45 protein-coding genes and 1 tRNA gene (2 of these 46 only partly in view) are annotated in these 57671 nt (G+C 66.5%); 18 read left to right on the top strand and 28 right to left on the bottom strand.

Annotation, left to right across the window (positions count from 1 at the left end; translation table 11 throughout):
• Positions 1–3189, top strand: partial view of an FtsK/SpoIIIE domain-containing protein gene (locus LOC56_RS00925; RefSeq protein ID WP_229949667.1) — the 3' portion only. 828 nt of this gene lie to the left of the window's left edge; only the last 3189 of its 4017 coding nucleotides appear in the window; its start codon lies beyond the left edge, outside the window; it ends in the stop codon at positions 3187–3189.
• A gap of 76 nt (positions 3190–3265) precedes the next feature.
• Here LOC56_RS00925 and LOC56_RS00930 read toward each other — a convergent pair whose 3' ends face one another.
• Positions 3266–3688, bottom strand: coding sequence for a hypothetical protein (locus LOC56_RS00930; RefSeq protein ID WP_229949671.1), 423 nt, complete (start codon positions 3686–3688; stop codon positions 3266–3268).
• Positions 3689–4093: 405 nt separating this feature from the next.
• On the opposite strand from LOC56_RS00930, the gene LOC56_RS00935 reads away from it, so the two are divergent.
• Entirely contained in the window at positions 4094–4342 is a 249-nt protein-coding gene (locus tag LOC56_RS00935; RefSeq protein ID WP_055239553.1) for a WhiB family transcriptional regulator, read from the top strand.
• A 94-nt stretch (positions 4343–4436) separates the two neighbouring features.
• On the opposite strand, the gene LOC56_RS00940 is transcribed toward LOC56_RS00935, so the two are convergent.
• The 4 genes from LOC56_RS00940 to LOC56_RS00955 all read right to left on the bottom strand — a co-directional run bounded on the left by LOC56_RS00940 (position 4437) and on the right by LOC56_RS00955 (position 12815).
• Entirely contained in the window at positions 4437–5918 is a 1482-nt protein-coding gene (locus LOC56_RS00940) for a sensor histidine kinase (protein WP_229949673.1), read from the bottom strand.
• Between the two features lie 12 nt (positions 5919–5930).
• Complete coding sequence (locus tag LOC56_RS00945) at positions 5931–10772, bottom strand: NAD-glutamate dehydrogenase (protein ID WP_229949674.1); 4842 nt, start codon at positions 10770–10772, stop codon at positions 5931–5933.
• 61 nt (positions 10773–10833) lie between these two features.
• Entirely contained in the window at positions 10834–12159 is a 1326-nt protein-coding gene (locus tag LOC56_RS00950) for an AAA family ATPase (protein WP_229949676.1), read from the bottom strand.
• Entirely contained in the window at positions 12156–12815 is a 660-nt protein-coding gene (locus LOC56_RS00955) for an SAF domain-containing protein (RefSeq protein ID WP_229949678.1), read from the bottom strand. The genes LOC56_RS00950 and LOC56_RS00955 overlap by 4 nt, the downstream gene beginning before the upstream one ends.
• Positions 12816–13025: 210 nt before the next feature.
• Here LOC56_RS00955 and LOC56_RS00960 point away from each other — a divergent pair, with 210 nt between their 5' ends.
• Positions 13026–13259, top strand: coding sequence for a helix-turn-helix domain-containing protein (locus tag LOC56_RS00960; protein WP_227918361.1), 234 nt, complete (start codon positions 13026–13028; stop codon positions 13257–13259).
• 70 nt (positions 13260–13329) lie between these two features.
• On the opposite strand, the gene LOC56_RS00965 is transcribed toward LOC56_RS00960, so the two are convergent.
• The gene (locus LOC56_RS00965; protein ID WP_229949680.1) at positions 13330–13896 is read right to left on the bottom strand and encodes a hypothetical protein; all 567 of its coding nucleotides are present in this window, start codon (positions 13894–13896) and stop codon (positions 13330–13332) included.
• Positions 13897–14104: 208 nt separating this feature from the next.
• Between LOC56_RS00965 and LOC56_RS00970 the strand changes: the two genes are divergently transcribed.
• Together LOC56_RS00970 and LOC56_RS00975 are read left to right on the top strand one after the other, a co-directional pair.
• The gene (locus LOC56_RS00970) at positions 14105–14899 is read left to right on the top strand and encodes a LysM peptidoglycan-binding domain-containing protein (RefSeq protein WP_229949682.1); all 795 of its coding nucleotides are present in this window, start codon (positions 14105–14107) and stop codon (positions 14897–14899) included.
• An 83-nt stretch (positions 14900–14982) separates the two neighbouring features.
• Positions 14983–15588: an Rv3235 family protein gene (locus LOC56_RS00975; protein ID WP_229949684.1), complete on the top strand. Its 606-nt coding sequence runs from the start codon at positions 14983–14985 to the stop codon at positions 15586–15588.
• A gap of 20 nt (positions 15589–15608) precedes the next feature.
• Here LOC56_RS00975 and secA read toward each other — a convergent pair whose 3' ends face one another.
• From secA to mtrA, 7 genes are all read right to left on the bottom strand, one after another.
• Positions 15609–18356 (bottom strand): preprotein translocase subunit SecA, encoded by a 2748-nt coding sequence (secA, locus tag LOC56_RS00980; RefSeq protein WP_331460885.1) that lies wholly within the window; start codon positions 18354–18356, stop codon positions 15609–15611.
• An 89-nt stretch (positions 18357–18445) separates the two neighbouring features.
• Positions 18446–19660: a winged helix-turn-helix domain-containing protein gene (locus LOC56_RS00985; protein WP_229949686.1), complete on the bottom strand. Its 1215-nt coding sequence runs from the start codon at positions 19658–19660 to the stop codon at positions 18446–18448.
• 30 nt (positions 19661–19690) lie between these two features.
• Positions 19691–20395 carry a ribosome hibernation-promoting factor, HPF/YfiA family gene (hpf, locus tag LOC56_RS00990; protein WP_229949691.1) on the bottom strand — a complete coding sequence of 235 codons (705 nt, stop codon included), beginning with the start codon at positions 20393–20395 and terminating at the stop codon, positions 19691–19693.
• A 126-nt stretch (positions 20396–20521) separates the two neighbouring features.
• On the bottom strand, positions 20522–21514 hold the full coding sequence (locus LOC56_RS00995) for a ComF family protein (RefSeq protein ID WP_229949692.1): 993 nt from the start codon (positions 21512–21514) through the stop codon (positions 20522–20524).
• A 115-nt stretch (positions 21515–21629) separates the two neighbouring features.
• On the bottom strand, positions 21630–23363 hold the full coding sequence (locus tag LOC56_RS01000; protein WP_229949694.1) for an LpqB family beta-propeller domain-containing protein: 1734 nt from the start codon (positions 23361–23363) through the stop codon (positions 21630–21632).
• Positions 23353–25050 carry an MtrAB system histidine kinase MtrB gene (mtrB, locus tag LOC56_RS01005; protein WP_229949696.1) on the bottom strand — a complete coding sequence of 566 codons (1698 nt, stop codon included), beginning with the start codon at positions 25048–25050 and terminating at the stop codon, positions 23353–23355. Before mtrB ends, LOC56_RS01000 begins: the two co-directional genes overlap by 11 nt.
• Positions 25051–25072: 22 nt before the next feature.
• The gene (gene mtrA / locus LOC56_RS01010; protein WP_229949698.1) at positions 25073–25750 is read right to left on the bottom strand and encodes an MtrAB system response regulator MtrA; all 678 of its coding nucleotides are present in this window, start codon (positions 25748–25750) and stop codon (positions 25073–25075) included.
• A gap of 208 nt (positions 25751–25958) precedes the next feature.
• Here mtrA and LOC56_RS01015 point away from each other — a divergent pair, with 208 nt between their 5' ends.
• Genes LOC56_RS01015 through LOC56_RS01040 form a run of 6 tightly spaced genes read left to right on the top strand, consistent with a single transcriptional unit; the run spans position 25959 to position 32223 of the window.
• Positions 25959–27296, top strand: a complete 1338-nt coding sequence (locus tag LOC56_RS01015) for a hypothetical protein (protein ID WP_229949699.1) — start codon at positions 25959–25961, stop codon at positions 27294–27296.
• A 2-nt stretch (positions 27297–27298) separates the two neighbouring features.
• Positions 27299–27982, top strand: a complete 684-nt coding sequence (locus tag LOC56_RS01020) for a DUF4129 domain-containing protein (protein WP_229949701.1) — start codon at positions 27299–27301, stop codon at positions 27980–27982.
• Positions 27979–29217, top strand: a complete 1239-nt coding sequence (locus LOC56_RS01025; protein ID WP_229949703.1) for a DUF4350 domain-containing protein — start codon at positions 27979–27981, stop codon at positions 29215–29217. Before LOC56_RS01020 ends, LOC56_RS01025 begins: the two co-directional genes overlap by 4 nt.
• Positions 29214–30248, top strand: coding sequence for an AAA family ATPase (locus tag LOC56_RS01030; protein ID WP_229949704.1), 1035 nt, complete (start codon positions 29214–29216; stop codon positions 30246–30248). The genes LOC56_RS01025 and LOC56_RS01030 overlap by 4 nt, the downstream gene beginning before the upstream one ends.
• A 5-nt stretch (positions 30249–30253) precedes the next feature.
• Complete coding sequence (locus LOC56_RS01035) at positions 30254–31546, top strand: DUF58 domain-containing protein (RefSeq protein WP_229949707.1); 1293 nt, start codon at positions 30254–30256, stop codon at positions 31544–31546.
• 2 nt (positions 31547–31548) lie between these two features.
• Positions 31549–32223 (top strand): DUF4166 domain-containing protein, encoded by a 675-nt coding sequence (locus LOC56_RS01040; protein WP_229949709.1) that lies wholly within the window; start codon positions 31549–31551, stop codon positions 32221–32223.
• A gap of 20 nt (positions 32224–32243) precedes the next feature.
• On the opposite strand, the gene LOC56_RS01045 is transcribed toward LOC56_RS01040, so the two are convergent.
• From LOC56_RS01045 to LOC56_RS01065, 5 genes are all read right to left on the bottom strand, one after another.
• Complete coding sequence (locus LOC56_RS01045) at positions 32244–33365, bottom strand: hypothetical protein (protein ID WP_229949711.1); 1122 nt, start codon at positions 33363–33365, stop codon at positions 32244–32246.
• Positions 33349–33726: a chorismate mutase gene (locus LOC56_RS01050; RefSeq protein WP_229949713.1), complete on the bottom strand. Its 378-nt coding sequence runs from the start codon at positions 33724–33726 to the stop codon at positions 33349–33351. The genes LOC56_RS01045 and LOC56_RS01050 overlap by 17 nt, the downstream gene beginning before the upstream one ends.
• Positions 33727–33784: 58 nt before the next feature.
• The gene (gene mnmA, locus LOC56_RS01055) at positions 33785–34936 is read right to left on the bottom strand and encodes a tRNA 2-thiouridine(34) synthase MnmA (RefSeq protein WP_229949715.1); all 1152 of its coding nucleotides are present in this window, start codon (positions 34934–34936) and stop codon (positions 33785–33787) included.
• Entirely contained in the window at positions 34933–36159 is a 1227-nt protein-coding gene (locus LOC56_RS01060; RefSeq protein ID WP_229949717.1) for a cysteine desulfurase family protein, read from the bottom strand. The genes mnmA and LOC56_RS01060 overlap by 4 nt, the downstream gene beginning before the upstream one ends.
• A gap of 102 nt (positions 36160–36261) precedes the next feature.
• Positions 36262–36513 (bottom strand): epoxide hydrolase N-terminal domain-containing protein, encoded by a 252-nt coding sequence (locus LOC56_RS01065; protein WP_229949719.1) that lies wholly within the window; start codon positions 36511–36513, stop codon positions 36262–36264.
• Between the two features lie 200 nt (positions 36514–36713).
• On the opposite strand from LOC56_RS01065, the gene LOC56_RS01070 reads away from it, so the two are divergent.
• From LOC56_RS01070 to LOC56_RS01080, 3 genes are read left to right on the top strand one after another with little or no spacing between them, the layout of a single operon-like run.
• Positions 36714–37688 carry a J domain-containing protein gene (locus LOC56_RS01070; protein ID WP_229949720.1) on the top strand — a complete coding sequence of 325 codons (975 nt, stop codon included), beginning with the start codon at positions 36714–36716 and terminating at the stop codon, positions 37686–37688.
• A gap of 41 nt (positions 37689–37729) precedes the next feature.
• The gene (locus LOC56_RS01075) at positions 37730–38197 is read left to right on the top strand and encodes a tRNA (cytidine(34)-2'-O)-methyltransferase (RefSeq protein ID WP_227918382.1); all 468 of its coding nucleotides are present in this window, start codon (positions 37730–37732) and stop codon (positions 38195–38197) included.
• Positions 38198–38212: 15 nt separating this feature from the next.
• Positions 38213–39013: a class I SAM-dependent methyltransferase gene (locus tag LOC56_RS01080; RefSeq protein WP_229949722.1), complete on the top strand. Its 801-nt coding sequence runs from the start codon at positions 38213–38215 to the stop codon at positions 39011–39013.
• Between the two features lie 52 nt (positions 39014–39065).
• On the opposite strand, the gene LOC56_RS01085 is transcribed toward LOC56_RS01080, so the two are convergent.
• The 4 genes from LOC56_RS01085 to LOC56_RS01100 form a co-directional block, all read right to left on the bottom strand.
• Complete coding sequence (locus tag LOC56_RS01085) at positions 39066–39809, bottom strand: PIG-L deacetylase family protein (protein ID WP_229949724.1); 744 nt, start codon at positions 39807–39809, stop codon at positions 39066–39068.
• Between the two features lies 1 nt (position 39810).
• Positions 39811–40758, bottom strand: coding sequence for an electron transfer flavoprotein subunit alpha/FixB family protein (locus tag LOC56_RS01090; protein WP_229949725.1), 948 nt, complete (start codon positions 40756–40758; stop codon positions 39811–39813).
• Positions 40759–40821: 63 nt separating this feature from the next.
• Positions 40822–41661, bottom strand: coding sequence for an electron transfer flavoprotein subunit beta/FixA family protein (locus LOC56_RS01095; RefSeq protein ID WP_229949726.1), 840 nt, complete (start codon positions 41659–41661; stop codon positions 40822–40824).
• Between the two features lie 218 nt (positions 41662–41879).
• Entirely contained in the window at positions 41880–43343 is a 1464-nt protein-coding gene (locus LOC56_RS01100; RefSeq protein WP_229949729.1) for a S1C family serine protease, read from the bottom strand.
• A gap of 331 nt (positions 43344–43674) precedes the next feature.
• On the opposite strand from LOC56_RS01100, the gene LOC56_RS16140 reads away from it, so the two are divergent.
• Positions 43675–45783, top strand: coding sequence for a TPM domain-containing protein (locus tag LOC56_RS16140; RefSeq protein WP_269437920.1), 2109 nt, complete (start codon positions 43675–43677; stop codon positions 45781–45783).
• A gap of 102 nt (positions 45784–45885) precedes the next feature.
• Positions 45886–46623, top strand: coding sequence for a PspA/IM30 family protein (locus tag LOC56_RS01110; RefSeq protein WP_229949730.1), 738 nt, complete (start codon positions 45886–45888; stop codon positions 46621–46623).
• Between the two features lie 38 nt (positions 46624–46661).
• On the opposite strand, the gene LOC56_RS01115 is transcribed toward LOC56_RS01110, so the two are convergent.
• The 4 genes from LOC56_RS01115 to LOC56_RS01130 form a co-directional block, all read right to left on the bottom strand.
• The gene (locus LOC56_RS01115; RefSeq protein ID WP_229949732.1) at positions 46662–47201 is read right to left on the bottom strand and encodes a DUF6328 family protein; all 540 of its coding nucleotides are present in this window, start codon (positions 47199–47201) and stop codon (positions 46662–46664) included.
• Positions 47202–47284: 83 nt separating this feature from the next.
• Positions 47285–47358 (bottom strand) — tRNA-Met (locus LOC56_RS01120).
• Between the two features lie 127 nt (positions 47359–47485).
• On the bottom strand, positions 47486–50491 hold the full coding sequence (locus LOC56_RS01125) for a UPF0182 family membrane protein (protein WP_442860036.1): 3006 nt from the start codon (positions 50489–50491) through the stop codon (positions 47486–47488).
• Between the two features lie 212 nt (positions 50492–50703).
• A complete protein-coding gene (locus tag LOC56_RS01130) occupies positions 50704–51912 on the bottom strand; it encodes a YlbL family protein (RefSeq protein ID WP_229949734.1) in 1209 nt (402 codons plus the stop codon).
• Between the two features lie 310 nt (positions 51913–52222).
• On the opposite strand from LOC56_RS01130, the gene LOC56_RS01135 reads away from it, so the two are divergent.
• A complete protein-coding gene (locus LOC56_RS01135) occupies positions 52223–53698 on the top strand; it encodes a zinc-dependent metalloprotease (protein ID WP_229949736.1) in 1476 nt (491 codons plus the stop codon).
• A 68-nt stretch (positions 53699–53766) separates the two neighbouring features.
• Here LOC56_RS01135 and LOC56_RS01140 read toward each other — a convergent pair whose 3' ends face one another.
• On the bottom strand, positions 53767–54351 hold the full coding sequence (locus LOC56_RS01140) for a M48 metallopeptidase family protein (protein WP_229949738.1): 585 nt from the start codon (positions 54349–54351) through the stop codon (positions 53767–53769).
• Positions 54352–54520: 169 nt separating this feature from the next.
• On the opposite strand from LOC56_RS01140, the gene LOC56_RS01145 reads away from it, so the two are divergent.
• Entirely contained in the window at positions 54521–55627 is a 1107-nt protein-coding gene (locus LOC56_RS01145) for a ThiF family adenylyltransferase (protein WP_229949740.1), read from the top strand.
• Between the two features lie 21 nt (positions 55628–55648).
• Here the strand turns inward: LOC56_RS01145 and LOC56_RS01150 are convergent, their stop codons facing one another.
• Positions 55649–57671: the 3' portion of an ATP-dependent DNA helicase UvrD2 gene (locus LOC56_RS01150; RefSeq protein ID WP_229949744.1), read on the bottom strand. Its footprint extends 104 nt past the window's final position; 2023 of the gene's 2127 nt are visible here — the last part of the coding sequence; its start codon lies beyond the right edge, outside the window — the gene reads right to left on this strand; its stop codon occupies positions 55649–55651.

The raw sequence follows: 57671 nt of genomic DNA on the forward strand, positions 1-57671 counted from the left end.
GCCGAGGCAGCCCGGGAGGACGGCAGGCGTCGCCGGCTGGCTGCACCGGACCCCGGAGCAACTGCCTTGGCTGCTGAACTGGGCCATCCTTCCGGCGGCGTCACGGGTTCCCCCGGCCTGTACCCGGTCCGGATCGGTGCCGGGGACCAGCCCGCAAACCTTGCCGTGGTACCCGCACCACCGCGCTTCTCCCCGCCGCAGATCCCGGAGGCACCGGTCGTCCTTGCCCTGGGGAAGGACCGGGACATCTGTCTGGAAGGCTCCCTGCGGGACACTGCTGCCGCGGGCAGAACAATCCTCCTGCAGGCGGCCGCGGGGACCGGGCTGCACATCCTGTGCCTCGGAACAGCGTCGGAGCTTGAGCTGGGCGCCAGGTTCCTGCCCGGCGTCGGGCTGGCAGCATTGCCCGCTGCTTCCCCGATGACCGTGCCCGCCGCCACTGCCCGGCTGCGCACCCTAGTTGCCGATCTTCCGGCGGGGACCGCAGACGGACCCGCCGCCTTGATGCTGTTTATCCACCGCTCCTGGGCGGAGTACGCCGGGCAGTTGCTTCAAGGCCTGCCCGATTCCCAACGGGCACATACGACCATCGTCAGAAGCGGAGGACCGCCGGCGCCCGTGACCGTATCGCTCCTGGCCGGCCGCGGAACCCTCGTGTCCGGCACCAGCACCTTGAATTTTGTCCCGGACCTGGTCCAGCGTCGAACCTTCGAGCGGCTCAGTCGGGCGCTCGCGGCGCACCCGCGTCCGGTGCCGCACGCCGTCCAGACCGGCGGACCCGGAATGCTTCCGCCTGCAGCGGCTTTCGAAGAGTTCCACGCACCGTCGGCGGAACTGCTTCTGGACCGATGGCTACACGGGTCCCGAGGCGCCGTCGTCGGGGTGGCGTCGTCAGGTCCGGTAACCCTGGATCTGGAAAAGGACGGTCCGCACTTCCTGGTGGCAGGCACTACCGGGTCGGGTAAATCCGAATTCCTGCGCACCTTCGTGGGCTCCCTGGCTGCTTCGCTTCCTCCCACTTCCTTCGCCGTCCTGCTCATCGACTTCAAGGGTGGGTCCGGACTCGGCCCCCTTGCGGCTCTGCCGCATTCAGTGGGGCTCCTGACCGATTTTTCGGCCGCAAACGTGGCCCGTGCACTTGTCTCCCTGCGGGCGGAGGTCCGACGCCGGGAGGCACTCCTGGCCGGCGCGGAAGCGGACAACTTGTCCGCCTACAATTCGGGGCGTTCCCGGAAGGAGGAACTCCCCCGGTTGCTGGTAGTGGTCGACGAGTTCCGAATGCTCGCCGATGAGGTGCCCACTGCGCTGCCCGAGCTGCTTCGGATTGCGGCCATCGGGCGCTCCCTCGGACTGCATCTCCTTTTGGCAACCCAACGCCCGCAGGGAGCCATCACCACCGACATCAGGGCGAACCTGGCCACGAGCATTGCCCTGCGTGTCCAGTCTGCTGCCGAGTCCCGCGACGTCATCAATACCGATTCCGCTGCAGCCATCCCTCCGGACAATCCGGGGCGGGCATTCCTGAGCCGGGGCGGCCGCCCGCCCAACGCATTCCAAAGCCTTTCGACCTCCCTGTGCAGCGGCACCGGCGAAAGCCTCCTGATGGAGCTGCATGAATACCTCGTATCCGCCGGAACCGGGTCCGTAACGAAAGCCACCGGGGATCCGGACGCCCTGAAGCGGACGGTTTCGGCTATCCGGGCGGCCGCGGACATCGGGAGATATCCGGCTCCTTTCAGGCCCGTGCAGCCGCCACTCCCCTCCACCCTGACCACGGACCTCCTCAACCGCAGCATTGCGGACAGGCAGGAGCCCCTGTCTCAGGGGCTCCTGCTCGGCCTGCTGGACGAACCTGAAAAACAACGCCGTCGGGTCCTGGACTGGCATCCCGGCAGGGACTCACATTTGGCGCTGCTCGGTACCGCCAGGTCGGGGGCGCCGGATTCCCTCGGCCTCGTCGCTGCGAGGCACCTCACCGAACTGCCCGGAAGGCATATTTACGTTTTGGACGCGGACGGCAGTCTTGCCTGGCTCGCCGCAGCAGATCAAACCGGTGCCTATGTCGTCCCCCAGGACATCCGGCGTGCTGAACGGGTTCTTGCCTACCTCGCAGCCGAAGTCCTGCAGCGCCTGACGCCCACAGCGCCGACAGCACCGCGGGCTCCCGGGGTGACCGGCGGGACCTGCGGGACCGCCCCGGGAATGACGCTCATCATCACCGGTTGGGCCCGTTGGTGCGCTGCCTTCCGCAACGGCCGTGGGCTGTCCGGCGAAGATGACCTGGCCGACCTCATCCGGGACGGGGAACGCGCCGACATATGTGTAGTCCTCGCAGGCGACCGGGAAGTCCTCAATGCCCGTTTCTTTCCGCTTGTCCCCAACCGTATGTTCTTCCCGGCGGACGCGAGTGCCGAGACACTGCTGGCCTGGCCCCGGCTTCCACCCATGGATCGGGTGAAACAGCGGGCGCTGGTACAGGGAAGATGCGGAACCACCGAAGGCCTGTCAGCGCAGTTGCTCGTTCCGGAGGTACCGCTTCATCCGGAGCAGTGGCTCCCGCTGCCGCCCGGCACTGAGCGGCCCCATCGCATCGAAAGCCTGCCCGCGTTTGTTCTGCCTGAGGCTCTGGGCCCGCCTGCGTCGGCTGACTGGGTGCCCGTGGGGGTATCCGGAGACGAGTTGGAGACCGCCGCAGTTCGGATACCGTCCGGCTCGGTGTACCTCGTCGCGGGTCCGCGCGGCTCGGGTCGGAGTTCTTTCCTGCGCCAGCTTCAACGGTCTGCGGACCCCGCACTGCAATGCCGGCTCGTGTCGGGGCCCGAGGAGATGGATCGGGCCGCCTCTATACTGGATCAGCCGGGAAACGAGCTGAGCCGCTTCCTGGTCCTCGTTGACGACGCAGATTCCCTCCCGGCGTCCTTTCATCAAAAACTGGCGGAGTTGCAGAGCCGTGGCGCCCGGCTTGTCCTGGTCGCTGCGCCCGGGCATCAGCTGACAATGCGAGTCCCGCTGGCCCTGCAGATCCGTTCAGCGCCGCGCGGAGCACTGCTTCGACCCGAATCCCCGTCAGATGGAGACATCTTTGGAATTCGGATTGAGCCGGGCACCCGCCGTCCGCCCGGGAGATGCTATCTGGTTGCGGGAACGGAGGTATTAGAGGCACAGGCCGCGTACGCACCGGCCGGCTGAGGCTTGTCAGGCAGGCAGTGCGGTGTGCCTTCTTACTCCTGGCAGCATGCTGCTGACCGGGTCCGGGCGACGGTGCCTAAAAGGTTTTGCTGCTGTCCGTGAGCCTGCTGGTGTGAGCCAGGACGGGCTTCGTGAACAGGAGCAGGAGGACCGCTGCAGCGGGCAGCAGCAATCCGAGGCCCGCCAGAACCAGGCCTGCCTGCAAGGTCGGAACGGCCAGGATCACTACGAAGAGCTGCCAGACCAGGGCTGCCGAGCGGGTCCAGCGGTAACCGCGGAAAAAGAAGTGCCCCACTGCCAGCAGCCACACGGCGAGGGCGACGGCGAAGACCAGCGTGAAGACCGCGCCGCCCATGGACAGCGGCGTCGAGGTCACCAATTGGTAGCCGTACCATGCCGCGAAGCCGAGCAGGCAAAGGGCTTCGAGTACGAGTACGGCGGCGATGGCAAGCACAGCGGGGGCACGGTGCACCGAGGGGGGTTTCTGGGGTGTTGACACACTGGCAGAATACCGGACATAGTCTCCCTCGGAGCCACAAAGGAGCTCGGCGGCCTAGCCGACAGCTCTTCACCGCGTCCGCCGAAGGGGCCGGTTCGGCCCGGTTCTTTGGTCCCGGTGACCGCCGGTCAGACACCCGGGGTAAGGCGCAACAATGTCCGGTTGTGTTGCTTCCGGAACTGGAACCGATAGCAATTCACGGTTCACTGCACGCAGGTAATGTGATGCATCCCTCAGGCCTGCGGCCATATTTTCCGCTTGTTACCCCTTGTTTGCTTAGGCCTGACGTGCCACGCTAGAACAAGGGAAATCAGGGGCCGAAACCGGCCCCTTTAGTTTGTAGTTGCTCGTGAATGTTTTCACAAACACGTAGGAGTCAACTTTTCAGAGGAGATAGTGATCAACATGGATTGGCGGAGCCGCGCAGCTTGCCTGGATAAAGATCCGGAGCTTTTCTTTCCCGTGGGCAATACCGGCCCGGCTCTTCTTCAGATTGAAGAAGCCAAGAGTGTCTGTCGCCGCTGCCCGGTGATTGACACCTGCCTGCAGTGGGCAATCGAGACCGGCCAGGACGCCGGCGTATGGGGCGGCATGAGTGAAGACGAACGCCGCGCGTTGAAGCGCCGCGCAGCCCGCGCCCGCCGCGCCTCCTAAGCAGGACTTCCCCGGCGGAAATGATGCCGGTGCAACAAAGGGCCGCTGCCATTGGCAGCGGCCCTTTGTTGTACCGGGAGTATTCCTGCTCAGATCAGGTACGCCGGTACTCGGTATCCAGGCCCATCTCGATCCGGACTTCCGTGCCCCCGCTTTCGCCTGCGGACCACTCGATGGTGCCGTCCAGTTCGCTTTGGACCAGGGTCCGGACAATCTGCAGGCCCAGGCCCTCCCGCCGCGGTCCGGGCGGCAGGCCCACGCCGTCGTCGGTCACCGTCACCGTGAGCCGTTCCTCACGGCCGGCTTCGCCGTGCCGCTGCGCAGCCAGTCCGACCGTGCCGCGACGGCCTGCCAGCCCGTGTTCGACAGCGTTGGTCACGAGTTCGTTGATGACCAAGGCCAGCGGAGTGGCCAGGTCGCTCGGGAGCTCGCCGAAGGATCCTTCACGGCGGGTCCGGACCTCCTGCGTCGGCGAGGCGACTTCGGCGGACAGCCGGAACTGGCGGTCGATCAGCTCGTCAAAGTCCACGTTCTGCGTCAGTCCCTGGGACAGCGTCTCATGCACCAGGGCGATGGTGGACACCCGGCGCATGGCCTGGGCAAGGCCCAGCTTGCCTTCGTCGCTCTCCATCCTCCGTGACTGCATCCGCAGCAATGCCGCGACGGTCTGGAGGTTGTTCTTCACCCGGTGGTGGATTTCGCGGATGGTGGCGTCCTTTGACACCAGTTCCATCTCCCGGCGGCGCAGTTCGGAGACATCGCGGCACAGAACCAGGGCACCGAAGCGTTCCTTTTCGTCCCGCAGCGGGATGGCGCGCAGGGAAAGGCTGACGCCGCGGGACTCGATTTCGGTCCGCCACGGCATCCGCCCGGTGACCACCAGCGGCAACGTTTCATCAACCATTCGACGGTCCTTGAGCAGCGCCGTGGTGATCTCCGCAAGGGAACGGCCCTCGAGCGTCTCCATGTCGCCAAGCCGACGGAAAGCGGAGACTCCGTTAGGACTGGCGTACTGCACAATCCCTTCGGCATCGAGCCGGATCAACCCGTCGCCAACACGGGGAGCACCGCGGCGCGACCCGGTGGGCGTGGCGAAGTCGGGCCAGAGGCCCAGCGTTCCCATCCGCAGCAGGTCGTAGGCACATTGCCGGTAAGTCAGTTCCAGGCGTGAGGGCATCCGCGAGCTGGACAGGTCCATGTGCGAGGTCACCACGGCCAGGGTCCGGCCGTTGCGGACGAACGGAATCGCCTCGACCCGCATGGCCGTTTCAGCGGTCCAGCTGGTTTCGCTGGACCGCTCAATGTGCTGGCTTCGCCAGGCAGCGTCTACCAGCGGGTGCAGGTCCGCACGGATGCGTTCGCCGACAAAGTCGCTGTGGAACACCGTATGCGACGTCGACGGGCGGGCATGAGCCAGCGCCACGTAGCCGCCGTCGGGCACGGGGAACCACAGGGCGAGGTCGGCGAACGCGAGATCGGCAACAAGCTGCCAGTCCCCCACCAGCAGATGCAGCCATTCGGCGTCGCCGGGGCCGAAGTCCGCATGGTCCTTGATCGGATCGGTAAAGATTGCCACTGCTACCCCGGACTAGCGGCGGACGATGGAACGAAGCAGGCGAAGGGCGACTGAAAGCGATGCCATGTCGTCCTCCTCCAGGCGGTTTACTTCGCTGAACATCTTGGACGCGCGCTGCAGGTGGTCGGCGTTCTCCTGCTCCCATGCCTGCAGGCGTTCCGACGGATCCGCACCGGACCGGTCGGGGGTAGCTTCCAGCACGGCCATCGTCATGTCCGCCACAGTGGAGTACAGGTCATCGCGCAGGGCTGCGCGGGCAAGCGACTGCCACCTGTCTTCACGGGGCAGCTTCGTGATCCGGTTCAGCAGGTCGTCAATCCCGTACTGGTCGTAAACGGCGTAATACACGGCTGCGACTTCGTCAGCCGGGATTCCGGTTGCCTTGCTGGACCGGGCAACGTCGAGCAGGCCGAACGACTCGAACTGCTCAGCCCAGTACGTCCCCAGTTCCTTCGGGATATCCAGCTCACGGGCCTTCTGCAGCATGGCTTCCACCCGCTCCGCATCGGAGCCGCGCAGGAAACGCGTCAGGTCCGAGAGCAACGGCTGGACGACGGGCCGGAATGCCTCGATGTCCTCTGCGATCGTTGTTCCCCGGCCCACGTGGTTGAGGAACCAGCGCACCGCACGGTCCAGCAGCCGCCGCAGGTCCAGATGCATCATGGACCAGGTCTCCGTCGGGAAGCCGGCGGGAAGGGCGCCGAGTTCGGCCAGGACCTTGTCAATGCCGTAGATCTCCCGCAGCGCGGTGAAGGCACGGGCCGCCTCCGCTTCGGTCGCTGAGGTTTCCTCGATCACCCGGAAGGCGAAAGTGATGCCGCCGATGTTGATCATGTCGTTGGCAACCACGGTGGAGATGATTTCGCGGCGCAGCGGATGGGTGTCCAGCTGGTCCCCGAAACGCTCGACAATCTGCTTCGGGAAATACCGGCGCAGGGTACCGGCAAAGTAGGGGTCATCAGCCAGGTTCGAACGCGTCAGCGCCTTCGTGAGCTCGATCTTTGCGTACGCCGCGAGCACGGCCAGTTCGGGCGACGTCAGGCCGCCCTCACCCGCGGCAATGCGTGCGTGCAGTTCCTCGTTGCCGGGCAGCGCCTCCAGCTCACGGTCAAGGTCCGCGTGTTCCTCGAGCCAGTCCATCAGGCGCTCGAAACTCGGGCTGGCTTCCACGACCCGCTGCCGGTCGTTGAGCAGCAGCATGTTCTGGTCGATGTTGTCCTGCAGGACCAGGTGTCCGACTTCGTCCGTCATCGAGTGAAGGAACTCCGCACGTTCCTGCGGATCCAGCCGACCGGCTGCGACCATCCGGTCCACGAAGATCTTGATGTTCACTTCGTGGTCGGAGCAGTCCACGCCTGCTGAGTTGTCGATTGCGTCGGTATTGAGGATGACTCCGGCGCGGGCTGCTTCGATCCGTCCGCGCTGCGTCATGCCCAGGTTTCCGCCTTCGCCGACAACCTTTACCCGAAGGTCACGGCCGTCCACGCGGATTGCGTCATTGGCTTTGTCTCCGACGTCGGCGGAGGTCTCGGCCGAGGACTTCACGTAGGTGCCGATACCGCCGTTGTAGAGCAGGTCCACCGGTGCCGTGAGGATGGCTTTCAACAGCTCGGGCGGGCTCATCTTGGTTGCCGAGTCGGGCAGGCCCAGAACGCTGCGAACCTCCGAGGAGAGCGGAATGCTCTTGGACTGTCGCGGGAAAATGCCGCCGCCGGCGCTGATCAAGGCCTCGTCATAGTCCGCCCAGGACGAGCGCGGAAGCTCGAAAAGGCGCCGCCGTTCGGCATGGGACCGGGCGGCGTCGGGGTTCGGATCCAGGAAGATGTGCCGGTGGTCGAAGGCCGCCACGAGCTTGATGTGTTCGGACAAAAGCATGCCGTTGCCGAACACGTCGCCGCTCATGTCGCCGACGCCGACCACGGTGAAGTCCTGGCTCTGGGTATCGATGCCGAGTTCGCTGAAGTGCCGCTTGACCGATTCCCACGCGCCGCGGGCGGTGATGCCCATGGCCTTGTGGTCGTAGCCCACGGATCCGCCCGAGGCGAAGGCATCGCCAAGCCAGAAGCCGTAGTCGGCGGAGATGGAGTTCGCGATGTCGGAGAACGACGCCGTACCCTTGTCCGCAGCCACCACGAGGTAGCTGTCGTCACCGTCGTGGCGGACCACGCGCTCCGGCGGGACTACTTCCTCGCCGGACTCCTTGACCACGAGGTTGTCGGTCAGGTCCAGCATGCCCCGGATGAAGGTGCGGTAGCTGTTCTTTCCCTCTTCCATCCAGGCACCGCGGTCCACGGCGGGATCGGGAAGCTTCTTGGCGTAAAAACCGCCCTTGGCTCCGGTGGGAACGATCACTGCGTTCTTGACCGTCTGGGCCTTGACCAGACCCAGGACTTCGGTGCGGAAGTCCTCGCGCCGGTCAGACCAGCGCAGCCCGCCGCGGGCTACCTCGCCGAAGCGCAGGTGCACGCCTTCCACCCGCGGCGAGTAGACCCAGATTTCGTACTTCGGGCGGGGGAACGGAGCGCCGTCAATGGCACCGGTGTTCAGCTTGAAACTGACGTACGGCTTGTCCTGGTAGAAATTGGTGCGCAGCGTGGCGTTGATCAGGGTGGCAAAGGTACGCAGTACGCGGTCGGCGTCGAGCGTCGGCACCTGATCGAGGCCGGCCTCCAGTGCGGCCCCGGCGTGCTCGACGGCGGCCCGCCGCTCGTCCTCCGTCAGGTCAGGATCAAAGCGTCCTTCGAAAAGCGCGATCAGTGCACGGGCGACGTCCGGGTTGGCCAGCAGCGTTCCTGCCACGAAACCGTAGGAGTTCGCCGTGCCGACCTGGCGCATGTACTTTGCGTACGCCCGAAGGACGACTACCTGGCGCCAGCGCAGTCCCTGCCGCAGGATCAGCCGGTCGAAAGCGTCGGATTCCGCAGTGCCGGACAAACCGGCACGGAAGGCTTCGGCCAGCAGGGAACCGGTGTCCATCGGATCGATGCCGGCGGGGTATACCAGGCCCAGATCGTAAAGATAGAAGGTCGTGCCGTCGCCGCGCTGGATCTCGAAGGGCCGTTCGTCGAGCACTTCCAACCCGAGGTTGTGCAGGAAAGGCAGGATCTGGGTCAGCGATTTCGGCTCGGTCAGGTAGAGCTTCAACCGGGCGTCCTCGGGACCCTCGCCGTCGGTGCCGGACGGAATGTAGACGAACAGCTCAGGAGCTGTTTCCGGGTGGGCGAGCCGAGCTTCGAAGCGGGCAATGTCCTCCAGGGCATCCTCGACTTCGTAGGCCACCCGGTAGGCCGCCGGGAAGGCGTTAGCCCAGAGTGCGGAGAGCTTTTCTGCCTCCTGGCGGGAGAACTGGGTGCGGACTACCTCTTCGATGCCCTCGCTCCACGAGCGGGTCGCCTGCACGAGCCGTGCCTCAAGTTCAGCGGCATCAACGTCGGTGATTTCCTGGCCGCGGGGAAGGCGGATCCGGAAGAAGAGGCGGGCGAGGGCGGATTCCGTCATCCGTGCTTCGAAATCGATGGACTCGGCATTGAAGGTGGAGCGCAGTTCGTCCTGGATGCGCAGCCGGACCGGCGTTGTGTAGCGGTCACGGGGCAGGAAGACGATGGCGGACATGAACCGGCCGTAGATGTCCGGCCGGAGGAACAGGCGGGTGCGCCGCCGCTCCTGCAGGCGAAGGATGGCCAGGGATGTATCGAGCAGCGTCGAGGGATCGATCTGGAAGAGTTCGTCGCGCGGGTAGGTTTCCAGGATGGAGAGGAGATCCTTGCCTGAATGCGAATCAGCGGGGAAACCGCAGGTGCGCATCACATCGCGGACCTTGTCCCGGACAATCGGGATGCTGCGCACGGAGCCGGTGTAGGCGCCGGTGGCGAAGAGACCGATGAAACGGCGTTCACCGTTCACGTTGCCCTGCTCGTCGAATCGCTTGACGCCGAGGTAATCGAGATAGGCAGGCCGGTGCACCGTGGACCGTGAGTTGGCTTTGGTAATGACCAGGGCGCGCTTTTCACGTGCCTTTGCGCGGCCTGCGCCGGTCAGGCGCTGGACCCGCCGGGTGGAGTGCAGGCGCAGCAACCCGAGTCCGCTGTCTTCAGTGGGACGGAGGGCATCTTCGCCGTCTTCGGTGATGAGGTCGTATTCCCGGTAGCCCAGGAAGGTGAAGTTACCGTTGTCCAGCCAGGTCAGCAGTTCACGTGCCTGCTGCAGGTCCGGGATGTCCCGGGCACCGGGCACCGCTTCGAGGGAACGGGCAATCTCGTGCACCTTCGAACGCATGGCCGGCCAGTCCGATACCGCAATCCGCACGTCGCCCAGCACCTTCTGCAGGCCTTCGACCAGTTCGGAGCGCTTGGCCTCGTCGGTAATGCGGGCAACATCGATGGCTATCCAGGATTCCACCTTGGTGGTTCCGCCGTTCCCGCCCAGCAGGTCGGCCAGGTTCGGCAGGGCGGCAGTGTCTCCGCTCGAGACGCCGGCAGCGGCGGGAACACGCTGCACCTGCTGCAGTTCCCCGGTGCGCGGATCCCGGGTAGCCAGGAAAATGGGGTGCACCACGAGCCGGATGGCGGCGTTGCGGCGCACCACCTCTGCCGTGACGGAGTCGACGAGGAAGGGCATGTCATCCGTGACGATGAGGATGACGCTGGTGCCGCCTTGGTCCACCACGTCGACGGCGGCGGTGCCTTCGGCGCGGGTCAGCGCCAGTTCCATGTGCTTTTGCGCCCGTTCCCTCAGAACCGACGGCGCGTAGGCCTGCGCATCTTCACGCGCCAGATGCTCGTAGTAGTTCCCGATGAATTCATCCAGGGAAGTGTCCGAACTGAAAAGATCCGCGATGCGGGATCCTGACGACATGTAATACGCCTCCGATAGTACTTACATCCGGCTGCCCCGTTGCAGCCTCCTCTTATCGAGCCTAGCCGCGAATGCGCCAAAGGTCACTTTGCCCCGTCCTGCCTGCGCCGCGGCGGCGTCGGGGAACCTGCACGCCTGCCAGCTCCGCTATGGCCGCGCGGAGGACCGACGCCGGCGCGGTCTCCAGCAGTGCGGTCCCGGAGAGCAGGGAAGCATCGGCGGCGTCGTAGTCGGCCGGAAGGAATGCGGCGATTTCCCCTCCCGGCCCAAACCTCTCCCACGCTCCGCGCAGCTGGCTTTCGGGCTGCCGTCCCACTGATGAGGCCCGGACCTTGTTCAACACAACCCGCGGCTCGGCGGCAGGAACCGCCGTGGCGAGATCCGACAGGGCCCGGACCAGGCGGGGAACTCCCACGGAGTCGGCGGCACCCACGGCATAGACGGTGTCCGCAGCATCGAGTACCAGCAGGGTGGAGGCGTTGCGGCGCGGGGCTATGGTGTCGAAGCTCAGTTCCTCGTCTGTCTCCAGGGAGAATCCGCAGTCTACGACGGTCAGGTCGGCAACCCGGCGTGCCGCAGCGAGGACGCCCGCGAGCGCTGCGGGGCGCAGTTCCACCCAGCGGTCAGAGCGGGTGATGCCGGTAAGCACTGCCAGCCGCTGCCCCCGCAGGGAAACGCTGGCCGAAATCCTGCGCAGGGCGGCGGCGTCGAGCAGCCCCTGGTCGGCAAGACGGCAGGCCTGCGCCACTCCGGCGGATTCGTCGAGGAGGCCGAGGCTGACCGCCACGCTGGAGCCGTAGGTGTCTGCGTCGATAAGGAGCACCTTTGTGCCGGCGGCAGCCGCTTCGGCCGCCAGGTTGACGGCCACCGTGGTCCTGCCCGGGGCACCCGCCGGGCCCCAGACAGCGGTGACAGTTCCTTGGCAACCGTCCGGTTCCGCGGCGTCTGCTGGCACCGGCCCCGTGCTCCCGGCACCAAACGCTGCGGCAGGGTCGGCAAGCGTGTTGCTGCCTACCGCAGCCGCACCTTCCGTTTCCTGGTCCAAGGCCCGAACGGCAGTGGCAATCAGTTCGGCGAGCGCACCCGGGTCAACTCCGCTGGGGGCATTGACTATCCGCATGGCGTCCAGCCGAGGTTGAAGAACAGGATCGTCGGTGAGCGCTACGAGGGCCACGCCGGCAGCCGCCAGCCGTTCCGCCAGTGCCGCGGTAAGCTCCCCGGCCGCGTCGGCGACGACGCCGGCACGCACGATCCCGCTCTGCGACACAGCCACGAGTTCCGTCAGTTCCGTGCACCGCCGGACCACCGTGACAGGTCCCTGGAGGCGTTCCAACCCGTCGAGGACACCGGCGGTAGCCGCCCCCACGGTAGCGACCGGGATATTCACGAGCCTGATGCGGGGTTGTGGACCACGGTGATCTTGGCCTGATTCGACAACGCACTCAGCAGCAGCGGGAGGTCCGAATCGTCAACCAGGACCAGGAGCTCCGTACTGCGGTTGGCGCCCAGGGCGGACTCGGTGACGGCCAGCTCCGATATTTCGGCGGCTTCGATGAGCTGTTTCGGCTCGTCGTACCCGTTGCGGGCATTGGGCATGGCGGCCCAGATGTCCACGCGTGATCCTGCCTCGGTGCTGGCAGGAAGCGGGTCCTCGACCCGCAGGCCGACGGGCTTGCGGTCCAGGGCGTCCCGTTCGACCAGCGCGGACCGGGCCACCAGTTCCCCCTCGCGAAGCGCTGCACCTGCTACGGCGTTCTCCGGCAGGCCCGCGGCAATGGGAAGGTAAAGCGCTTCGGCGTTACCCAGCCGGACCGGCACCGCAACCAGGTCTTCGGCGCCGATAGGCGCCCCCGGAGCAATATCGTGCTTCACGGCATAGACCTCCGTGGTCCGGTCGGCGCTGTCCACCAGCGTCACGACGCCGGCGATGGATCCGAGCACCAGCAGGATTCCCAGCAGGAGCCTCGGGTCCCGCCATGACGGCTTGCGCAGCCGTGCCGCCGCCGGCTCCGCCCCCGGTGTGCGCTGGTCAGTCAGACTCATGCTCCCCCGTTTCCCGCTGCATTCCCCCTTGCCCCCTGCCGGGGCCTCATTCGGGCCATTGTGGAGGAAGTGCAGCGGGAAAGAAACGGTGGTTTTCCGGAAAGTCGAATCTGTGGATAACCCATCTGCGGCATCCTGCTGGTGCCACACTGGTGCTGCTGGTATACAACGGGTGCAAGCCGCAGTGGTGCGGTGCGAAAGGTGAGTGCCGTGGGCGATAAGAGATTCCTGACGCTGGCAGATGTCGCCGAGGTGCTGAACATATCCTCCTCGCAGACTTACGCCCTGGTCCGCAGTGGAGAACTTCCCGCCATTCAGATCGGCGGCAGGGGCCAGTGGCGGGTCGAATCGCAGCAGCTCGAAGACTATATTTCCCGGGCTTACCGGAAGTCCGCTGCGGCAGTCCGGCAGGGCATCCCGGTGGAGGAGAACGCGGGGAGCTGAATAGCCGCAGGCTGGTTTCCCCGTCTCCGGTTCAGCTGCATCGGGTTGCGCGGCCGGTTCCGAGGCCCGGTCACTCCCATCCGTTGTGCTGTTGTGACAGCACCGCTGCGACCGTGGCCGTAGGCAGGACATAGACGCCCGTGACGTTTGCGCTGCGCCGCGGCTGGTCCGACGGTACGACCGCCAGTTCCAGGAAGTCGCTGCCCACCCTGTCGATCGTCCCGTGCAGGGCGCTGTCAGCCGGTGCCCCGGCCGAACGGACGAAGACGGCGCTGCGGTCCCGGGCAATGCTGCGCAGCGCGGATGTCACCCCCAGCCGCACCTTCCCCGCCGTCGGACTCGCGAACCGGTCCATGCCCCTGATGGCAACCACCTGGGACAACACCGCCAAAGCTGCACCGCGTTCCTGCTCCAGCGACACCCATCCTTCCCCCACATGCCTCAGGGTCCCCCGCAGCATCCCTGCTGTTCCGAGATCGAAGACCAGTTGTTTCCCGCTTTGGCTGCGCAGTCTGTCCTGCAAACTGATTTCGCGCAGTTCCATCCGCACACGGTCCGAAATCTCGGTTTCGGCCGCCAGCCCGGCAGCAGCGGCAAGCTGTGCCTCCATGTCCCTGAACAGGGCGTCCCATCGCATCGCCCAAGGCTAGCGTCCACGAAGCCTGTTCAACCACTCTGGACACCGGTCGAACCGAAGTGTAGACACGGGCATCACACAGGCCAGACGGCACCAAAAAACCTTTAGCGCTATCAAAGTCCTCTGACCAAAGCGAAACGAACCAAATAAGCCTAAACGGCTGGATTGCCCAAGCACCTCAGCTCTCCTCTCCAGATCGGAGAATGCAATGACCGGATCCACCTCCCGCCCCGCGCCGGCTGCGGATGCCCTTGCAACCGCAGCCGTAGCAGCCCTTGGCCTGGTGCTCTTGTGGTGCGGAACCCGAATGCTGCCGGACGCTGCCGCAGCAGGTTCGGTCTTGTTCTCCCCGGATCCGCTCTCCGAAGCTCCGCTTTCCCGGACCGCGCTGACGCAGCTGGCCGGGTTCTGCGCCGCCGCCGCAGGCCTGCTGCTCACGCTCTGGTGGGTGCTGGGGTTTACCTGTGCCCTGGCCGGGTGCCTCCTGCACCGCTTCGGCTTCCGGACGGCCGGCATGCGGACCCTCTCCCTGGCCCCGGGACCTGCGCGCCGGCTGGCATCAGCCGCGCTGGGGATCTCGCTGGCCGCCGGCGGGACGCTGGGGGCGGCGCCCGGGGCAGTCGCAACCGCGGCAGCGGCACCCGGGGCACCCGCACCTGCGTTCACCCTCGCGGGCATCCCGGTTGGAGCCGGGCCCGCGCAGACCACTCCTCCGGCGCCGGGATCCGCTGATCCGGCCGTTTCTCCGCTTTGGCGTCCTTCTCCCCCGCAGCCTGCGGACGGCGGCCTGCTCACGGGTGTTCCCCGTTCGGATGGGCGCGAAGTAGTGGTTGCAGCGGGAGACACCCTCTGGTCCCTCGCCGCTTCGCAGCTGGGACCCCAGGCCACGGACGCAGAAACTGCCGCGCTCTGGCCCCGCTGGTACGAACTGAATCGGGAGGTTATTGGTCCGGATCCCGGCCTGATCCATCCTGGCCAGGTTCTGGCAGTCCCGCCTCCTTGAGCCTCTCCTCCGCTCTCCCCCGCTGTCTGCCGGCCGCCGGAACCCACCAACCGCACCGCTCCCGCGCTAGGAAAGGACGCACCATGACCAGCGTGATATTCCTTCCCGCTCCCGATGCCCCGGCCGGACCGGCGCAACGGGGCCAACCGGGCCCTGACGGCGATGCCGGTCCCATCGCCGTTTATCTGGCCCCTTCACAGGAGCAGCTTCCGGCTCCGGTTCCGGCACAGCCGCGCGAACGTTACGGTGTCCGCGGGGAAGCGGACCCGCTGGCCCGTCCCGCCGCCGCCGCCGGAGCAGCCAACTGGGCATCGAACCCCGCCGACGACGCGCGGGTGAAAGCCATCTGCCAATCCGTGGCGCTTGCCGCGCTGGAGGTCCTGGGCGGTGTCCGTCCGCTGCAGCAGATGGCCCGCTGGCTCGATCCCGAAAACTATGAACGGCTGCAGCTGCGCACCAACCTCGTCCGCGGGCTGCAACGCAGCCCCCAGGGGCGGTCCAGGACGGCACCCGATCCGCAGCTGCTGCACCGCAGCATACGCATCCGTTCCTGCCGCCTCTGCCCGGTGTCGGAAGGAATCTACGAGGCCACGGTCGTGGCACTGGAACACGAAAGAGCCCGCGCCGTCGCGCTGAGGGTTCAGCTGCGGCGCGGGCTCTGGAAGGTTACTGCCCTGGAGATCGGATAACCGGCCCCGGTAAAGCGGGTTTACTTGCGGCGTTTGGCCTTCTTCGCGGCGGACTTGCTGCCGGCCGCCGGAGCCGTCTTGGTGTCCTGCTCGTCGCGGGACGTCCGTTCCACCCTGGTCTCCACCCCGCCTTGGCTGTTCGGAGCGGTGAACTGCAGGCTTGCCGGCTGCTGCGGAGCTTCAAGTCCCGCCGCCTTGATGACAGGGGTACCGACGACGCCGCGGGCGTCCTTGATTCCCTGCAAGGCGTTCGCTGCCGGGGCGGGTTCGCTGACCTGCACGTCGGCGTTGAAGAGGTAGCCAACGCTTTCCTCGCGGATGGCCTCCATCATGGTCTGGAACATCACGAATCCTTCACGCTGGTATTCCACCAGCGGATCGCGCTGGGCCATGGCCCGCAGCCCGATGCCCTCCTTGAGGTAATCCATCTCGTAGAGGTGCTCCTGCCACTTACGGCCGATGACGGAGAGCACCACGCGGCGCTCGAGTTCACGCATGGTGGCCGAGCCCAGGGATTCCTCGCGTGCCTGGTAGGCAAGTTTCGCGTCGGAAAGGATCTCGCTGTGCAGGAAGTCGCGGGACAGCCGGGACCGGCCGCCGGCTTCTTCAACCACTTCGTCGATGGTCAGGCTGATCGGGTAGAGCGTCTTGAGGTTGGTCCACAGCTGCTCGAGGTCCCAGTCATCTCCATGGCCCTCCGCAGTTGCCTCGTTGACCATCGCCGTCACAACGTCCTCCAGGAAGAAGCTGATCTTCTCCTGCAGGTCGTCGCCTTCCAGGATCCGACGGCGGTCGCCGTAGATCGCTTCACGCTGGCGGTTCAGGACGTCGTCGTACTTCAGGACGTTCTTGCGCTGTTCGGCGTTGCGGCCCTCGACCTGTCCCTGCGCGTTCTGGATCGCCTTGGAGACCAGCTTGGACTCCAGCGCCACGTCGTCGGGCATGGACGAGCTGTTCATGATCCGTTCGGCAGCACCGGAGTTGAACAACCGCATCAGGTCGTCGGTGAGCGAGAGGTAGAACCGGGATTCGCCCGGATCGCCCTGGCGTCCGGACCGTCCGCGGAGCTGGTTGTCGATGCGCCGGGACTCGTGGCGTTCGGTACCGAGGACGTAAAGCCCGCCGAGTTCGACTACTTCCTGCTGCTCGGCGGCAACGGCGGTCCGTGCCTTCTCCAGCGCGTCCGGCCAGGCGGCCTCGTAGTCCTCGGGGTTTTCGTTCGGGTCCAGTCCGCGGCGTTCCAGTTCTGCAATTGCGTTGAACTCGGCGTTGCCGCCCAGCATGATGTCGGTGCCGCGGCCGGCCATGTTCGTGGCCACCGTGACGGCTCCCTTGCGGCCGGCCTGGGCGACGATGGCGGCTTCACGTGCATGGTTCTTCGCGTTCAGCACTTCGTGCCGGATGCCTGCCTTGGCCAGCTGCTTGGAAAGGTACTCGCTCTTCTCCACGCTGGTGGTGCCGACCAGCACGGGCTGGCCGGACGCGTGGCGCTCGGCAATGTCCTTCACCACGGCGTCGAACTTTGCCACTTCGTTCTTGTAGATCAGGTCCGCCTGGTCGATGCGGGCCATGGGCTTGTTGGTGGGAATGGGCACCACGCCAAGCTTGTACGTGCTCATGAACTCGGCGGCTTCGGTTTCGGCCGTACCGGTCATGCCGGCGAGCTTTTCGTAAAGGCGGAAGTAGTTCTGCAGGGTGACCGTGGCGAGGGTCTGGTTCTCGGCCTTGATGACCACCCCTTCCTTCGCCTCGATTGCCTGGTGCATGCCCTCGTTGTACCGGCGTCCGGCCAGGATGCGGCCGGTGTGCTCATCGACGATCATGACTTCGCCGTTGAGGACCACGTAGTCCTTATCCCGCTTGAAGAGTTCCTTGGCCTTGATGGCGTTGTTCAGGAAGCCGATCAGCGGCGTGTTGGCTGCTTCGTACAGGTTGGAGATACCGAGGTAGTCCTCGACCTTCTCGATGCCCGGCTCGAGGATGCCGACAGTGCGCTTCTTCTCGTCCACTTCATAGTCGGTGTCCAGCTTCAGGCGCTGGACGACCTTGGAGAACTCCGTGTACCACCGGTTCACGTCGCCGCTGGCCGCACCGGAAATGATCAGCGGAGTACGGGCTTCGTCGATCAGGATGGAGTCAACTTCGTCGACAATGGCAAAGTGGTGGCCGCGCTGGACCAGCTCGGCAGCACTCCAGGCCATGTTGTCGCGCAGGTAGTCGAAACCGAACTCGTTGTTGGTTCCGTAAGTGATGTCGGCGGCATACTGTTCGCGCCGGGTCGCGGGGTCCTGGTTGGAGAGGATGCAGCCGCTGGTCATGCCGAGGAAGCGGAAAACACGCCCCATCAGGTCCGACTGGTACTCCGCCAGGTAGTCATTCACCGTAACGATGTGAACGCCGCGTCCGGTCAGCGCATTCAGGTAGGCCGGGGCCGTTGCCACCAGGGTCTTGCCTTCACCGGTTTTCATTTCGGCAATGTTGCCCAGGTGCAGGGCGGCGCCGCCCATCAGCTGGACGTCGAAGTGGCGCATGCCGAGCGTACGGCCGGCGGCCTCACGGACAGCGGCAAACGCTTCGGGAAGGAGGTCGTCGAGGGACTCACCGCCGTTGTAGCGCTCCTTGAGGCGATCCGTTTCACCCCTGAGCTCGGCATCGGTCATGCCCTTGAACTCATCCTCGAGCACGTTGATCGCGTCGGCGTAGTTACGCAGTGTCTTCAGCGTCTTCTTGTCGCCGGTACGAAGAACTCGTTCGAGTAGTGATGCCACTGATTTGCTCCCAATCTAGTTGCCGAAATCTGGCGTCCTCAGTCTACGTGAGAGACGTACCGTGAAGGTCCGTGGTTCCCTAATGACCTTTATTCCCTGCATACTGCCAGCTTCAGGGCGGGAGCCAGGTCTCCCACGGGTTTCACCATTATCTGCCCGAGCCCCAGCCACTGTGCCATGAGCCGCAGCTCTGCAGCGAGTTGACGCGCCGTCTGCGGCGGTGCTCCCGGTTCCGAAAAGGCTGCCTGAACAAGCAGCATACCCGCGGCACGGTCCGCTTTGAGGTCCACTCTGGCCACCAGTTCCTCTCCCAGCAGGAACGGCAGCACATAGTAGCCGAACCTGCGGGCCTGAGGCGGCGTATAGATTTCGATCCGGTAGTGGAAACCGAACAGCTCCTCGATCCGCCGCCGCTCGAAGATGAGCGAATCGAACGGACTCAGCAGCGCCTGGCCGGATACCGACTTCGGTACCGCCGCTTCCGCGTGCAGGTAGGCGGGCTGCTGCCAGCCCGCCACGTCCACGCGCTCGAGGATCCCTTTCCTGGCAAGGGCCTCCGCAGCAATGGCCGTCTCACGCTGCGGCAGACGGAAATAATCGGCAAGCCCCCGGACCGTCGCGACGCCGTGTGCCCGGGCTGCAACCTCGGTCAGGCGCAGCACTGCCTGCTCGGGATCGGATTGTTCCAGCGCCGCTGCGCCTGCAGGATGGACCAGCGCAGTCGGGGCATACAACCGCTCGAACTGCGGGGTCCGCCCGGCGGAACCGATCTGTCCGGAGGCGAACAGATCCTCCAGCACGCGCTTGGCGGCATTCCAGTTCCATCCCCAGTGGGAAGTGTCCCGCACAGCGCTGTGACCGAGGAGGTCCATTACCTGGCGGGAGGTCAACGGCCTGCCCGCGGCCTGCAGAAGCCCGAGGATACGTTGACGAAGATCCTCGGCGACTGCGGGAGGCAGGGAATGGGCGGTCATCCAGGTCCGCCGTTGAACGGCGCGAAGATCCGCAAAGAGCTCGGGCCGGACAAAGCTTGCCTCGTGGGCCCAGTATTCGACCATGCGCCGCGGCCGCCGGGTCCCCATGCGGTCCAGGATTGCCTGGTCGTAGGGGCCGAGCCGGGAAAACAACGGCAGGTAATGGCTGCGGGCAAGCACATTCACGGAGTCGATCTGCAGCAAGGCAAGCCGCTCAAAGGTACGGCCCACCTGCCTTGCGCTAACAAGGCCGGCGGGCCGTACCCGAGCCAGTCCCTGCGCCGCCAGTGCCGTTCGACGGGCCTGCCGGAGCGAGAGCTGGGATTTCATCCCCTCATCCTAGGGGAGCCGTCCGGAGGGTCAGGCGGTGGCGCGGTATCCGCGGGTTTCCTCCCGTGGCTCTTCCGTGCCTTCCGCGCACTTGGAGTCCAGGGTGATGACACCGTAGGTCCAGCCGCGGCGGCGGTACACCACCGACGGTGCGCCGGTTGCGGAATCCACAAACAGGTAGAAGTCGTGGCCGACCAGCTCCATATTGTCCACGGCGTCGTCAAGGCTCATGGGGGCACCCGGGAAAACCTTGCGCCGGATCAATACGGGGCAGTCGCCGGTGGCGTCTTCCTCTGCCGCATCCTGGGCGTTCTCTTCGTTGGCCTGTTCCTCTGCGGCGGCCGCGACCTGTGCGTAGAGCGGCTCGGAGGTGCTCACGGGACCAAGATCAGCGGTGGCAACCCGGACCGGGATCGGTGCGTGGCGCCCGTGGTGCACCTTGCGCCTGTCACTTGCCCGACGCAGCCGTTCCAGCAGCTTCCCGTACGCGAGGTCAAACGCCGCGAACTTGTCTCCGGATGTTGCCTCGGCACGAACGACGGGACCGCGGCCGGTGACCGTGATTTCCACGGTGAGGGCGCTGTCTGCGTCCCGGACGTTGCCCTGCTTCGTGACCCTGGCCTCCACCCGCTGGACTTTGTCGCCGAGCGCCTCCACTTTGCCGATTTTCTCTTCGGCGTACTCGCGGAACCGGTCTGATACTGCAACGTTACGTCCGCTGATCATGAATTCCATGGTGCCCTCCAATAGATTTCGGTGACACAACAACGGCCGCTGTCAGTTGCCTTCGCGACCGTTGCCGCAGGATAACCCCGCTACTTGAAGCTATCCATACTCAACACGTTAGATCACCGTCGAGCTTTATTCACGTCTCGCGATTCCGTTTCCGGCGCCCGTGGAACGGGCCCCCGGAACGGCAGGGTCTGTGGGGGTTGTGTTACGTTCCGGGGCTGGTGTGGCTGCGATAACCGCCGCTCCAAAGACCCGGGCACCCGCCCGGCGCAGTGCCCGCACCGTCTCTGCAATAGTGGCTCCCGTGGTCAATACGTCATCGATCACCAGGCAGTCGACGCCTTTCAGTCCTCCCGGCGGACCGGCGGTCATGGTGTTCCGGACGTTGCGTCTCCGCGCGTTGCGGCCGAGCCCCTTTTGCGGACCGGACGCGCCGGCAGATCCTCCCCCGCGGTTCCACCGCCGCAGCAGTGCGCCCGCCGTGCCGCACCCCGTTGGTAAGGACACAAGGGAAACCACGGCGCAGCCGGCAGGCAGCAACCGCCGGCGCCGGAGCCGCCTCAGCAGCAGCGCCAGTGGAAAGTAGCCGCGTTTCTGAAGCGAGCCGCCCGTGCCGGGAACCGGGACCAGCACCAGTGGAACGTTCCCCGCCCTTCGGCGTGCATCCGTTACCGCTGCCTGCAGGACGTCTGCCAGGACCGGCGCCAGGAACCCGGCCAGGTCGGTGTGCCCCCGGTTCTTAAAAGCAAGGACTGTCCGCGCGAGCCCGCCTGAGTACACTCCGGCAGCCAGGACCGGCAACGGGACAAAGAGGTCAGGGTGCGCGCCGGTCGGGTCCGGCCCTGTCGGATACGCGCCGGTCGGGTCCGGCCCTGTCGGATACGCGCCGGGGACCGGTTCTGCGGCGGGCAGCGCCCCGGCACCTTCCTGTGCAGGATACGGATGCAACGTGCCGCGCCGGATCCTCGCCGCGCATACCCTGCACAGAGAATGGTCCGGCGCCCCGCAGGCCACGCATGAGACCGGTGCCAGCCCGGCAGCCAACCCGGACAGCGCAGCGGCGATCGCCTGTCCCGCCGGAGAGTAAAGCATCCGGTCCAGCCGGCGATTCGGCATATCCATCCGTCCATGATGGGGCCCTACCGGAACCGGGGCGCAGCACAACCGGCTGGCAGGGAACATCAAACCGGACGGATAGCGCAATCAGGCAGCTGTGGAGGAAAACAACGGTGCTTCATCACCCGGGGAAAGCCGGGTCCCGGATTCCTTCCGTCCGGAGCGTCCAACTGCTCCCAACCTTGTTGAAAATGCCTTCCGAGGTCTGGATGAAAGTGTCCTCGGCGCCGTTTCCCGCACTGAGGCCCGTGATCCCTTCCTTCGCGGAAAGCGGTTCCGGAACACCCCTGGTGCTGAGGATTACCGGCACGGCTTCCTCCGCACCGGACTGCACGGCAACCAATGTGTCTTCCGAAGCCCACTTGACCCGGTTCACGGCCCCCGCTTCCGGCGGCACCTGAAGGACCATCGGAGCCGTGAGGGAGACGGGAACGCCTTCGGCTGACCTGACGACGCCGGCAATCATCACCTCGCTGCGTCCGTCCCGGTCCGCCGCCACCAGTGCCCGGGTACCGTCGCGGGAAATCCGCAGTTCTGTCACGGTTTGCCCCTCCAGCCAGGGCGCAGAAAGAACGGCCGCGGAACTCCGGTCTCCCCCGGGCGGTACCGCGAGAACCTGGGATCCGGTGCCGGTGGGTTGGGAAGTCCAGACCCACCGACGGGGATCCACGCTGGGTGCCGTAAACCTTTCGGCCTCGGCCACCACTGAAACGTCCTGTCCGGTTCCCGTCACCAGCAGCGTGTCCTCCCGGCTGTTCAGGAAGGCGATGACCGACCCGTCCATGGACATGGCCGGATGCCGGGGACCGTATTCCGCCACTGAAGGAATATCACCGATCGGCTCGGGACCGTCCGCGTAGTAGGCCAGTTCGTCCTGATGGACCACGATCTGGGTGGCCCCGGCGGACGGGTCTGCCACGGCGGACTGCAGCTCGCCGCTCCCCTTGCCGAGGTCTACATCCCGCTGGTCCACTGTCATCCTCACAGCGGTGACGTTGTTGAGGCTGCGCAGGTTCTGCTCAAGCTGCTTCACCATCTGTTGGCGGTTCCGGTCGCTGGAGTCCCGCAGCGATTCGTCCGCGAAATCCACGACAGCCTTTCCCGAGGCAACCGGGACCGCATCGCGTGCCAAGGCGGTTCCGGCAGGGAAGGCGCTGAGGACTGCACCCTGGAGGTACGGAGCGGGCCCTACGAGAAGTTCCTTGACAATGTTGGCGGCGATGCCGGCGCGCTGGATAAACCACCGCGTATCCGGGACCCAGTACTGGTAATCACTTGAATAGAAGTAGAGGTTGTGGGCGATGAAAATCGCAGGCAAACTCGCCAGCGACACGATGATCCCGTCGGGGACGGCGCTGAGCCTCCATTGTCCCTTCACCTTTTCGAGCTGGACGGGGAATGCTTCGGTGCTGCCCACCGGGGCGTCCGTCCGGATGCCCCGGGCATCCACGCGCCCCTGCACTTCCAGCTGAATCTGGAACAGGTCCGGTTCCGGCATGGCCACGATGCGTGAGGACCGGTAAATGGTCACCCGTTCCGAGGGGGACCAGGTAGTCGCCAGCTCCGGGGCCAGGAATTGCCGGGCCACGCTGTAATCGTCTGCGGCTCCCCTGCCTGCCTCCATAAAGCCGCGGACGATGTCCTGCGGAGAGGCGTCCTCGGCCGGACCCTCGGGTGAGAAAACCGCATCCTCGCCCGTTTCCCCGTTGTTCTCCGCCGATGCCGTGCCTACCGGCCCAACGGTGGGTATTGAGGAGCAGCCGACCAGGACCAGGACGATACTGAGCCACAGAACCAGCATCCTTCCGGTCCGTCCCCGGTGTGCCTTGGGCAGCACCTTCCGCTTAGTAGGCATCAATTTCCTCTTCCCGGGCCGGAGCCGCAGCAGTGAGCTCCCGGGGTCCGGCAGCGGCCTCGCGGGGAGACAGCGGCACCGGGGATGAGTCAAAGCCTGCACCATGACGACGGGGAAGCGTGAGCCGGAAGCAGGATCCGTTGCCCGGTTCACCCCAGGCCTCAAGCCAGCCGCCGTGAAGCCGTGAGTCTTCGGTGGCGATGGACAGGCCCAGCCCGCTGCCGCCCGTGGTGCGTGCACGCGCTGGATCCGCCCTCCAGAAACGGTCAAAGACATGGTCGGCGTCTTCTTCGGTCATCCCGATGCCGTGGTCGCGGACCGCTATGCCCACGGCATCCTCGGAAGCTGCTATCGCAATTTCGATGGGTTCTCCTTCACCATGCTCCAATGCGTTCACCAGCAGGTTGCGCAGGATGCGCTCGATCCGGCGCGGATCGGCGTCCACGACGCAGCTGGACTCCTTCGACACCACAACGACCTCGGAGCCGCAGTTGTTCGCCAGCGGCTCCGTGGCGTCGATGACGTCACGGACAATATGGAAGACGTCGGTGGGTTCCAAATCGAGCGCAGCCGCACCGGCGTCGAACCGGGAAATTTCCAGCAGGTCCGCCAACAGCGCCTGGAACCGTTCCACTTGGTGATAGAGCAGTTCCGTGGAACGGCGGTACATCGGATCAAAGCTGTCGCGCGCTTCGTAGAGCACCTCCGCAGCCATGCGGACCGTGGTGAGCGGCGTCCGCAGCTCGTGTGAGACGTCGGAGACGAACACCTGCTGCATACGCGACAGTGTAGCCAGCTGGGTGATCTGGTCCTGCAGCGTGCCGGCCATGCGGTTGAAGGACGCCGCCAGGCGTGCAACTTCGTCCTCGCCCTTGACCTCCATGCGCTCCTGCAGTTCGCCTGCCGCCAGCTTCTCCGACACCGCTGCTGCGTCGCTGACCGCGCCCAGGCCGGCCTTGGCTACGATCCACGCGATCGTGCCGCTGATGGCAAGCAGCAGGAATCCCGCAATCCAAAGAATCCGGTGGATGTCGTCGAGTGTTTCCTGCATCGAATGCAGGTCATAGATCAGGTAGAGGGCATATTCGGAGCTGTCCGGGGGCAGCGTGACTTTGGTGCCGAACGCAATGCCGGGCTCGCCGTTGGCGAGCTCAAGCGGAGACCAGAACACGTAATCTGTCTCGGACGCTGTGGCATCGCTGGCAATAACGGCATCGCTGAGGGCCACCGGAATGCCGCTGGCGGTAATGGTTCCGCTGTTCACCGAGGACGTGACGTACAGGGGCTCTTCGGTCGGCAACGGGGTGAGCAGATAGGTCCGCTGGGCGTCTGCACCCTGGCCTTCCAGCAACGGCAGCGTGTCCATAACCAGCCGGTCGGTGCCCTCCCGGTCGCTCGCGGCAGTGTCCCGGAAGTTGTCCTTCACTTTGGACAGGCCCGACGTCGCTTCGGTCCGGAACTGTGTCAGCCGCTCTTCGTAGAGTGAATCGGCAATCTGGTGGGAGAGAAAGGCGCCGATCCCGGCGCCTGCAAGCGCCACCAGGAGGAGCGTGGAAACGACCGTCTTGAACTGCAGGGACCTCCGCCACAGACGGGCGATCCGATAAAAGGTGGCCCGCCGGAAGGAGTCCCGGAGGCGCACCAGGCCCTGCAGGGCCAGATCGAATTTAGGGGATTTCCCGGCCATCCCGGCCAGGAAACCCGGCAACTTAGCTCTGACCCGCTTTGTATCCGACACCGCGCACCGTCAATACAATCTCGGGTGCTTCGGGGTCGCGTTCGATCTTTGAGCGGAGCCTCTGCACATGTACATTCACCAGCCGCGTGTCGGCGGCGTGGCGGTACCCCCAGACCTGTTCAAGCAGCATCTCGCGGGTGAAAACCTGCCAGGGCTTGCGTGCCAGTGCCACGAGCAGGTCGAATTCCAGCGGCGTCAGCGAAACGCTGTCGCTGCCTCGGGCCACGGAGTGGCCCGCAACGTCAATGGAGACCTCGCCGATCCGCAGGGTCTCCGGCGATTTCTGGTCGCCCGGGCGCAGCCGGGCACGCACGCGCGCCACCAGCTCCGCGGGCTTGAAGGGCTTGGGCACATAATCGTCGGCGCCGGATTCCAGGCCGCGCACGACGTCGGACGTGTCGGACTTGGCGGTGAGCATAACGATGGGGGTGTCGGACTCGCTGCGGATCTGCCGGCACACTTCGATGCCGTCGATGCCGGGAAGCATCAGGTCCAGCAGCACCAGATCCGGCTTGCTGTTACGGAACACTTCGAGTGCGGAGGAACCGTCGGCACAGAACACCGGTTCAAACCCGTCGTTGCGCAGCACAATACCGATCATTTCGGCGAGTGCTTCGTCGTCGTCTACGACCAGTATGCGTGCCTTCATAGCTCCCTGTTTCCGCTGCTTGACTTCCGCGCCGCTGCGCGTCCGGAGCAGCATCGGCTGCCGCTCCCCACGGCGTTAAGCCGACTAAGTTAATCCCTATCATCCTAAGGGACACATATGCCGCCACGGCTCGCCGGGTGCCGTTTGGGCGGAGCGTCACTATAGTCGAGGTAAATAAAAGGTACTGCCTGCGGGGGAACGGGTAAGGATGAGCGAGCAAGAACACAACGACCGGCACAACAGTGACCCGGAAAACGGCAGCCCGGAGTACCGGGCTGCGAACGACGCCGCCCGGAAGCCTGTGCCCGGAATACCGCAGCCGCCCGTGGACCCGTGGTCACAGCAGCAGGCTCCTCCTCCGCCGCCCGTAATGCCGCCGCCCGGCATGCCGCAGCCTCCCGTGAACCCGTGGGCGCAGCAGCAGGCTAATCCGTGGGCGCAGCAGCCCGCAGCACAGGGCTACCCGCCGCAGGCATCCGCCTGGGACCACTCCAACCCCTACCGGGGAGGCCCCCTCCCCCAGCCCGGCTACACGCCGCCGCCCAAACCGGGCATCATTCCCCTGCGTCCACTGGGACTGGGGGAAATCCTGGACGGAGCGTTCCAGGCGTGCCGCCGCAACGCGTTGGCCGCCTTCGGCAACGCGTTTGTGGTCCAGGCCGTCCTGACCGTACTGCTGATCGGACTCGGCGCGGGCATGTTCGTCTCCATTGCCGCGTGGCTGCAGAGCCCATCAGGGAGCGGAGAAGTCACGGGTCCGGTGGTAGGGGCGGTCGTCGGGTCGGTTTCGACCCTCGGCGGCCTGTCAATGGCCGGGATATTGATTGTCCAGGGCCTCCTGGTCCTTCCGGTAGTGCGGTCTACCCTGAACCTGCGGACCGGCTTCGGCCAGGTCTGGCGGCTGGCCCGCGGCACCCTCGGTCCGCTTGCCGGCCTCGCATTACTCATGCTGGCCGGTGCCGCCGTGGGCGTCACGGTCCTCACCATGCTGGCTTACCTGATCATCGATACTTTCGATGCAGCGGGGCTTATCGTGGTGATCCCGGCCCTGTTCGCGGTGATTGCCGCGGCTGCGTGGATCTCGGTGAAACTCTCCCTGGCACCGGCAGCACTGGTATTCGAAGGTATCGGTGTCTTCCCTGCGATTCGGCGGTCCTGGCGCCTCACCGGAGGCAACTGGTGGCGAACCTTCGGGATCATGGCCCTGACGAGCCTGATCGTCAATATCGTTACCCAGGTCCTTACGGTGCCGCTCTCCTTCGCCGGGAGCATGCTCACCCTGACGGAGAGCGCCGTCCTCATCGGAGTCAGCGTTGTCCTGATCCTGGCCTTCTCCCTGCTTCTGGGCGCGTTGGCCTGTGCCTTCCAAAGTGCCGTCACGGCTCTGCTGTACGTTGACCTCCGAATCCGCCGGGAAGGCTTTGACCTTGCCTTGATGAAGGATCAGGAGAATCCGCAGGCACAGGATCCTGACTTCCTGCCCGGCCGCAACGCCGTGCCCATGGCCCGGAACACGCTGCACGGTCCCCCTGTGGGCATGAAGTAGACATGCCGTCCTCAGCACTCCTCCGGCCCGGAGCCGCCCTGGAGGCCCCGATCGAGCCCGATGCGGACCAGGCACGGGACTGGGCACGCGACGAGTTGTCCAGGCGCGTGTACGAAGAAGCCGAACCCGGCCTGCTCGACCGGTTCTGGGCACGGGTCGGCGACTGGCTGAACGAGTTGTTCGAGGATGCGGACGGTCTCGGCGCGGGTCCGGGAGTCCTGGTACTGGTCCTGGCCGCCGTTGTGCTGGTGGCCGTTGCCATTGTCGTGATTCGCCCCCGCTTGAATGCGTCCGCTAAAAAGCGGACCGAGGTGTTCACGCACGACGTCGTGGAACGGGCAACCGACCACCGTACCCGCGCGGAGCAGGCCGCTGCAGAGAACCGCTGGAATGATGCCCTTGCCGAGTACTTCCGCGCGATGGTCCGTTCGGCGGAGGAACGGGTCATTTTCGATGCCCGGCCGGCCCGGACGGCCGCCGAAGCCGGTACCCGGCTGGCCGCCGCCTTCCCGGACTTCCGTCCGGAGATCACGTGGATCCAGCAGCGGTTCGACGAGGTGCTCTATGGGAAGGGGGTTGCCGCGGAAGCGGACTACAGACGCGCATCTGCCCTTGATACGGCTTTGGAGGCAGCCCGTCCTGCCTCTTCGGCATCGGCCGAACCGTCGCTGGCGGTGCCGCAATGAGTCGGGTTGCCGCTGAAGCGGCGCCTACCGGCAGCAATGGTGCCCCGGAAAGCGAGGGCGGCGAAGAGCCGACGCCGCCGCGGGTACGCAGCCGGTTCGCGGCCTGGCTGCGCCGGCACCGGGTTCCGCTTCTGCTCCTGCTGCTGCTCTGCGGAGTTGTGATTGCTTCGGTCTGGGGACGTGCTGATCACGACACCACGGCACTCTCCCCCGCCAACCCTGCCCCGGACGGCGCCATGGCCGCCGCCGAAATCCTGGCGGACCAGGGAGTGGACGTGCAGCATCACCAGACGCTGGCGGAAGCGCTGGCCGCCCTGGACGACAATCCCGGGGCGACTCTGCTGTTCCTTGATCCCTCGGGCTACCTCACCGGTGAACAACGCGAGGACCTTGCCGACGCTGCCGGCCGGGTAGTGCTCGTGGAACCGTCCTTTGAGCAACTGGCGGATTTTGCGCCTCAGATCCGTTCCGCCGGAGTTCTTCCCCCGGATCCTGAGCGCCACCGGCTTGACGCCGGCTGCAGCAGCGAGGATGCCGAGGCAGCAGGTGCCATTGAAGCCGGCGGGAAAACCTACCGGGGACCCGTCACCTGTTTCCCGGCTCCGGGCAACCAGGGCGCCGGCGCTGCGGGTTCCTATGCGGCTACCAAGGGCGGATCCGCCGTGGTGCTTGGCAGCGCGGACCTGCTCGCCAACGAAAGCGTTGCCCTCGAGGGCAACGCCGCACTGGCTTTCCGCACGCTCGGGCCGGACGAAACACTGGTCTGGTATCAGGCCGGCCCCTTCGATATTCCCGCGTCGGAAGCTCCCGCCGATCCCTTCGCCTTGCTGCCCCCATGGGTGAATCCGCTCCTGTTCTGGCTCCTGCTGGTCGCCTGCGCCGCAGCTTTCTGGCGCGGCCGCAGGCTGGGGCCGCTGGTGGAGGAACCCCTGCCCGTTATTGTCCATGCGGCCGAGACTGCTGAGGGCCGGGCCCGCCTGTACCAGGACAGCCGGGCTGTGGCCCATGCAGCCGCCACCCTGCGTGCCGCGGCTATGACCCGGCTGGCGGCGCATCTGCGGGTGGGCCCGGGCGCCGGCGTCGCCACGGTCACGCGTGCGGCGGCGAACGCATCCGGCCGCAGCTATTCCGAGATTGACCATCTGCTCAACCAGCGACTGCCCGGAACGGGCGCGGATCTCGTGCGCTGGGCCCAGGACCTGAAAGACCTAGAGGAAGAAGCCACTTCATCATGAGCCAGCAGTACGAGCCCTACGCACCCGCACCCTCCGGAGCCGCCAACGGCACCGCGCCGGCGGCTCCTCCGTCTCCGGGAGAGGACCCCGTGCGTGCTGCCCTGGAGCAGGTCCGGCGTGAGGTTGCCAAGGCAGTGGTGGGGCAGGACGCGGCCGTTACGGGCTTGATCATCGCCCTGCTGGCCAGGGGGCATGTGCTGCTCGAGGGCGTGCCCGGCGTCGCCAAGACGCTGTTGGTTCGAAGCCTTTCCGCGGCGTTGGACCTGGACACCAAGCGCGTCCAGTTCACGCCGGATCTCATGCCCGGCGACGTCACCGGGTCCCTGATCTACGACAACCGTTCCGCTGAGTTCTCCTTCCGGGAGGGACCGGTGTTCACCAACATCCTGCTCGCGGACGAAATCAACCGCACGCCGCCCAAGACCCAGGCGTCCCTGCTGGAAGCCATGGAAGAACGCCAGGTAACCGTCGACGGCGTCACCCGTCACCTGCCCGAGCCGTTCATTGTTGCGGCGACCCAGAACCCGGTGGAATACGAGGGAACGTACCCGCTCCCCGAGGCCCAGCTCGACCGGTTCCTGCTGAAGATGACGCTTGACCTCCCCGGCCGGGAGGACGAGATCGAGGTGATCCGCCGGCACAGCGGCGGCTTCGATCCGCGGAACCTCGCCGCGGCCGGTGTCCGGCCGGTGGCTTCGGCCCGGGACCTGGAGCTGGCACGCGAGGCAGTGGCAAGGGTAACCGTTGCACCCGAGGTCCTCGCCTACATCGTGGACCTGGTCCGGGCGACGCGTTCGGCGCCGTCGTTCCAGCTCGGGGTGTCCCCCCGCGGGGCGACTGCCCTCCTGAATACTGCGCGGGCCTGGGCCTGGCTCTCGGGGCGGGCCTTCGTGACTCCCGACGACGTCAAGGCGCTCACCCTTCCCGCCCTGCGGCACCGCGTGGCGCTTCGGCCCGAGGCCCAGATGGACGGGGTCAATGTGGACGATGTGCTGGGAAGCATCCTCGCCACAGTTCCGGTTCCCCGGTAGCGCCGATGGCTGTTTCGGGCCGCTTTGTCCTGCTGGCGCTCCTGGGCTCCGTCGCCGTGGTGCTGTACCCCGGCGCCGTCTCGATCCTGCTCTGGCTGGCTTTCCTGGCCGCCGCTGCCGGACTGGACCTGCTGCTGGCTGCCCCCGTGCGGCGGCTCCGCGTGGAGCGGCGCCTGCCGGACAGCGTGCGGCTGAGTGAAACGACGGCAGGCACCCTGGTGGTCCGCAACGATGCCAAGGCCCGGCTGCGGGCCGTGGTCCGGGACGGCTGGCAGCCTTCCGCCGGTGCCCGCAACCCCCAGCAGCGCCTGACCGTTCCGGCCGGTGAAGCCCGGACCATGGAAGTGGTGCTGGAACCCGCCCGCCGCGGGATCCTGAAAAGCCGACATGTGGCGGTACGCAGTTTCGGGCCATTTGGGCTCGCGGCCCGCCAGCGGACGCTGCCTGTGCCCGCAGAAATCCGGGTGCTTCCTCCGTTCCATGCCAAGCGGCACCTGCCCTCGAAGCTGCGCAGGCTCAGGGAGCTGGACGGCAACACCTCGGTACAGCTGCGCGGGGCCGGAACCGAATTCGACTCCCTGCGCGAATATGTGCGGGGCGACGACGTCCGCTCCATTGACTGGCGTGCCACCGCCCGGCGGCAGGACACCGTAGTGCGGACCTGGCGGCCCGAACGCGACCGGAGGGTGATCATTGCCCTGGACACTTCCCGGACGTCCGCCGCCCGGATCGAAGACGAACCCCGCCTGGACACCGGCATTGAAGCTACCCTGCTCCTGGCCGTTCTTGCCCGCAGCGGCGGCGACCGTGTGGACTTCCTGGCCTTCGACCGGCGGATCCGGGCGCGTGTGGACTCCGGCGGCAAGGAAAACCTGCTGAGCCGGCTCGTCACTGCCGCGGCACCGCTGGAACCGGAACTCATCGAAGCGGATTTCTCCCTGCTGCCCGGCGCCGTGCACGCCGTGTCCGCACGCCGGTCCCTGGTTGTCCTGATCACCGCGCTGGATTCCGGAGCTGTGGAGGAGGGCTTGGTGCAGGTCCTGCCCCGGCTGCTGCAGAAGCACGTGGTGGTGGTTGCCTCCGTGCGGGATCCCGGCCTGGACGAGCTGCGTTCCGGCGGAGGTACGACGCCGGCGGTCTTCCGTGCCGCGGCAGCCGAGCGGGCCATGCTCGACCGGGCTGCGGTCAGCGCTCAGCTGCGCTCGATGGGCGCGGAAGTTGTGGATGAGCCGCCGCACGAGCTGGCGCCGAAACTCGCAGATATGTATCTCCGCCTCAAGGCCGCCGGAAGGCTGTAGCCATGGACTCCGTGTACCAGCAGGTCCTCGGATCAGGGTTTCTCCGCCTGCAGCCCCAGCTGCAGGCGTATTTCAGCCTCGGCCCGGACACCGGCCGGTTCGGTGAAGGCACCGGCGTTTTCCTCCGCGCCGGGTGTCCCCGGCCCTGGCTGCGTCCGCTGCTGCCGCTGGTTCCGGTGTCCAACGCCTTTTTCCCGGAGTACGGGACCTCCGTCCCCTTCTCCATCCGCAACTATCCGCACCTCGACCCGTGGGGCCGGCCGGCACTTACGGCGGTCCGACGCTTCGATTTTCCGGGCCGGCAGCGGACCTTCGAGGACACCACGGTACTGACCGGCCCCGGGGTCCTGACGGATTATCTGGGCCGCCGCCGCAACCTGGCCACGAATCTGCTGCTGCGGGTGTCGGAGGACGGTCATCTGCACATGAATTCCCCGGGAAGCCGCCTGTTCCTCGGTCCGCTGCGGCTGCCCCTGCCGGACTTCGCCGGTGCCGACGCGCAGGTGGAACAGTGGTGGGACACGCAGCAGGATCTGTTCCGGATCCGCACCCGGGTCATCCAGCGGCAGGTCGGCACGGTTTTCGAGTACGACGGCGCCTTCACCTACGCCAGCCGGGATTTCGACGGCGGCCTGCCTGCCGACGTCGAACCGGCACGCTGGGAGCGCCGGACCTAAGTCCGCGCGGACCGGCCCGTTTACCCCTCGGCTACGACCTGGTCCAGTGCAGACGCCGTCTGCGTGAGGCGGGCCAGGACTTTCCGCGCCGCCTCCGGTGAAATATCGGCCAGCCCGTCGGCAGGTGTCAGGCGAAGCGCCGGCAGGTCCTGAAGCGGGAGTCCCAGTTTCCGCCAGGGCCGCAGCACCCGCTCCACCAGGTCGGTGACCTGGGGCAGTGCGGCTCCGTCCGCGGGAACCGGAAGGATACCAAGCCAGATCCGGCGTCCGCCTTCAACGGCTTCGGCGATGCCTTCCCAGTCGCGAGCATCCAGCCCGGCTGCGGCGAGGGCCACGCCCTGCGCTCCGGCACCGACGGCGAGCTCAAACGGTGACCGTGTGCCGGGCCGCAGCGGTCCGTATCCCTCCGCACGGGGCAGGGTGAAGACTGTGTCCGCGCCGACGGCGTCGATTGCTTCACGGACCTGCTGCCAGGCGCTGGATATCTCCGACGACGGCACGGAACGCAGTGTGCGGTAGCCGCTGGCGGTGGGGATCCCGCCGGCCAGGACGGCGGCGACGTCGGGCTCGTCGACCTGCACGGTGATCCGTGCACCCGGTGCCGACGACGACGCGCGCGCCACATACTCACCCACTCCGGCAGTGAAGGACTGGAGAATCTCCCGGCGGGCACCGGCGTCGGACAACGCCCGCTCACCGTTATGCAGATAAAGGTTCGCGGCAAGCGAGAGCGGCCCGCGGACGGAGATTTTCAGCGCTTCGCCTGTGCGTTCTTCGGCTCCGACGACGTCGGCCAGAGCGTTCAGGTCCTGGGTGAGCAGGGATGCCGCGCGGCGGTGGTCCTTGCCCGGCCGCCCCACCAGACGCCAACCGTGCGGCTGGACATCCACGAAAAGGTCCACGAGCAGGGCGGCGCTTCGTCCGAGCGCGTCCGCACCTGGCCCGCGCTGCGGCAGTTCGACCAGGAAGGGCAGGTGCGGGTCCCCCAGCTCGCCCCGGACTACCCGGCTCGATTCGACCGGATCGGTTCCCGGCCAGCTGCCGGGCGCCGTCGCCGTAACCATGCCGTTGCGTGCTTCCGGGCGGGCGGGCGGCTCCGGAAGAGCTGCTTCCCCGCGCCGCTCCTCAGGCCTCCGGGACATCTGTTCCGCCGTTGCGGGTCTGGGAAATGGCCTGATGGTGGCGGATCACTTCGCTGATGATGAAGTTCAGGAATTTTTCCGCGAAGGCCGGGTCCAGGTGCGCGTCCGCGGCCAGGCGGCGCAGGCGTGCAATCTGGGCCACTTCCCGTCCCGGGTCCGCCGGCGGCAGGTGGTGCTCCGCCTTCAGGTGACCCACCCGCTGGGTCGCCTTGAAGCGTTCGGCAAGAAGGTACACGAGAGTCGCGTCGATGTTGTCGATGCTGCTGCGCACGGCAAGCAGCTCTTCCATGACTTCCTCGGCTACCTTCCCGGAGAGGGAACTTGCCCGCGGATCGAACTCGTGGTCCGGTGATTCGCTCATTGGTCCTGTCTGGCTCATTGGTCCAGTTTAGGTGGAGCTGCTCCCGGCCCGGAGCACATTACGAAACGGCTGCGGGGTCCCACTCCAGGGAACGCGCCGAGTCGATGGTCGCCTGTCCCAGCACCCGGGTCCCCTGGTAAAGCACCATGGACTGGCCGGGGGCGACCCCGCGCATGGGTTCGGCCAGCCGGACCACAAGCTCTTCACGTGTTGCCCCGGTGGCCTCGTCGGCTACGTCTTCCATCCAGCCGGTGGCTGCCACGGGGTCGCCGTGGGCACGGACCTGGACCATGCACTGGAACGTGGTCCGGGCAGCGATCTCGGGGATCGGCAGTCCGGCCCAGGAAATCTTGATGCCGCGCATCTGGTCGATGTTCAGCAGCTGCTCGGGTCCGACCACGACCTTGTTTTCCTTCGGGCGGATTTCCAGCACGAAACGGGGCTTGCCGTCCGCGGCGGGCGTGCCGAGCTTCAGGCCGCGCCGCTGGCCCACGGTGAACGCGTTGGCGCCGGGGTGGGTGCCGAGCTTCTCGCCCGTCTCATCCACGATGTCGCCCTCGGTCATGTCGATGCGCTCTTCGAGCCAGCCGCGGGTGTCGCCGTCGGGAATGAAGCAGATGTCGTGGCTGTCGGGCTTGTTCGCCACGGACAGTCCGCGGCGTTCGGCTTCGGCCCGCACTTCGGCCTTGGACGGGGTTTCGGCCAGCGGGAACATGCAGTGGCGCAGCTGCTCCTCCGTGAGCACGCCCAGCACGTAGGACTGGTCCTTGGCCCAGTCGGCGGCACGGTGCAGCTCCGGGTTGCCCTCGGCGTTGGTGAGGACCTTGGCGTAGTGGCCGGTGCACACGGCATCGAAGCCCAGCGCCAGCGCCTTTTCCAGCAGCGCGGCGAACTTGATCCGTTCGTTGCAGCGCATGCAGGGGTTGGGCGTGCGGCCGGCGGCGTATTCCGCCACGAAGTCGTCCACCACGTCTTCCTTGAACCGCTCGGAGAAGTCCCAGACGTAGTACGGAATCCCCAGGATGTCGCAGGCACGCCAGGCGTCGCGGGAATCTTCGATGGTGCAGCAGCCGCGGCTGCCGGTACGCAGGGTGCCCGGCATCCGGGACAGCGCAAGGTGGACGCCGACGACGTCGTGCCCCGCCTCGACTGCCCGTGCCGCGGCCACGGCGGAATCGACTCCGCCACTCATTGCTGCCAAAACCTTCATGAAGTAAAACCTGTTCCTGCTGTTTGGATGCTGCTTACGTGTCCGGCCATGCCGGCCTTCTTCGCGCGCTCATACGCTTCGGGAAGTGCCTGCAACAAAGTGTCAACGTCTTCGGCAGTGGTTGTATGCCCGAGGCTGAACCGCTGGGCACCGCGTGCCTCGGTTTCGGTCAGTCCCATCGCCAGGAGTACGTGCGAAGGCCGCGGGACGCCGGCCGTGCAGGCAGACCCGGTTGAGGACTCCACTCCGGCCAGATCCAGGAGGAAAAGCAGTGAATCGCCCTCGCAGCCGGGGAAGGTGAAGTGGGCGTTGCCCGGCAGCCGGCGTCCACCGCCGTCGTCGTCCCGCGCACCGCGCAGGACTGCCTCGGGAATGGCCCGCTCTACGCCGGTGATGAGGTAGTCGCGGAGCGTGCGCAGGCGTTCCGACTCGTCCGTCAGGTGCTCGGCGGCGTCCTGCGCTGCAGCGGCGAACGCTGCGATTCCCGCGGTGTCCAAGGTGCCGGAGCGGATGTCCCGTTCCTGTCCGCCGCCGTGCTGGACGGGCGTGAGCTTAACGGCGCGGCCTACGACCAGGGCACCCACTCCCACCGGGCCCCCGATCTTGTGGGCGCTGAGTGCCATGGTGTCCAGGCCTGCGGAGCGGAAGCCGATCGGCAGCGCGCCGAACGCCTGGACGGCGTCCGAATGGACAGGGACACCGTACTCGTGGGCCAGGGACGCGATGGCCCGGATGTCCTGGACGGTACCCACCTCGTTGTTTGCCCACATAGCGGTGAGCAGGGCCGTGCTGTCTGCGTTCGCTTCGAGTTCCCGGCGGATGGCGTCGAGGGAGATGACACCGTCGTGGTCCACCGGGATCCACACCGGCACCGCACCTTCGTGTTTCTCCAGCCATTCGACGGCGTCCAGTACGGCATGGTGTTCAATGCCGGAGACGAGGATGCGGTTGCGGGCCGGGTCCGCGTCGCGCCGGGCCCAGAAAAGACCCTTGACGGCGAGGTTGTCCGCTTCGGTGCCGCCGGAGGTGAAAATGATCTCGGAGGGATGGCAGCCTGCGGCGGCGGCCAGGATTTCCCTGGAGTCCTCCACGACCATTCGGGCACGGCGGCCCGAGCCGTGCAGGGACGAAGGGTTGCCGCTGCGGCTGAGTTCTGAGGTGAGTGCGGCGAGGGCCGAAGCCGAAATCGGCGTGGTCGCCGCGTGATCTAGATACACGGGCACCAGCCAATTCTAGCCGCCATGGCGCCTGCTGCCGATTCGGGCGGCTGGGACTTTCCTGACGTTTTCCACGGAGTGCCCCCACCCCACTCCGCAACCTTTCCCTCACCGGCCCTGCTGGCCGTCGATGACAGTGGTGAACTGCGGCAGGCCATTCAGAGTTGCTGCGTGCCACGCCCAGTCGTATTCGTCCGCCCAGTACGCGACCACGCGTTCGAGGTAGCCGGCCGGGACACCCGTTGCCCATTCTTCCCCGGGAAGCGCGGGCGCGAACCGCGTTGCCCGGAGCCTGTCGTTAAGCCGGTCCACCGATGCCGGGTCGACCGGAATGCTGAAGGGCTGGATCTGGTCATTCATGGGGTTCCTCCGTGAGGTCTATGCCGGAGTCAGGTTCCCGATGCACGCCGACGATACGTAGCGCGCAGGACACACGCTGTCCTCCTCTGCCCTTCCGCGGAAAATGCCTCCCCGGAGAGCCCTTCCGTGCCGGGCCGCAGTGCCGGAACCACCGGTAGACTTGCCTCACGCAGCGACCAGCCTGCCCGAGAGGAACCATTTTGAGCCCGTCAGACCCGACGCTCTATGAGGTCTTAGGCCTGGCCCGCACGGCATCGACGGCCGAAATCAAGGCCGCCTACCGGAAGGCAGCCCGGAACGCCCATCCAGACCAGGGCGGCACGAGCGAGAGCTTCCATCGCGTCACGGAAGCTTACCGGGTGCTATCCGATCCGCGGCGAAAGGCCGCATACGATCGCCGGTTCGGCCAGGGCACGGATACAGGCAGCACCAGCTCCAGCACCGGCACCGGCTTCGGAAGCCCGGCCAGCCGGGCCGCGGGAACCCGGTCCGCCCCGGAACGGACCGCAGCGGATCTGGACCGGCCACCGGTGTTTGTCCCGGACTTCTCCCCGAAGAATCCTCCCCTCATCCCCCTGGCCCTGGCCGGACAGCAGGTCCACGGCGCACCGCGCCGTCCTGGTTTCTTCGCGCGGATCGGCTCCAACGCCGTGGGACGCTTCGACGCCGAAAACCGGACCATCCACCTGCTGGAACGCGAGTTGCTTGAGGACTACCCGGCCGCTCGCCTGGTCAACGGCCTCCACATTCCGGACACAGGACCGCGCGGCGGCAACCTCGATGTCAGCCACGTGCTGCTGGGCGGTTACCGCATGGCAGTCCTGGGTTCGCTGATGGCCTCCCCCGGCAACTACCGGTGGGACGGACAGCATCTGCTGCACCGCGGCCGGGAGGTGTCCACCCTGCGGCTGGCCGATGCGGTGCGCACTCTGCAGTCCCGCTTCCCGGAGTTCAACGCCACGGGCTGGCTGGTCCTCCACAGTCCTAACGGCAATCCCTTCGAACCCATCGTCGATTACCCGCCGAGGCTGAGCCGCTCAGCGCCTGCGACCCTGCATGTCGCCAACCCCGGCGGCCTGCTGCGGGAACTGCGTAGGTTCTTTGCCGAAGGCCCGCAACCGAACACGGTCCAGCTGCCGGTGCTGGCGCCGTTGATCGACGCGTCCACGCGTTGAGCGATGCGTCTGGGTTCCGGCGCCGGGCATAGGATGGAGTCGTGTTCCGTATCCTTTTCCATTCCCCTGAAATCCCCGGCAATACCGGAAATGCCATTCGCCTTGCCGCCATCACGGGGGCCGAACTCCACCTGGTTGAGCCCCTCGGCTTCAGCCTCGAGGATTCCAAGCTGCGTCGCGCCGGCCTGGATTACCACGACCTCGCCGTCCTGCACGTCCATGCAAGCCTGCAGGACGCCTGGGAAGCCCTGAAACCCGAACGCGTATATGCCTTCACCTCGGACGGTGACACTTCCTACACGGATATCGAGTATCGTGCCGGAGACGTCCTGATGTTTGGCCGCGAGTCGGTCGGGCTTTCGGACGAGGTGAAGAAAGACCCGCATGTCACCGCCCGGGTACGGCTGCCCATGCTGCCCACCCTGCGCTCCCTGAACCTTGCAAATTCTGCCTCCATAGCCGTTTACGAAGCCTGGCGCCAGCACGGTTTCGCCGGTGCCCAGCTCTAGCGAAGGACACTTCCCATGCCTGAACTCCACATCGGCAACGCGTTCGACGACGGCGCCGCCGACTTCGAGCGGCTCGCACCGTCGCTCTGGAACCCCATGGGAAATGCACTCGTGGCCGCGGCGGACATCACGCTCGGCGACCGGGTCCTGGACGCAGGCTGCGGCACCGGTGCCACCACCATCCCGGCCGCACAGTTCGCGGGTCCCGACGGCGTCGTCGACGGGGTGGACCTCAGCGCACAGATGCTGGCGCTGACCCAGGCCAAGGCAGACACCCTCGCACTCAATAATGTCCACCTTGCCCAGGCCGACCTCACGTCATGGCAGGCCGATGCACCATACGACGCGGTGGTCTGCGCCTACTCCCTGTTCTTCCTTCCGGACATGGACGCCGGCGCCGCCCACCTTGTGTCGTTGCTTCGCAGCGGCGGGCGCTTCGCCCTCAGCACCTGGGCCGAAGGATCCTGGGAACCCTTCAGGGAACTGCTGTGGAAAGCCTGCCTGCAGGAACGGCCCGATCTGGAGGCTCTTCCCCAGTCGGGGGCCCGGAACGCGCAGCGGCTTCAGACACCGGAGCAGCTCACGTCCTGGCTCGAGTCGCTCGGCCTGACCGAAATCACGGTTGCCCCCACTCCGGGACAGGTCCAGCTCAGTCCGTCCCTCGCCTGGTCCCTGGTGCTCGGCGGCGGTTACCGGATGCTGCTGCCCGAAGATCCGGCAGCCGTGGACCGGGTCCGGACCGCATTCCTGGCCGAACTCGGCGACGACTATGCACTGAATACCGACACCCTTATCGCCACGGCTGTCCGTCCGTAACCGCTCTGCCCGCCGGCCCGGCCGCCGGCAGGGCCGGCAGTAGCTGCGGCAGCTAGAACCCGGCGATAGTCTCCGGGGTATTCACGCCTACCGCGTGGAACGTTTCCGCACTGACGCCCTCCGGCAGGCCGTGCCGGCGGGCGTTGTCCTGCAGGAACCGGCGGACCGAGGCGTCCATGCCCTCAATGTCCGGATGCTGGCTCGCGTGGACCCGGATGGCGGCCAGTTTGACGTCTACCGTGGAGCTGACATCCACGGCAGTGTTCTCCCGCTCACGCGGCGCACCGTAAAACCACAGCCACGGCACCTTGTACGCTTCCAGCCCCTGCTCCGCGAGTTCCGGATAGGCAAAAGGATTCTCGGCGGCCGGGTAAACAGCCCGGGTCACTATTTCTCCGCAGGCCAGATGGTCGGGGTGGCTCGCCTGGATGCGGTCCCAGTTCCGCTCGGGGTGCATGGACAGCACGACGTCGGGACGCACCCGACGGATCTGCTCCACCACGCGGGCGATCACCGAGTGGTTAGCTTCCAGGTAGCCGTCCCGCTCCCCCAGGAACACAATGTCCTGCACTCCCACCTGCCGGGCGGCTTCCCGCTGTTCCCCGCTCCGCAGGGCGCTGACGCCGGAGCGGTCCGCAGGGTCGAAGCCGCCCGCGTCACCGGAGGTCATGATGCAGTAGGTGATCTCCGTGCCCTCGCGGGCCCAGCGGGCCAGGGTGCCGGCGGCACCGAAGTCGATGTCGTCCGGATGGGCTGCGAAAGCCAGGACCCGGCCGGGAGCCGACGTCGGGAACATCTCAGGCCCTGCGCTTCCGGATCTCTTCGGCCGCCTGGGGCAGCACGGAGAACACATCCCCGACAATGCCGAAGTCCGCGATCTCGAACACCGGTGCGTCGGCGTCCTTGTTGACCGCGACGATCACCTTGGCGGTCTGCATACCGGCCTTCTGCTGGATGGCGCCGGAAATGCCGGCGGAGATGTACAGCTGCGGGGAGACGGTCTTGCCGGTCTGCCCCACCTGGGCGGAATGTTCAATCCAGCCCGCGTCCGTGGCCGCACGCGAAGCGCCCACCGCTCCGCCGAGGAGGTCCGCCAGTTCCTCCACGGGACCGAAGTTCCCGTCCATCCCGCGTCCGCCGGCAACGATCACCCGTGCCTCGGCCAGTTCGGGACGTCCGCTCACGCGCTTGCCGGAGCGGCCCGTGACCCGCGCGGCAGGACCTGTTTCCGAGAGGGGAACCTCGACCCGCTGCGGAGCAGCGGCGGACGGATCGGCGGGTGCCGGCTCGACACTGTTGGCCTTCACGGTGATGATGGGCGTGCCGGTACGCACCCGGCAGGTCGACGTGTAGGACCCGGCAAGCACCGACTTGGTGACGGCGAGGTCCGGCGCCACCGCAACGGCGTCAGTGATGACGCCGGAGCCGAGCTTGATTCCGGCGCGGGCCGCAATTTCGCGGTCCTCGAATGAGTTGCCCAGCAGGATCGCGGCAGGCTGCTCGCTCTTCGCGGCGTCCGCCAGGAAGGCGGCCTTCGCGGCCACCAGGACGGTGTCCAGTTCCCCGGCCGGCTCGTAAACCTTCACCGCGCCGTGGGAGGCAAGTGCTTCGAGCATGGCCGGATCCACGCGGTGGGCGACAGCTACCGCGGGTTCACCTACCGTGCCGGCAAGGGTCAGCAGTTCGCGGGCAGCCCGCGGCAGGGGCAGGGCTGGGACATCGAGAAAAACCAGGACGGACGCCATGGTGCGCTCCTTAGGACGTAGGCGGCGGCGCCTGCGAAGCGCCGGTTTCAAGCAGGAGAAGTCTTAGATCAGTTTCTGCGCGGCGAGGTAGTCCACCAGCTGCACGCCGGCGGTGCCGTCGTCGGTGATGATGGTTCCCTGCGAGCGCGGCGGCCGCGGAGCGGAAGCGGCTACGGCCGTCCAGGCGCCGTCGTGCCCCACCTGCGCCGGATCCACTCCGATCTCGGCGAGTGTCAGCACCGTAACGGGTTTCTTCTTCGCAGCCATGATGCCCTTGAAGTTCGGATAGCGCGGGCTGTTGGCCTGGTCCGTGACCGATACCAGGGCCGGCAGCGGCGCCTCAACGGTTTCGGTGAAGGAATCACCGTCGCGGCGGGCTTTCACGACCGGGGCGCCGTCGACGTCCACTGCGTCGAGTTCGGAAGCAAAGGTCACCTGTGCCAGTTGCAGCCTTTCGGCGAGCTGCGCGGGAACCAGTGAGGTTTCACCGTCCGTGGAGGCCATGCCCGTGATGACCAGATCCACCGGCCCCTGCGATTCAGCGATAGTGCGTACCGCAGCGGCAAGGGCCAGGGAGGTCCCGGCTGCATCGGAACCGGCCAGGGCGTCGTCGGCCAGGTGCACGCCTGCATAGGCGCCGATCTGCAGGGACTTCTTCACCGCGTTCACTGCTGCCGCCGGGCCCATGGCCAGGGCGGTCACCTTGTTCCCGGCACTCTCCCCGCCGCGGGCCTCGGCCAGCTGCAGTGCCGCCTCAAGGGCGTACTCGTCCAGCTCGGAGAGGATGCTTTCAGCACGGTTCAACGTATGCCCGGGGCCGGTGAGGTGCCGGTCAAACTGTGCGTCGGGGACATGCTTTACCAAGACAACAATGTTCAGCGGATGAGTGGCTGACTCCTGCATTCCGGCCTTTCCGGTAGGAAAATCGTTTCCCGGCGGCCTGGAGATCCTCCCGCCGACGCGCGCCGCCTCGAAGCGGCGCGTTTAAAGCTAATCACACACTGGCCGGGCTTTCGCGTCGGCGCAAACGGAAGGGCCGTGCAAACGGAAGGGCCGCGTCCGGATGCTCCCGGCGCGGCCCTTCGTTGCCTGCTCGAACTACGCGGCCCGGCCAGACGGCGTTACTGCTTTGCCGAATCCCCGAGGGTGACGTCAACGCTGTCCGTTTTGCCGTCGCGCGTGAAGTCAATGGTGGCCTTGCCGCCGGCGGGCTGCATCCGGATGGCTGCAGTCAGCGACTGGGCATCCGTAACCGGGATGCCGTTGACGGACGTGACCACATCGCCCTTGCGCAGGCCGGCTTTTTCGCCCGGCGACCCGGATACCACTTCGGCCACCTCGGCACCCACAGTGAACGTCGACGACGAATCGGACGCGGTTGCCGGCGTCACCGAGACGCCCAGGTAGCCGTGGGTCGCGGACCCGTTGTCGATGATCTCTTCCGCTACCCGCTCGGCGTAGGTGATGGGAACGGCGAACCCGACACCGATGTTGCCGCTGTCCTCGCCTGCGGCACCGGAGGCAGCCGAGGCAATCGCGACGTTCACGCCGATGACTTCACCGTCGGTGTTGACCAGCGCGCCGCCGGAGTTGCCGTGGTTGATGGCGGCGTCGGTCTGCACCACGTTGAGGAAGATTGAGCTCTCCGCGGTGCTCTGGTCCTGCGACGATCCGTCCGGCGGAGCGAACCGGAATCCGAAACCGTTGTCTTCGGGTTCGTCTGAGCTCTCCGACTCTTCCGGCGCGGCCGAGGACTGGACGCTGATGGTGCGGTTAAGAGTGGAGACAATACCGTCAGTCACCGTCCCGGACAGGCCGAGCGGGGCGCCGATGGCAATCACGGTGTCCCCGACATTCAGGTTTCCGGAATCGCCCAGGGCAGCAGGTGTCAGGTCCGGGGCATCCACCTTGATGACCGCGAGGTCGGACAGCGGGTCCGTCCCGACGATGGTCGCGGTCAGGACCCGCCCGTCCGCCGTCTGGACTTCCACGACGGGGTCGGCGGCAGTGCCTCCGAGGGTTACCACGTGGGTGTTGGTCAGGATGTGGCCGTCGTCGTCCAGGATGATCCCGGAACCGGTGCCCGTGCTGCCGGAGGCGGCAACTTCAATGGTGACCACACTCGGTGAGGCCTTCACTGCCGCCGCCGTGACCGAGTTGACGCTGTCTTTGTCGTTCACCACGACTGTCTGCGGCTGGCTGGCCTGACCGGAAGTGTTGCTGTCCTCCAGGAGCGTGTGCGCCCCGACGGCCACGCCGCCGCCGAACAGACCGGCAAGCAGCATGCCCGCAACCAATGTTCCCGCCCCGAACTTCTTTGCCCGGGATTCGCGGGCCGGCGTGGTTCCAGCCGGTGCGTGGAAAGCGGTGCCCGAACCTGCGGACCCGTAAGTGGAGGATCCATAGCTGGCCGGGCCGTTTCCCTCGCCCGGCTGTCCCTGCGGAGGGACGGCGTTCGTCAGGGGTTCGGTCTGCGGGTTCCCCTGTGTTTCGCTCGAAGCGGTCCCCGAATACGACGGCGGCGCCGGCGGCCGGGGAGGCAACGGGCGTTCGGGGCCCTCGGGGCCGCCGTGTTGGTCAGTCATGTGGGTTGTCCTTTCAAAGTTCGCTTTACCCATGGTGTAGCCACAAGGTTCTTTTTTTCCACTATGGCAGCGCTGGCTGGGATGTACGGGGACGATTGCTGGACATCCGCTGTGAAGAACCCGGACGCCGTCTTACTGGCAGGCTACTTGAAACACAGGGTAAAAGTGCAGGTCAGGCGGACGTTGCCCGGCTGCGCAGCCGGCTCTCCCGCTCCGGTCCCGGTGGACGCGGCATAGGGCGGCCCCTAGAATCGGTACCAAGGTCCGGGGCCGCATGAGCTGTCCCTTCCGGCAGCTGGAACCGAGCGAGACGAAAACCAAAGGACGTTGTATGCGGTCACGGAACAGGTTGGCGGCCGTACTAGGCCTGAGCGCAGTTACGGTTCTGGTCCCCGCCGCTGCTTTTGCCGGGCCCGCGGCCCCCGTCCAGGCGGCCGCCGGATCGGTGGTCCAGGTTCCGGCGGAATCCCCTGTGCGGATACCGCCGGGCGAGTACATTGTGGACCCGGCAGATGTATTGGGCAGTGATGCTTCCGAGGTGGAGGAAGCGATTTCGGAGGTGCAGCGGAGCACCGGGTACACCCTGTACGTGGTTTACGTGGATTCCTTCACCAGCCCCGCAGACCCGGCCGCGTGGTCGGAACGGGTGGTGCAGGGCAAGGGCATGGGCGCTAAGGAAGCACTCCTGAGCATCGCCACCGAAGAACGCAAGATTCAGGTCTCCACCGGTGACCAGAGCGTCCTGACCCAGGCGCGGCGCAACGCGATCCTCGCTGCCGCGACCGATCCCCTGCTGGGCTCCCAGGACATTTCCTCCGCCCAGTGGGCCAACAGCGCAGTGAACGCTGCGGAGTCCTTGGAGGACATTGCCCGCGGCGGAGACGGAGAAGTTGCCGCCGCGGAAGAATCCGGCGGTGCCGACGTGGCGCCCCTGCTGGTTGGCGGCGTCGTCGTCGCCGGTGGACTGGGGACCGCCCTGCTGATCCGCAGCCGCCGCCGCAAGTCCGTCGCCGCCGCGCCCGTACAGCAGCAGGGGCCCGCGGCCCCGGTGGATCCGCTGGACACCATGAGCGTGCCGGACCTGCGCAAGCGCGCCGGCAGCCTGCTCGTGGCAGCCGACGATGCGATCAAGTCCAGCGAGCAGGAACTCGGATTTGCCATGGCCGCCTACGGCGAGGGTGCCGTCACGACCTTCTCCGAGGATCTGGCCGCAGCACGCGCACACATGGGCGAGTCCTTCAAGCTGCAGCAGCAGCTCGACGACCACATACCGGACACGGAGCAGCAGCAACGGACCTGGCTGAAGGAAATCATCCGCCGGTGCGAGGCAGTGAACGAGTCGCTGCAGGCACACAAGGAAGAGTTCGATTCCCTCCGGGAACTGGAAAAGAACGCCCCGGCAGCCTTGGCTGCGGCACAGGCAGCCGCCGAGCAGGCCGCATCGCGCCTCAGCACTTCGGCGGCAACTCTGGATTCGCTGCGCTCCCGCTATGCCGCCTCTGCGGTGAGCCAGATCAGCGACAACATCGACCAGGCCCATGAACGCCTGGCGTTCGTGTCCAATGCCGCCGCTACGGCGAATGAAAAGCTGGCCGAAGGGGATACTTCTTCGGCAGTGGTTTCCGTCCGGGCGGCCGAAGAGTCCGTCCACCAGGCCGACGTCCTGCTGGACGCGATCGACAAGCGGAGCCAGGAACTCGACGCCGCGCGGCAGGAGCTCCAGCGCGCAGTCGCCGATGCCAACCAGGACCTGGCCCAGGCCGACGCTATTGCCGCAGGCGGAACGGCTCCCGGTCTCGCCGGTCCGGCAGCCGGGGTCCGTGCCGCCGTCGATGCCGTGAACCAGGCCACGCAGGCCGGCCCCATTGACCCGGTGGACCTGCTGCGCCGGCTGGAAACGGCCAACAGCCAACTCGATGCCGCACTCGAAGGCATCCGGGACCGCCAGGAGCAGGAGAGGCGGGCACGGGATTCCCTGCAGCACGCCATCATGGCCGCGCAGGCGCAGATTTCCGGCACCTCGGACTATATCCGGGCCCGCCGCGGCGGCGTCGGCAGCGAGGCGCGGACACGTCTGGCCGAGGCTGAGCGCAATCTGCAGCAGGCCGTTGCCATGCAGTCCTCTGATCCGGTGAGCGCCCTCGCCTACGCCCAGCAGGCCAATGCCCTGGCGGCACAGGCAGCGGAAATGGCGCAGCAGGACGTTGACGGTTTCGGCGGGGGTTACGGAGGCGGCGGGTTCGGCGGCGGAATCGGCGGCGGAGGCAACGGCCTGGGCGGCGCCATCCTCGGAGGTATTCTCATCGATTCCATCCTGCGCGGCGGTTCGCACGGCGGCGGCTGGGGCGGCGGCGGGTTCGGCGGCTTCGGTGGAGGCGGGTTCGGCGGAGGCGGCGGCTTCGGCGGAGGCGGGTTCGGCTCATCCGGCGGAAACTTCTAGCCAACACGGGCCAAAGACGCAAAAGTACACCAAGATGTACCCGTAACGCCCCATGGCGGAGGCGGGATTTTTCCGAACACAGCAGATTGAAAGGCAGACACCGTGGTTAAGCAGTCGATTTTCGGACGTATCACTCAATTGGCCAAGGCCAACATCAATGCCATCCTCGACCAGGCCGAGGACCCGCAGAAGATGCTCGACCAGATGGTGCGGGATTACAGCAACAACATCGCTGAGGCCGAGAGCGCTGTCGCGCAGACCATCGGGAACCTTCGGATGCTCCAGGACGATTACAACGAGGACATCCAGAACGCCCAGAACTGGGGCAACAAAGCACTGGCTGCTTCCCGCAAGGCCGATGAGTTCCGCGCGGCCGGGAACACCGCCGACGCCGAGAAGTTCGACAACCTTGCCAAGGTGGCCCTTCAGCGCCAGATCGCCTCCGAAAACGAAGCCAAGGGTGCACAGCCGACCATTGCTTCCCAGGAAGAGATCGTTGAACGCCTCAAGACCGGCCTGAACCAGATGAAGGGCAAGCTGGACCAGCTCAGCAGTAAGCGCGACGAACTGATTGCCCGCGCCCGCAACGCCTCCGCGCAGACGCAGATGCATGACGCCATGAAGAGCATCGATGTCATGGACTCGACCTCCGAGGTGGGCCGTTTCGAGGAAAAGATCCGCCGTGAAGAAGCCCGTGTCCGCGGCGCCAACGAGCTGGCTTCCTCCAGCCTTGATGCACAGTTCGAGTCCCTTGAGGATCTCGGCGAGCAGACCGAGGTCGAAGCCCGGCTGGCGGCCCTGAAGTCTTCCGGTACAAAGCAGTCCGCCATCGAGGACTAGCCGCAGCAGCTTTTAGTACTGCCGAAGGGCGGGTGCCGCTACCGGTGCCCGCCCTTCGTGCGTCTGCTGCGGACCCGCCGTGCTTTGCGCTGCCGCAGGGCCTGCCGCCTCAGCGCAAGAGGCAGAAGCAGCCACAGCAGCGCCACGACCACGGCCACCGAGACTGCGGCTATGGCGCCGGCTGCACCGGAGAGCACGAGGTCGAACACGAGGCCGATGGTCCCGACCAGGATCAGGCCCACCAGAACCAAGGTGAGGCGCAGCAGCAGGTCCGCGCTGTCCACCAGGTTTCCTTTGATCCGCCGCTGGAAGAAGGTGCGGTGCAGCACCACCGTTGACAGCAGCAGCGCGGTGACGAGTACGGAAAGCACCACCAGGGACAGGTAGATGCCCACCTGGACCGGGTTCAGTTCGGTGAAGCGCTGCTGGAACGGCAGCGTCAGCAGGAAGCCGGTCAGGATCTGGATCCCGGTCTGGAGCACCCGCAGCTCCTGCAGCAGGTCCGTCCAGTTCCGGTCCTGCTTCTGCAGCGGGGTCTCACCGCGGTCCGGGTCACGTTCCGCTGGAGTATCGCCCATGCGGGCAGTTTAGTGGGTCCGTTGCCGGGCAAAGCAAAAGTCCCCCGAGGTTCCTTGCGGATCCTCGAGGGACTTTCTTTTTGTTGCGGGGGCAAGATTTGAACTTGCGACCTCTGGGTTATGAGCCCAGCGAGCTACCGAACTGCTCCACCCCGCGGCGTGATATCTAACTCTACCCGCAGCAGCACCGTGGCGCAAACCGGACCCCGCCGGCCCATAGCTGCAGGACCGGGAACCGGGCCGGCGAGCCGGCGGCGGGGCACCTAGTGCCCCGCCGCTGTCCGCTAGTTGCCGCCGTCGCCGTCTTCCGCCGGAGCAGTGGCGCCGTCCGCAGGCGCCTCGGTGGCGTCGCCGCCGGCAGCGCCCTCCATCCGTTCCTGGGCTGCAGTTGCCCGGGATATGGCGTCCTGGAGCCGGGCCTGGGCCTCGCCGTAGGCGGCGAAATCGCCGCGGCCAAGGGCCGTCTGGCCGTCCTGGATGGCCTGCCCGGCGTCGGAAAGCGCCGTAGCCAGTTCGGACTGGGCGGTCACGTCGCCGCCGCCTTCCGTTGTTGGAGGCGTAGCACCGACGTTGCCGGCATCTCCCGTGGACGCTCCGGAGTCGCCGCCGAAGATCTGGTCCAAGGCCTCTTCGAGGGTGGGTGCGAAGCCCACCTTCTCGCCGAAGTTCACCAGCACCCGCTGCAGCGTCGGGTACGAGGCTTCACCCGAAGACTGGACGTAAACGGGCTGCACGTACAGGATGCCGTCGCCTACCGGCAAGGTCAGCAGGTTGCCGTTGATGACTTCCGAGGCGCCCTGGCGCAGGAGGTTCAAGGCGTTCGAGACGGTCGGATCGGAGTTGAAGGTGTTCTGCGCCTGGCCCGGCCCGGGAACGGCCGTATCCGTGGGCAGGGCAAGCAGTCGAAGCTTGCCGTAGTCCTCGCTCCTGACTCCCGCTTCCCCGGTGCCGGCGTCGGCCTCCGCGGAGAGGAAACCGTACAGCACGTTGCGGGGGTCGCCGCCTTCACTCACGAACGGAATGAACGGCGTCGTCAGCGAGAAGGTCGCTTCATCCTGTCCCGGCATCTGCAGCGACAGGTAGTACGGGGGCTGCTTTACGCTGCCGTTGCCGCCCGTGGGATCGGCGGGAACGCTCCAGGCGTCGTCGTTCTTGTAGAAGGAATCCGGATCGGTGACGTGGTACTTGCCGAGCAGTTCACGCTGGACCTTGAACTGGTCTTCCGGGTACCGCACGTGCGCCATCAGGTCAGCGGACATGTCGCTGTACTTTTTCAGGGTGGAGGGGAAGACGCTCTGCCAGGACTTCAGCAGCGGATCCTCGTCATCCCAGGCGTACAGCTCAACGGAACCGTCGTAGGCGTCAACGGTGGCCTTGACCGCGTTGCGGATGTAGTTCACCTGTTCCTGCGGCAGCGCCGCAGCGCCCGGGGTCAACGAGTCAGTGGTTGCATCCTGCAGCTCCTGCTGCGTGGAGTAGGGGAAGTACTTGCTCGTGGTGTAGCCGTCCACGATCCACTTCACCCGGCCGTCAATGACGGCGGGGTACGCGTTGCTGTCGACCGTCAGGTACGGCGCAACCTTTTCCACCCGCTCGCGGGGGTCGCGGTCATACAGGATCTGGGATTCCTCATTGATGGAGTCCGCGAGCAGCAGCTCGGTGGACTGGAACTTGATCGCGTAGACCAGCTGGTTGAAGAAGTTCCCGACGCTCGGCCCGCCCTCGCCGCTGAAGGTGGTCTGCGATTCCTCTTCCGAGTTACCCGTCTGCGGGCGGTCGATTTCCACCGGCGGGGTGCCCTCCGGCGCGCCGACCACTGAGTACTGCGGAGAGTTCTCGCCGAAGTAGATCCGCGGCTCGTAGTCCCCGCTGTCGGTGAGCACACCGGTGGAGGGAATGCCGGACTCCATGAAGCTCGGCTTGCCGTCCGGCCCCACCGTGGACCCGCGTGCTGCGACCACGCCGTAGCCGTGGGTGTAGAGGATGTGTTCGTTGACCCACCCTGCGGGCACGCCCCCGACGTTCAGCTCGCGGACGGCGATGACCGTGTCCTGCACCTCGCCGTCGATCTCGTAGCGGTCCACGTTCAGGGTCTGGGGGAACTGGTAGTACTGGCGGAACTGCTGCAGCTGGCCGAACGCGTCGGAGACGACATTCGGGTCCAGGAGGCGGATGTTGGCGGTGGTGCCGGCGTCCTGTGCAAGGGCTCCGGCGTTGGCGTTCACCGTGGCGTCGTACGGGATGACCTCGGTGTCGCTCAGGCCGTAGGCCTCCCGCGTGAGGTCGATGTTGCGCTGGATGTATTCGCGTTCAAGGCTCAGCTCCGAAGGCTGCACCTGGTACCGCTGCACAATCCAGGGGTAGACGCCGCCTGCCACGATGGCCGTGATGATCAGCATTGCGGTGCCGATAATCGGCAGGCGCCAGCGGCCGATGACGGCGGAGAGGATGAACAGGACGGCAACGATCACAGAGGCAACGGCCAGGATGGCCTTGGTCGGGATGACGGCCTCAACGTCGGTGTAGAGGGCGCCGGTCCAGGTTCCCGAGGTGCTCAGCAGGGTGTCGTAGCGGTCGAGCCAGAAGTTGATGCCCTGCAGGATGAGGAAGGCTGCGGCGATGATGGCCAGGTGCAGGCGGGCGGGGCGGCTGACGAACACGCCCTTCTCCTCCAGCCGGATACCGCCGTAAAGGTAGTGGGTCATCAGGCCGGCAATACCGGCAATGACGACGACGCTGATCAGGAAACCCACCAGGAACCCGATGAAGGGCAGCGTGTTCAGATAGAAGCTGTAGTCCATGTTGAACTGCGGATCTGTCTGTCCGAAATCGCGCCGGTTGAAGAAGAGCAGGGCCTGCTGCCACATGGACATGGCAGCCGTGCCGGCGAAGCCGCCGACGACGATCGGAATACCGATCATCAGCAGCTTGCGGATGGGCTCAAGCTGGGCCTGGTACCGGTTGAGGTTGTCCTGGAGCGCACTGTCCGGCGCATAGATCGGCCGCGAGGTGTAAGCCACCCGGATACTGGTGAACACGCCGGCTGCCATCACGAGGAAGGCCGCGAGGAACATGGAGATACGGGTCAGGTTCTCCTTGACGAAGACTTCCAGATACCCCAGCTGGTTGTACCAAAGGACATTTGCGTAAACCTGGGAAAAGTACACAAAGCCAATGACCAGGACGGCAACTACGATCAGCGTTGCGATCAGCGGGCTGCGCCGCCGTCGCCTGCCGACGGCCGTGGCCGTGCCGGGTCGGGAAAATGGGCCGTTTGGTCCGGAAGTCACAGTTACCTCATCGTTCGGTGCGTCGGCTCGCGGCCTATCCGGGATGCACCGGCGGGAATGCTTTCGGGTCGTTTTCCAGCCCTGTTTCCCCACCGGTTGACCCGGAAGCCGTCCGTAAAATCATTCTGCCTTGGATTGCTCTTTGGCTGCCACTCAGATCCGGTGCCGCAAACAACCTTGTCCCGATCGTAACTAGGGCGGGCCGTCTACTACTAGGGGGTGCACTGAGGCAGGTCTGCCGCATTCCCGCCGGCGGCGAGCTTCTCGACGGCCTGGATGGCTTCGTCCAGAGTGGAAACCCGCACCACCTCCAAGCCTTCCGGAATATGACCGACGACCTCCCCGCAGTTGTCTGCAGGGGCAAGGAAATACTCGGCACCGGCGTCGGAGGCTCCGATCAGTTTCTGCCGGATCCCGCCGATGGGGCCTACGTTCCCGGCCGCGTCGATGGTCCCGGTTCCGGCAAAGTGCTTACCCCCGGTCAACGGTTCCGGGGTCAGCCGGTCCACGATCCCCAGGGCGAACATCATGCCCGCGGACGGACCGCCGACCCGTTCCAGGGTTTCACCGATGTTGACTTCAAAAGGGAACTCGAAGGAGGTCGCCAGTTCGATGCCGAGCTGATAGGTACCGGAATCTGATTGCCGCGGCGTCACGGATTCGGTTGTTTCCTGCCCGTCCCGCCGTACCGTGATTTCCGCGGGCGAGCCGCCGCCGTCGTTCAGGACTGCGCGCAGGCTCTCGATGCCGTCGATCCGGGTGTCCCCCACCGCAACCACGGTGTCTCCGGTCTGCAGCACGCCTTCGGCCGGTGAGCCTTCAACCACGGCTGCCACGGTCAGTTCCTGGGTGAAACCGATATCCAGCTGCGTCAGGGCCGCGGCGACGGCGGATTCCTGGGAGGACGTCATGGCGGCGGCGTTTTCCTCGTCCACCTCGTCACTGGTGGTTCCCGGTGCATAGAGGAACTCGGTGGGATAGACGACGTCGTCGTTGTTTGCCCACCCTCCCACGGCCTGGAAGATGCTGATGTTGGTGCTCGGGCCGCCGGAAACGTAGACGGTGGTCAGGTCCAGCTCCCCCTCCGTCGGATAGCTCTGGCGCCCCTCGATTTCGATGATCTTCGCATCCCCGGCGCTGCCCAGCGTGTTGAACGTAGGTCCCGGAGACTCCACCACGTACTGGGCGGGCAGCAGCAGGCCGGCGGCGCCGAGTACGCCGGCAAGCGCACCGGAGGCAATCATCGCCCGGGAGCGGGCGGAGCGTTTGGCCGGTGCCGGGCGGCCCGCACCCAGGCCCTGGTACGGATAGACGGAGTAGCTTCCGTCCGGCTGCGGGGCCGGGACGGGAGACTGCCCGGGTACGGGATTGCCTGGCCGGCCCTGCGCCGCGGTCCTGCTGTCGTCATGGGAGGGGCGCAACTGACCAACCTTTTCCTGCGCTCGTGTGCTGTGTGCTGTGTGCTCGTATGTTGTGCTTATTAATGCTTGTTCTGTAGTACATAGCCGGCGCCCGCGGTCGGGCTGCCAACCCTGCAAGCCTACGCCCGGCCCCCGGCCGCAACGTGCAGGGCAGGCTTTGCCTACAGCGAACGAAAACGGCTGTGCGGGACAGGGATTGGACCCTGCGGGTAGCGTAAGGGGAATATGGTCGGCAGGTGCCGGGCATCGCACACAATATCTTCAGCAGTATTTTCCGCTTTATCTTCTTCCACAGGACCGGTGGTATCCCATGAGTTCCAATCCATCCGACCGCGGGGACAACCCGCAGGATCCGCTGTCCGAAATGCTCGCGCGCCTGTTCGGCGCCGGCGGTGCGGGCGGCATGGATCCTACCGAGCTGGCGAAGGCGGCCGGGCTGCCCTCGGACCCCAACGCCATGGCCATGATCTTCCAGCAGGTCCAGGCCATGTTCAGTGCTTCCTCGGACGGTCCGGTGAACTGGCAGCTGGCCAAGGACAATGCCCGGCGGGTGGCAGCAACCGGCAGCGACCCTTCCACCGGCCCGACGGCGGCCCGCGAGGTTGACGAGGCACTGCACCTGGCCGAGCTCTGGCTGGACCCCGTCACCGATTTCGCCTCCACCGCCAGCCTTGGCCGCGCCTGGTCGCGGGCGGAGTGGGTTGAAGCCACGATGGATTCCTGGCGCCGCCTGACGGAACCGGTGGCGGTGAGCATTTCAGAAGCACTTTCCAACGCCATCACCACGCAGATGCCCGAAGAAATGAAGTCGATGATGGGCGGGGCGTCCTCCATGCTCGCCAACATGGGCGGAGCAATGTTCGGCATCCAGCTCGGCCAGGCCGTAGGGGCACTGTCCAAGGAAGTGGTGAGTTCCACCGACGTCGGCCTGCCGCTCGCCGCCGGAACCATGGCGCTGCTGCCCGCCAACGTTGCGGCCTTCGGCGAAGGCCTGGACATCCCGGAAGCGGAAATCCGCCTGTACCTTGCCGTCCGGGAAGCAGCCCACGCACGCCTCTTCGCGCAGGCACCGTGGCTTGCATCCCACCTCTTCGGCACCATCGAAAGCTATGCCCGCGGCATCCACATCGATATGTCGAAGATCGAGGAAGCCGCCCGGGAAATCGACCCGGCCAATCCCGAGTCCATTCAGGCTGCCCTGTCCGGCGGAGTCTTCCAGCCCCAGCGCACGCCGGCCCAGGATGCCGCCCTTGAACGGCTGGAAACCGCCCTGGCCCTGGTGGAGGGCTGGGTGGACGAGGTCACTGCCGCTGCCACCGTAAACCTGCCCTCTGCGGGGGCTCTTCGGGAAATGATCCGCCGCCGCCGCGCCAGCGGCGGTCCCGCCGAACACACGTTCGCTTCCCTGGTGGGCCTGGAGCTGCGGCCGCGGCGGCTGCGCGATGCCGCTGCACTGTGGGCGCATCTCACGGAGGAACGCGGCATTGAGGGCCGCGACGCCGTCTGGCAGCACCCGGATCTCCTGCCGACCTCCGAGGACCTCGATGATCCCAAGGGCTTCAGCCGGCGTCGCGAGCTTCTCGAAGCGGCCGACTCAGACGTCGATGCCGCTCTGAAGCGCCTCCTCGACGGCGGATTCGACACCCCTGCCGACGAATCGGGCTCCGAAGAAGAAGGTTCCGGGGAAGCTGCAACGGATACGCCGGCAGCCGAAAGCACCGACGGCGACGGAGACGGGGAGAAGGCCGACGGCGACGGCGACGAAGGGAAACCCGGCGCCAGCTAGCTGACCGGCAGCACCCCGCAGCTGCTCCAGAGGCAACAGCCTCTGGAGCAGCTGCGTTTAAGGACTGCTTAATCCTCCCCCATCTCGCCCTTCAGGCCGCGGGCGCTGGCAAACGCTGCTCCGGAGAGAAAGGCCTTGGCGGTCTCCGTCTGCGGATAGCTTTCCAGGAGGCGCCAGAAGGCCGGACCGTGCGAGGGCACCAGTAGGTGGGCGAGTTCATGAAGCAGCACGTAGTCGATGACCCATTCAGGCATGCCCTGAAGCTTGTCGGAAAGCCGGATGGTGCCCCTGCCGGGGGTGGCCGATCCCCAGCGCGAGTTCTGGTTGCTCACCCAGCGGACGGACTGCGGACGGGCACGGCCGGAGAGGTAGATCCGGGATAGTTCCGCGGCACGCAGCATCAGCTCGCTCTCGCTGGTTTCCGGATCCGGCACGCCGGCCGCGCGCTCTTCCAGCCTCGCCACCATCCGCCGCACCCATTCCGCCTCCTGCGCAGTAGAAAAGTGCGCAGGGATGGAAATCAGCGCCACCCCGTCACGGAAGACGGCGTTGACCGTCCGCTTCCGCCGGGCGGACCGACGAACCTGGATCGGTATACCGGTGCTGGTGGTGGCCGGGATTGAAACGTCGGCGGTCCGGTGCGGGGATGGCATATTCCAAGCCTAGCCGCCGCCGCCGACAGCCCTGCAGCCTGTGGATAACCCGGAACGTAGGGCAACACCGTGCCAGCATGGTCAGCAGCCCCGCTGAGCGGGCAGTGTCGACAGCCCGGGAGGCAAGGGCGGGCAGCAGGCAGGAAGAACCGGACCACGGGAGCAGGCCATGCGGATCAATCCTGGAATTCACGTGCTGGAAGTTTCACCGGGAGCCCGGCAACTGGGGATCGGTTCAGGATCCCTGCTGCTGCGCAACCTCCAGGACGCCGATATCGCTTTCCTGGAGGCGCTGCGTCAAGGCGTTCCGGACGGTGCCGAAGCGGCCACCGCAGCTGGATTGTCCCTTCCACCGGACCGCGCAGCGTCGCTCCTGCAGGTCCTGGGCCCGCTGCTCGTACCGCAGGAGGGAACCGCGGCCCCCATTCCCTCGCTGCGCTCGGAACGGCTCCTCCCGGACGCACAGCGTCTTTCTTCCGCTTACCGGGTCAACGGTGAGGAATCGATCCGGCGGCGGGCCGCTGCAGCCGTCTCGGTGGATGGATTGGGGCGTGCAGGCGCCCTCGTGGCCCGTACCCTTGCCTCCGCAGGTATTGGCACCCTTCTGCTCACCGACCCCGGAGTGGTCGGCCCCGCAGATGTCGGCACGGCTTATGCCATGACTGATATCGGAATGAACCGGGCAGCTGCCGTCAAACGGCACCTGTTCCGGGTGGACCCCACCCTTCAGGTGCTGACGATGGCAGCGGACGGGAGCCGCCAGGTCCCGCCGGAAGTGGATCTGGCGGTGACCGTCCGCGCGGTCGGGGCCGGCCCCGGACGGCCCCGACGGCAGCCGGATCTGCCGGACGGTGACGACGGTGTTCCCCGGCTGGTGCTGACCGCCCAGGAAGGCGGATGGGATATCGGCCCGTTGGTGGTTCCGGGCGTCACGCCCTGCCTTGAATGCCTGGACCGGCACCGTGCGGATACCGATCCGGGTTGGTACGCCGCAATGGAGGCCCTGGCGGCGGACAAGGCCAAAGCCGACGGGCAGGAGCATGCGGGCACGCCGGACTCATCGGGGCCATCGGGCGAGGAACTGGCCGGGTCGGTCCTGGCCGCCGGAGCTGCGGCCATGGCGGCATTGGTCTTCCTGGATGGAATCAATCAACCCGCAGTGTTCTCCGCAGTCCTGCGGCTGCGGACGTCCGACGGCTACCCGCAACTGCGGAAACTGGACTACCACCCCGCCTGCGGCTGCCGCCTGCAACGCAGCAGCAACCGGGTGGCGTAGCGGGCGGCCAGCGACCGGCGGCTAGGCGCCGGCGCTTTCCGCGAGCACCTTCAGCACGGCCTCGCCGTAGCGCTCCAGTTTCGACGGTCCGACGCCGGGCAGCGTGGCCAGCCGGTTCAGCGACGGCGGCCGGTCTTCCGCTATGGCAACCAAGGTGGCGTCGGTGAACACCACGAAGGCCGGAATACCTGCTTCGGCGGCCGCTTCGCGGCGCCATTCCCGCAGCGCGTCGAAGGTAGCTTCCTCATAGGTCACCGGGCAGTCCCCGCAGCGCCCGACCTTGCGTTCGGCCCCGGTGTTCAGCAGGGCACCGCAGCTGCGGCACTTTGCCGGTCCGGTGACCTTGCGCCGGGTCTGCTTGGCCGGTCCTGCCGTCCGTCCGGCATCCCGCTCCGTGCGGGGACGCAGTCCGTCCAGGAACCGTGACGGTTTCCGGTTGGCACGCCCGCCCGGTGTCCGGGCCGTGGACCAGGACAGCGCCAGGTGTTCCCGGGCACGGGTAATACCCACGTACAGCAGCCGGCGTTCCTCGTCGACGGCTTCGGGGGTGTCCGCAAAGGAAATGGGCATCAGGCCCTCGCTCAGTCCAACCAGGAACACCGCGTCCCATTCCAGGCCCTTGGCGGAGTGCAGGGATGCCAGGGTTACCCCTTGGACCCGGGGTGCGTGCTGTGCCGCGGCACGTTCCTCCAGCTCCGCGGCGAAGTCCTGCATGGTGAAGATACTGTCCGGGTCACGGGTGCGGGTGACCTGCAGCTCTTCGGCGAGCGCCACGAGAGCGGCCAGGGATTCCCACCGCTCCCGCGTGGCGCCGCCGCCCGTCGGCGCCTCGGACGTGTAGCCCAGGGAAGCCAGGATGTCCCGCACCATCTGGGGCACGGGTTCGTTACCCACGGACCGGGACGCCGCGCGCAGCTGCAGTACCGCGTCGCGGACCTCCCGGCGTGCGAAGAACCGCTCGCCGCCGCGCAGCTGGTAGCCGATACCGGCTGACGCCAGCGCCTGCTCATAGGCCTGCGACTGCCCGTTGGTACGGAAGAGGACGGCGATCTCGCTGGCCTGGACGCCCTGTTCGATCAGTGCCTTGATGGAGGAGGCCACATGCGCGGCTTCTGCTTCGTCGTCGGCGCATTCGGTAAACGTCGGTTCCGGGCCGGCCGGCCGCTGCGCCACCAGTTCCAGCGGCGTGGGCCAGGCCGGTGCCATCCGGTTCCGCTCCCCCTCGGCCGTGCGGGCTGCGAGGATCCGGTTCGCCAGGCCGACCACCTGCGGCGTGGAACGGTAATCGCGGACCAGCTTGACGACGTCGGCGCCGGGGAACCGCTTGGTGAAGTCCAGCAGGTGCCGCGGGGTTGCGCCGGTGAAGGAGTAGATGGTCTGGCTGGAATCGCCCACCACGCACAGTTCGTTGCGGGCGCCCAGCCACAGGTCCAGGAGCCGCTGCTGCAGCGGTGAAACGTCCTGGTACTCGTCCACCACGAAGTGCCGGTACTGGTCCCGCACCATCGCGGCCACACGCTCGTCTTCCTGGAGGATCCCCACCATGATCAGCAGGACGTCTTCGAAGTCGATGATGTTGCGGTCCACTTTTACGTCCTCGTAGGACTGGAAGATCCGCGAAATGGCCGTCAGGTCAAAGCCGGCCGGGGGTTCCCGGTCCCCGGCGGCCCGCACGTAGCTGTCCGGGGTAAGCATGGAGACCTTAGCCCATTCGATTTCCGCGGCGACGTCCCGGATGGCGGCCCGGTCGGTGGAAAGCCTCAGGCGCCGCGCGGCTTCCGCGATTATCTGGGCCTTGTGGTCCAGCAGGCCGGGCATCGCTCCGCCGACGGTATGCGGCCAGAAGTACTGCAGCTGCTTCAGCGCGGCGGCGTGGAATGTCCGGGCCTGGACGCCGCCGGCCCCGAGGTCCCGGAGCCTGGTGCGCATTTCCGCTGCGGCCCGCGCAGTGAAGGTAACCGCCAGCACCTGCTGCGGCTTGTAGACGCCGGTGGCCACGCCGTAGGCCATCCGGTGCGTGATGGCACGGGTCTTACCGGTACCG

The organism is Arthrobacter sp. zg-Y179, from assembly GCF_020907345.1.
Taxonomy (GTDB): Bacteria; Actinomycetota; Actinomycetes; order Actinomycetales; family Micrococcaceae; genus Arthrobacter_B; species Arthrobacter_B jinronghuae.

Excerpts from the sequence above, each read along its gene's own strand:
- LOC56_RS00975 (WP_229949684.1), top strand. The coding sequence starts at position 14,983 with ATGACCAGCGTGATATTCCTTCCCGCTCCCGATGCCCCGGCCGGACCG.
- LOC56_RS01115 (WP_229949732.1), bottom strand. The coding sequence starts at position 47,201 with ATGGGCGATACTCCAGCGGAACGTGACCCGGACCGCGGTGAGACCCCG.
- LOC56_RS01145 (WP_229949740.1), top strand. The coding sequence starts at position 54,521 with ATGCGGATCAATCCTGGAATTCACGTGCTGGAAGTTTCACCGGGAGCC.
- LOC56_RS01000 (WP_229949694.1), bottom strand. The coding sequence starts at position 23,363 with ATGCCTACTAAGCGGAAGGTGCTGCCCAAGGCACACCGGGGACGGACC.
- LOC56_RS01040 (WP_229949709.1), top strand. The coding sequence starts at position 31,549 with ATGGACTCCGTGTACCAGCAGGTCCTCGGATCAGGGTTTCTCCGCCTG.
- LOC56_RS01095 (WP_229949726.1), bottom strand. The coding sequence starts at position 41,661 with ATGCAGGAGTCAGCCACTCATCCGCTGAACATTGTTGTCTTGGTAAAG.
- LOC56_RS01135 (WP_229949736.1), top strand. The coding sequence starts at position 52,223 with ATGAGTTCCAATCCATCCGACCGCGGGGACAACCCGCAGGATCCGCTG.
- LOC56_RS01085 (WP_229949724.1), bottom strand. The coding sequence starts at position 39,809 with ATGTTCCCGACGTCGGCTCCCGGCCGGGTCCTGGCTTTCGCAGCCCAT.
- LOC56_RS01065 (WP_229949719.1), bottom strand. The coding sequence starts at position 36,513 with ATGAATGACCAGATCCAGCCCTTCAGCATTCCGGTCGACCCGGCATCG.
- LOC56_RS01140 (WP_229949738.1), bottom strand. The coding sequence starts at position 54,351 with ATGCCATCCCCGCACCGGACCGCCGACGTTTCAATCCCGGCCACCACC.
- LOC56_RS01030 (WP_229949704.1), top strand. The coding sequence starts at position 29,214 with ATGAGCCAGCAGTACGAGCCCTACGCACCCGCACCCTCCGGAGCCGCC.
- mtrA (WP_229949698.1), bottom strand. The coding sequence starts at position 25,750 with ATGAAGGCACGCATACTGGTCGTAGACGACGACGAAGCACTCGCCGAA.
- LOC56_RS01035 (WP_229949707.1), top strand. The coding sequence starts at position 30,254 with ATGGCTGTTTCGGGCCGCTTTGTCCTGCTGGCGCTCCTGGGCTCCGTC.
- LOC56_RS01020 (WP_229949701.1), top strand. The coding sequence starts at position 27,299 with ATGCCGTCCTCAGCACTCCTCCGGCCCGGAGCCGCCCTGGAGGCCCCG.
- LOC56_RS01080 (WP_229949722.1), top strand. The coding sequence starts at position 38,213 with ATGCCTGAACTCCACATCGGCAACGCGTTCGACGACGGCGCCGCCGAC.
- LOC56_RS01100 (WP_229949729.1), bottom strand. The coding sequence starts at position 43,343 with ATGACTGACCAACACGGCGGCCCCGAGGGCCCCGAACGCCCGTTGCCT.
- LOC56_RS00985 (WP_229949686.1), bottom strand. The coding sequence starts at position 19,660 with ATGAAATCCCAGCTCTCGCTCCGGCAGGCCCGTCGAACGGCACTGGCG.
- LOC56_RS00955 (WP_229949678.1), bottom strand. The coding sequence starts at position 12,815 with ATGAGTCTGACTGACCAGCGCACACCGGGGGCGGAGCCGGCGGCGGCA.
- LOC56_RS01025 (WP_229949703.1), top strand. The coding sequence starts at position 27,979 with ATGAGTCGGGTTGCCGCTGAAGCGGCGCCTACCGGCAGCAATGGTGCC.
- LOC56_RS00935 (WP_055239553.1), top strand. The coding sequence starts at position 4,094 with ATGGATTGGCGGAGCCGCGCAGCTTGCCTGGATAAAGATCCGGAGCTT.
- LOC56_RS00965 (WP_229949680.1), bottom strand. The coding sequence starts at position 13,896 with ATGCGATGGGACGCCCTGTTCAGGGACATGGAGGCACAGCTTGCCGCT.
- mtrB (WP_229949696.1), bottom strand. The coding sequence starts at position 25,050 with ATGGCCGGGAAATCCCCTAAATTCGATCTGGCCCTGCAGGGCCTGGTG.
- mnmA (WP_229949715.1), bottom strand. The coding sequence starts at position 34,936 with ATGAAGGTTTTGGCAGCAATGAGTGGCGGAGTCGATTCCGCCGTGGCC.
- LOC56_RS01050 (WP_229949713.1), bottom strand. The coding sequence starts at position 33,726 with ATGAGCGAATCACCGGACCACGAGTTCGATCCGCGGGCAAGTTCCCTC.
- LOC56_RS01015 (WP_229949699.1), top strand. The coding sequence starts at position 25,959 with ATGAGCGAGCAAGAACACAACGACCGGCACAACAGTGACCCGGAAAAC.
- LOC56_RS01090 (WP_229949725.1), bottom strand. The coding sequence starts at position 40,758 with ATGGCGTCCGTCCTGGTTTTTCTCGATGTCCCAGCCCTGCCCCTGCCG.
- LOC56_RS00945 (WP_229949674.1), bottom strand. The coding sequence starts at position 10,772 with ATGTCGTCAGGATCCCGCATCGCGGATCTTTTCAGTTCGGACACTTCC.
- LOC56_RS00970 (WP_229949682.1), top strand. The coding sequence starts at position 14,105 with ATGACCGGATCCACCTCCCGCCCCGCGCCGGCTGCGGATGCCCTTGCA.
- LOC56_RS01045 (WP_229949711.1), bottom strand. The coding sequence starts at position 33,365 with ATGTCCCGGAGGCCTGAGGAGCGGCGCGGGGAAGCAGCTCTTCCGGAG.
- LOC56_RS00995 (WP_229949692.1), bottom strand. The coding sequence starts at position 21,514 with ATGGATATGCCGAATCGCCGGCTGGACCGGATGCTTTACTCTCCGGCG.
- hpf (WP_229949691.1), bottom strand. The coding sequence starts at position 20,395 with ATGGAATTCATGATCAGCGGACGTAACGTTGCAGTATCAGACCGGTTC.
- LOC56_RS16140 (WP_269437920.1), top strand. The coding sequence starts at position 43,675 with ATGCGGTCACGGAACAGGTTGGCGGCCGTACTAGGCCTGAGCGCAGTT.